The organism is Curtobacterium sp. 314Chir4.1 (assembly GCF_900215175.1).
GTDB classification, from domain to species: domain Bacteria; phylum Actinomycetota; class Actinomycetes; order Actinomycetales; family Microbacteriaceae; genus Curtobacterium; species Curtobacterium pusillum_A.
On record NZ_OCMI01000002.1, the window covers coordinates 628,676 to 684,515 of the forward strand.

Below are 55,840 nucleotides of genomic sequence, written 5' to 3' on the forward strand. Positions count from 1 at the left end.
TCGTCATCGGGCACGCCGGTTCCGACACGGACCTCCGCGAGCAGGGCTGGCAGGACGCCCTCCGCGAGCACGGCGTGCAGGACGGCCCCATCGTCCGCACCGAGTTCTCCCGCGCGGGCGGCTACACCGCCGGACTCCGCATGTTCGGCTCCGCCAACCGACCGCGAGCCGTCTTCGTCAGCTCCGACATGCAGGCCGTCGGGGTGCTCCGAGCCCTGTACGAGCTCGGGCTCTCCGCGCCGACGGACGTCGCGATCGTGTCGTTCGACGGCACCGCCGAGGCGGACTTCACGAACCCGCAGCTCACCGCGGTGCGACAGCCGATCGACGCGATGGCTGCCGGTGCGGTCGACCGGGTCCTCGGTCGCGTGGCCGGCGAGCAGTGGCACCGCGACCTCGTGCCGGCCGAGTTGGTGCTCGGCGCGAGTTGCGGGTGCGACGTGCGTCGCTGACGCACCCACCTGCCGGACTGGAGGCACGGTGCGGGCCCGACCCGCGCCTCCAGGCCGTCAACCGGTCACGTTCCGGACGTGTGTCCCTGCACCGCCTTGAGGTCGCCCAGCGGGACGCGTCGCTGCGCGACGCGCGTCACGGCTGCGGCCTCGACCGGCTCGCCGGTCTCGGCGTCGACGAACCGCAGGTCCGACGTCAGGTCGGTGCGGCGGTGCCGGTCCGCCCACCCGCCGAGCGCGAGGAGCACGAGCGAGAGGTCGCGGCCGGCATCGGTGAGGACGTACTCCTCGCGGACGCGTCCGCCCTCCGGCTTGTAGGCGGTGCGTTCGAGCACGCCACCCTCGACGAGGGAGCCGAGACGGGCAGTGAGGACCTCGCGCGGGATGCCGAGGCTCTGCTGGAACTGGCTGAAGCGGGTCGAGCCGGCGAGGGCGTCGCGCACGATCATGAGCGTCCACTTCTCGCCGAGGACGTCGAGGGAGCGCGCGATGGGGCAGCGCTCGTCGCCGCCGAGGATGCCGAGCATGTGTCCATCGTAACTGGGTTCGGAATGCAGACACAACGTGCTAGGTTCGGTTTCCGTACTCAACTCTCTCGACTGGAGCCCCCATGACCGACCTCACCGACGCGATCGTCCTCGTCACCGGAGCGAACGGCGGCCTCGGCGCCGAGTTCGTGCAGCAGGCCCTCGACCGCGGCGCCGCCAAGGTCTACGCGACCGCACGGAACCCCCGCACCTGGGACGACGATCGCATCGTCCCCCTCCCCCTCGACGTGACCAGCCAGGCGAGCGTCGACGCCGCTGCCCGCACCGCGGCGGACGCCACCATCGTCGTGAACAACGCCGGCGTCGGCGGCTCGACCCCGTTGCTCGAGACCTCCGTCGAGGACGTCGAGCGCGTGTTCGCCACCAACGTCTTCGGTGCGCTCCGGGTCGCCAAGGCCTTCGCGCCGACCCTGGCCGGCGGTGCCCTCGTCGACGTGCACTCCGTGCTGAGCTGGATCGCGCTCGGCAACGGGTACTCGGCGTCGAAGGCGGCGTTCTGGTCACTGACCAACTCGCTGCGCCTCGAACTCGCACCGCAGGGCACGCAGGTCGTCGGGGCCCACCTCGGGTACACCGACACCGGGATGACGGCGGACCTCGACGTCGAGAAGGCCGACCCCGCGGTGATCGTCGCCGCCATCTGGGACGCGGTCGAGGCCGGCGAGCACGAGGTGCTGGCGGACCAGATCAGCCGGGACGTCCGCGCCGGGCTGAGCGCACCGCTGGTCGCGCTGTACCCGGGGATCGCCGCGGCGGTCTGACCTCGGCGACCGCAACCCCCGCCGCTACCATGACCGCATGGTGACGACGGGGGCGGTCGCGGAGCGACGGACGGGGTGGACGTCAGCGGGGTGGGCGGCGCTGTACTGGGTGACGGTCGCGCTCGGAGTGGTCGGCGGCGGCGGGTCCTGGCTCTGGCTGTACCTGGCCTCCGAGGAGGCCACGCGTGGCGCGAGCCCGGACCGAACGGGCGCGAACCCGAACATCCCCATGGGGGTGACCGGGCTCGTGGTCGGCCACGTGGTGGGGTTGGTCCTGCTGCTGATCACGGCGCGGCTCGCTCGACACCGGGGTCGTTCGGTCGCGGCGTTCGCGATCGTCGGGCTCGTCATCGCGTCCGGCATCGGGTTGGCGCTGTCCCTCCAGTTGACCGACGGACGGCTGGTCGCGCCCTGGCCGCACGCGCCGTTCGTGCCCTGAGACGCTGCTGCTCGACCGGTGTCAGCCGTGGGCTCCGCGGCCGGTGATGCCGCGGGTGCTCGCGGTGATCGACGCGCGCTCGTCGTCGGTGAGCCCGGCCGCGCGGAGGATGCGGACGAGGACGTCGCTCTTCCGCTCGATGTAGTCGTCGATGTCCGCCGACACCCGGGCAGCGCTCCGCTTCACGGCGGCGTACTCCTCGCGCAGGACGCCGTCCGCGCGCAGGACGTCGCGCACGGCGAGGTGGTTCCGCAACGCGAGTGACCCCTCGGAGACGACGTACGTGTTGGTCGGCGCAAAGTGGTCCGGCGTCCGGAAGGCCTGACGCTCGGGGATGCCGAGGTCACCGCGGGGCTCGAAGCCGATCGTCGCGAGGGCGGCGACGGCCGCCGGGACGTCCGCGGAGGCAACGACGACGTCGACGTCGATCACCGGTTTCGCCGCGAGGCCGGGGACGGCGGTGCTGCCCACGTGCTCGATGCGGTGCGGGACGCCGGCAGCGCGGAGTGCGTCGTCGTACGCCCTCCGGAGCACCTCGAAGCGCCGCGGCCACTCCGCTCGGTACTCGACGACCTCGACCACACCGGCCCCCTGGATCTCCTCGCGCACGGTGCACGGTACGCGTCCCGCTGTCCCGACGGTCGGCGGCGCGTGCGAGGATCGGTCAGTGCAACTCCCTCCCCCCGTCGCGGTCGTCATCGCCGCCATGAGCGAAGAAGTGTCCGCGTTCGCGTCACTCTTCGACGGCGTCCCGATCCTCGACGGTCCCGTCGGCGGGCACGACGAGCACCACCTGCTCGACATCGACGGAGCCACCGTCGCGGTGCGTCGGAGCGGCATCGGGTTCGCGAACGCCACGGCCGCGGTCGCCCACGCGTTCCACGACTTCGGGTCGGGCGTCCCGGTGATCAGCGTCGGTACGGCCGGCGGACTGATGCACGGCGTCGAGATCGGCGAGGTCGTCGTCGGGGACCACTACGTCAACCTCAACGCGGACGCCACGGCCTTCGGCTACGCACTCGGCCAGGTCCCGGGCATGCCGACCGGGTACGAACCCGACGACCGACTCGTCGGACTCGCGCTCGCTTCGGACGCCGGGTACCGCGTCCGGGCGGCGACGATCGGCTCGAGCGAGGTGTTCGTGACCGAGGGTCGAGCGCGCACCCTCCGTGCTGCCTTCCCCGCGGTCGCGGCCGTCGACATGGAGTCCGCCGCCATCGCGCAGTTCGCGCACGTCCACGACATGCCGTTCGTCTCGGTCCGGTGCATCAGCGACCTGTGCGCGCCGGACGGCGACGAGTTCAAGGAGCACCTCGACGGAGCGGCCGCACGTGCCGCTCGCGTGGTGCACGACGTGGTGGCGGGTCTCGTCAGCTGACCGCGAGCCGCGGGTGACGAGCATCGGCGGAGGGTGTGGGATTCGAACCCACGAGACATCTCTGCCCACCTGTTTTCAAGACAGGCTCCATCGGCCGCTCGGACAACCCTCCGTGACGCGACCACGTGGCGAGACGTGACCGCGTCCCGAGAAGTCTAGCCGAGCCTCCAGGCCGTACAGCGGGACCGACGCAACGTGCGAGGTCTCGCGCAGTGTGCGAGGCAAACTCCCTCGCACGGCGCGCGGAACCTCGCACCGTACGAACCAGCACCTCGCACCGTGCGAGAGCCAGCGCGCGTCAGCGCCCGTCAGCGCGGCAACGAGTCGAGCGCGGCCGCCAGGCCGTCGTCCGTCACACCGCCGGTGAGCTCGTTGCCCGCGTCCACGACGTCCTCCGGCGCCTGGCCCATGACGACCCCGCGCCCCGAGGTCGACGCCCACCGCAGCATGTCGATGTCGTTCCGGCCGTCACCCGCGGCGAAGACCCGGGATCGCGGGATGTCGAGCCACTCGCGGACGCGTTCCATCGCGGTGGCCTTCGTCACGCCCTCCGGTGCGATGTCGAGCCACGACGTCCAGCCCACCGAGTACGAGACCTTGTGCAGCCCCATCTGCTCGACGATCTGCAGGAAGTCCTCGGTGTCGTGGCCGGGCGAGATGACGACGACGCGGGTGGCCTCGACGCCGAGCAGTCGCTCGAACGGGACGTGCTCGCCGGCGACGGTCATCGCGTCGTCCGGGAAGTTGCCGGAGAGCAGGAACTGCCCGGTTTCGTCCTCGACGCCGAACGCCGCGTTCGCGAGCGCGCCGTGCACGGTCTGCAGGACCTCGGACGGGTCGAACTTCTCGACGTGCACCCGCTCGTAGGAGCCGTCCGGCCGGCGGGCGAGGGTGAGCGCACCGTTCGCGCACACGAGGTACTTCGGCTCGATGCCGAGGGTCTCGAGCAGCGGCACGGTCATGCCCTCGCTGCGGCCGGTGGAGAGCATGACCTCGTGCCCCGCGGCCTCGACGTCACGCAGGGCGGCGATCACGGTGTCGGTGACGACGCCGTCCTCGCGCATGGTGGTGCCGTCGATGTCGAGCGCCACCAACCAGCGCTTGGTCCGGACCGATCCCCCGGCCCCGGAGCCACCGTCGACGAACCGCCCCTGCGTGCTCATCGGGGCTCGATCACCTCGACGCCACCGAGGTACGGACGGAGGACCTCCGGCACCACGACCGAGCCGTCGGCCTGCTGGTGGGTCTCGAGGATCGCGACGATCCACCGGGTGGTCGCGAGCGTGCCGTTGAGGGTGGCGACCGGGGCGGTCTTGCCGCTCTCGGTGCGGTAGCGGATGTCGAGGCGACGGGCCTGGAACGTGGTGCAGTTCGACGTCGAGGTGAGCTCGCGGAAGGTGCCCTGCGTCGGTACCCATGCCTCGATGTCGTACTTCTTCGCCGCGCTCGTGCCGAGGTCGCCCGCGGCGGTCTCGATCACGCGGTAGTGCAGTCCGAGGTCCTGCAGCATCTGCTCCTGGTACGACACGAGGCGCTCGTGCTCCGCCTCGGCTTGGTCCGGGTGCACGTACGAGAACATCTCGAGCTTGTTGAACTGGTGCACGCGGAGGATGCCACGGTTGTCCTTGCCCGCCGAGCCGGCCTCGCGTCGGTAGCAGGTCGACCAGCCGGCGTACCGGTGCCCCTCGCCAGACTCGTCGAGCGACAGGATCTCGTCCGAGTGGAACCCGGCGAGGGCGACCTCGCTGGTGCCGGTGAGGTACAGGTCGTCGGCCTCGAGCCGGTAGACCTCGGCGGCGTGCTCCCCGAGGAAGCCGGTGCCCGCCATCGTCTCGGGGCGCACGAGCGTCGGGGTGATGAGCGGTTCGAACCCGGCGGCGATCGCACGGTCGAGACCGAGCGACATGAGGGCGATCTCGAGCCGGGCGCCGAGGCCGCGCAGGAAGTAGAACCGCGAGCCGGAGACCTTCACACCGCGCGGGATGTCGATGATGCCGAGGTGCTCGCCGAGGTCCGCGTGGTCCTTCGGCTCGAAGTCGAACTCGGGCTTGGTGCCGACGGTGCGGAGCGTGACGAAGTCGTCCTCGCCACCTGCGGGCACGCCGGGCAGGACGACGTTCGGGATCGAGCGGACGACGCTGTTGAACGTGTCCTCGGCGGCGGTGACGGCGGCCTGCGCCTCCTTCACCTTGGCGGCGAGCGCCTGGGCCTGCTGCACGAGCGCGGCCTTCTCGTCCTTCGGGGCCTTCGCGACGGTCTTGCCGAAGGCGTTCTGCTCGGCGCGGAGGGACTCGAACGAGGTGATCGCGCTCCGCCGTGCCGCGTCCGCGGCGACGGCCTCGTCGACGACGGCCACGGAGGCGCGGCGCGCCTCCTGCGAGGCCTTGATGACGTCCGGGTTGTCGCGCAGCAGCTGGGGATCGATCACCGCTTCATCCTAAAGGGACGTCACTGGAGGCGCGTGGCGGCGCCGCCACGTGCCTCCAGGCCGTCACCGGGTCACGTCGGACGTCCCTTCGCAGCATCCGATCGGTACCGTTGGTGCATGTCGACCCCTTCGGAGACCGCGCCCGCGGACCAGGACGCCCTCCAGACCGAGCAGCGGACGGCCGCGGTGGTCTACAACCCCGTCAAGGTCCACCTGCCGACCCTCAAGCGCACCGTCGAGAAGCACCAGCAGGAGGCCGGCTGGGCCGAGACCCTGTGGTTCGAGACCTCAGAGGAGGACCCGGGCGGTGGCATGGCCCGCGCCGCGCTCGAGGCCGGAGCCGACGTCGTCGCCGCCGCGGGTGGGGACGGCACCGTCCGTGCCGTGGCCGAGGTGGTGCACGGCTCCGACGCCTCGCTGGCGCTGCTCCCGAGCGGGACGGGCAACCTGCTCGCGCGGAACATGAAGCTGCCGCTCGACGACCTCGGCGGCATGGCGAAGGCGATCTTCTCCGGCAACGACCGCTCGATCGACTTCGGGCTGATCGGCGTCGAGCGGCCCGACGGCTCCCGCGACAAGTTCGGCTTCCTGGTGATGGCCGGTCTCGGGCTCGACGCCCGGATGCTCGCCAACACCCGGCCCGGGCTGAAGAAGCGCGTCGGGTGGTTGGCCTACCTCGACTCGCTCTTCCGCTCCGTGCGGGACACCGACGGCTTCGAGTTCAGGTACCGGCTGGACGAGTCGGCGCGCAACGGCTCGGTCCGGGCGCACTCCGTCATCGTCGGCAACTGCGGCATGCTGCAGGCCAACGCGATGCTCCTGCCCGACGCCGAGATCGACGACGGCGTGTTCGACATCGTCGTGATGCGTCCGCGTGGGTTCTTCGGCTGGGTGCGGATCGGTGCCCGGGTGTTCTGGGAGAACGCGATCCTGCGCTGGTTCCACCGCTCGTCGCTCGGCAACACCGTCGTCGGGCGTCGGATCACCACGGCGGCGAAGCAGGAGCGGCCGCTGCGCTACATGCGTGGCGAGGAGTTCGTGCTGCGGCTGACGAAGCCGGACGAGTTCGAGATCGACGGCGACCCCGTGGGCGAGATCGTGGCGTTCCGCGCGCAGATCGACGCCGGGTCGCTGGACGTGCGGGTCCCCGTGGTCGAGCCGCACGCGGGGCGCGGTCGCAAGAAGTAGCGGCGGCGTCACCCGCGCTCGCACAACCAAAGTCGGCCCGAACCACCGAATGGTGCGGTTCCGGGTGACTTTGGTTGTGCGCGAGCGAAGCGCGCCAGCCGAACGCCGCGCAGCGCCGCGCGCGGGCGGCCGCGCAGCGCAGCGCCGCGCGCGGCCGCGCAGCGCCCGCGCGTCAGCGCGCGTCGGGCTCGCCGGAGACGATCGCGCGGAGCCAGTCCCGGGCCTCGACGAACGCCGCGTCCGAGTAGCGCGCGGGGACCTCGGGGCGGACCCCGTCGGCCCGCGGGTACGACCCGAGGAACGTCACGCGCGGGCTGAAGCGGCGCAGGCCGAGCAGGGCGTCGGCCACGCGCTCGTCCCGCACGTGCCCGTCGAGGTCGATCACGAACCGGTAGCGGCCGAGCTCGTCACCGATCGGCCGCGAGGACAGCAACCCCATGTTGATGCCCCGGGTCGCGAACTGCTCGAGCATGTCGACCAGGGCTCCGGGGTGGTCGGCGGGCAGCTCGACGATGACGCTCGTCTTGTCGGCGCCGGTCGGTTCGGGCAGCGCCAGGGTCTTCGACACGAGGACGAACCGGGTCACGGCGGAGGCGTTGTCCCCGATCGACGAGGCCAGGACGTCGAGCGCGTAGTGGTCGGTGATCCCCGGGGGCGCGACCGCGGCGTCGGCGGTGGGGTGCTCGTCCAGCAGGGCTGCGGCAGCCGCGACGTTCGAGGACGCCGGGATGTGCCCGTGGCCGCGGACGTTCGCCTCGAGCCAGTTGTGGGTCTGCGCGTACGCCACGGGGTGGGCGTTCACGGTGCGGACGTCGGCGAGCGCGGTGCCGGGGCGGGCGACGAGCACGAAGTCGACGGGGACGAGGTACTCCCCCACGATGCGGACGCCGGGGATCCGGGCGAGGGCGTCCTGCGTGGCGCTGACCCCGCCGTCGACGCTGTTCTCGATCGCGATCACCGCACCGATCGACCGGCCGCTGACGACGTCGTCGAGGGCTTCGCCGACGTTGTTGACGCTGCGCCAGGGCTTGCCGGCGGCTGCGTCGACGAGTTTGAGGGCCGCCTCGGTGAAGGTGCCGGCGGGTCCGAGGTAGGAGTACGTGTCGGACGGCGCGGCGGGCTGGCTCATGTGGCGAGCCTATTGCAGCACCGCACGACGGCCACGACCGTCAGTCGGTCGCCGTGCCGGTCAGCCGGGCCTCGCAGATCGCGGTGTCGTCGTCGTCCCGCGGGTAGGTCAGTGCCGCGAAGCGTCGCTCGGGGTCGAGCCGCGTGAGCAGGGCCGCGGCGATGCCGTCGAGCTGCCCGACCTGTTCCTCGGTGAGGGCGTCGATCACCACGCGACGGGCGGTGCGCACGTGGTCGGGCGCCGCGTCGACGATGGTGGCGTACCCGGTGTCGGTGAGCCGGACGTCGGTGGCACGCCGGTCGTCGGTGGACGGGCACCGGGAGACGAGCCCGCGCTTCTCGAGCCGGGACACGACGTGGGACAGCCGCGGCAGGGACGCGTTCGTGGCCGACGCCAGTGCCGACATCCGGAGCGTGCGGGACTCGGTCTCCGAGAGCATCGCGATGACCATGTAGTCGAAGTGCGTCAGGTCGGCGTCACGCTGGAGCTGCTGGTCGAGCGCCGCCGGCAGGAGCTCCATGACGGCGACGAGCTTCATCCACGCACGGAGCTGGTCGCGCGTGAGCCACGGGGTCTCGTCGGTCATACCGGCATCCTAGCGAATGGTTGTCGGTTCAACCAGTAGACGTCGCGGTCCGCCGACGCCGGAGCGCGACGACCAGGACGGCGACCACCACGAGCACCAGGACGCCCTCGACGACGAGCAGACGCAGGCCGTAGTCGAACGGCAGCACCGTGTCGTTCTTCGTCCCGTGCGCCTTCGCCGCGATCTCCGGCAGGACGACGAGCGCCAGGACGCTCCCGAGCACCACGACGGCCTGCACGACCACGAGCGCCCAGACCTGCAGCGTCCGCCCGGTCCGACGGAGCAACAGGCCGACGGCGACGACGAACGGCGACAGGATCGCGTCGTGCAGGATCACCGCGCCGAGCAGCCACGTCGCGAGGCCCCAGATCCGGTTCGGCCGCACGGTCGTCACCATGACGTACGCCCCGAACGCGATGACCAGGACGCCGACCACGACGAGCACGATGCGTGCGACCTTCACCGGAGCACCTCGATCTTCTCGATCCACTTCGTCTGCAGCACCCCGGGCCGACCCGGGGCGATGATGCGCGCCGGGAAACCGTGGTCCAGGTCGAGCTTCTCGCCGTTCAGTTCGAGCGCGACGAGGGTCGTCGGGTCCTCGGCGTACTCGGGACCCATGTCCATGATCCGGTAGCCGCCGTGCCGTTCGAGGCTCGTCACGCGCACGTGCGACCCCGGCGGGGCCTGGACCGCCGCGAGCAGGTCGCGCATCCGCACGCCCTTCCAGGTCGCCATCTGGCTCCAGCCCTCGACGCACGAGATCGGGAGGTCGACCCGGGTGGCCCCCAGCGCGACCAGCTCGGCACGGGCGAAGGTCCGGCTGACGTCGTGGCCGACGACCGTGAGGGTCCAGTCCGCGGCCGTCGCGGTCGCCAGGACGCCTGCGGCGCGGGCCGTGCGGTTCACCGGCAGGCCGTTCGCACCGCGGTGCCGCTGCCGCGCCCCGAAGACGTTGAACGGCTCGGCGAGCGTGCTCGACTGCCCGGCCGTCAGGGCGACGACACCGACCGTCGCCGCTGCGACACCGGCGAAGAAGCCGCGTCGGGCGACGCGCTCACGTCGACCCTGGGTCGCCTCGGGAGACTGCCGGGAGGCGCGGCTCGCCTCGGTCGCGTCGGCCTGCGTGGTCGGAGCGGGAACGCCGTCGACCCAGCGCAGGACCCTGCCGGTGAGGCCGCGGGGGTAGGAGGCGACCACGGGCGCGACCGCAGCCGGCGGGACGGAGTCGGTCCGTGCCTCCAGGCCGGGTGGGAGCAGCTCGCTGCCCACCGTCGTGTCCGCGACGAACCGACCGTGCTCGTCGTACGCGTCGCGCTTCCGCCAGTACCGCGCGATGATCCGCAGCTTCGTGCCGATGTGCAGCACGAGCGACCCGATGAGCACGAACGACAGCGCGTAGTGCACCTGGCGGAACGGGAACGGCCACGGGTACCACTGGTACGTGTTGACCAGGCCGGTGGCGACCTGCACCAGCGCGGCGGAGACGAAGACCGCGATGGACACGCGCTCCAGCAGGTGCAGCACGCCGCGCACCGGTGGGACCTGTGCGAGGGCGGGCATCACCGCGTTGAGCTTCGCGACGAGCAGCGGGATGATCGCGATCCCCGCCGTGATGTGGAGGCCCTGCGTGAACTGGTAGAGCTGGGTCGGCCGTGTCGGGAACCGCATGCCGGGCAGCGGGTCCTGCAGGAAGTGGCTGAAGAGGCCGGTACCGAAGCACACGAGGAAGGCAACCCCGAGCAGCCGCCCGAGCACGACGGCCGAGCGGGCGTTGCGGTTGGGGGACGCCATCGTCGCCCGGGCGTCCAGCAGCAGCCGCCGCACCACGGATAGCCTCAGGACACGATGAGCGAACGACTGCGCACCGGCCGACTGCTGCCGACCGTCCTGGCCGTGGTCGGGGTGCTGGCCCTCGCGGGCGTCATCGCCGTGGGTGTCACGCATCTGGGCTTCCTCCGATCCGGTCATCGTGCTCCATTCGTTGCGTGGACCCTGATCGCTTGGACCGTCTTCGCCGGGGCGGTCCTGGCGTTGCGGTTCGTCCCCGCGAAGTGGATGACGTGGCTCGTGGTCGGCGGTGGCCTGGTGGTCGGGCTCGCCGACATCGCCGGGCCGCCGAACACCAGCACCGATTCTGCCCGGTACGCCTGGGACGGCATCGTCCAGCACGCCGGGATCTCCCCGTACGCGCACACGCCGCAGTCGACCGCACTGTCCGGTCTGCGTCCCGAGTGGCTGTTCCCGGACAAGATCGACGGCACCTGCGATCCCCTGCAGCCCCGGTACCGCGGGCTCGGTGACGGCGCGCAGGGACACTGCACCGCGATCAACCGACCGGACGTGACGACGATCTACCCGCCGATGGCGCAGCTGTGGTTCGCCCTCGTCCGCGCGTTCGTCCCGGCCACGGCGCAGTACATGCCGTTCCAGGTCGCCGGGCTGGTCGTCTCGCTCGGCGTCACGCTCGGCCTGGTCGCGGTGCTCCGCCGACTCGGTCGTCCGACCTGGTGGGCGGCGCTCTGGGCGTGGTCGCCGCTCGTCGCGTCCGAGGCGGTCACCAACTCGCACGTCGACCTGCTCGGCGCCGCCCTCGCCACGGCCGGCGCAGTGCTCGTCGCCTTCGGGCGGCCGATCTGGGGCGGCATCGCCCTCGGGGCGGCCACCGCGACCAAGCTCATCCCCGCGATCGTCTACCCGCCGTTGCTCGGGCGGTGGCGGAACTGGTGGGCGATCCCGGTCGGGATCGCCGTGTTCGGCCTGCTCTACGTGCCGTACGTGCTCACCACCGGGCTCGACGTGCTCGGGTACCTGCCGGGCTACCTGTCCGAGGAGGGCTACGAGGACGGCTCCCGGTTCGCCCTCGTCTCGCTGGTCTTCAAGGGTGACGCGGCGACGATCGTCGTCGGGCTGCTCGTGCTGCTGGCGGCGTTCGTGGCGTGGCGGCTGTCCGACCCGTCGCGGCCGTGGTCCGGCGAGGTGCTGATGATCGGCGTGACCTTCCTGGCGGTGAGCCCGCGGTACCCCTGGTACGTCCTGCTGCTCATCCCGTTCGTGGTGCTCTCCGGCCGATGGGAGTGGTCGGCGATCGGCCTCGCGATCGCCCTGCGCGGCGTGTGGCCGTCGGTGGACGCGTACCGGTGGTGGCTCGCGGCGGCCGTGCTCGTGATCGTCGTCGTCACGATCGTGCGCACCCGTCGGTCGGACTGGGTGCGCTGGGGACGGCTGCTGTCGTTCCGGCGGCTCGACCACGTACGCTGACGCCCATGGCACCCGCGACCCTGCTCGGCTCGACCGGCGCGTCCGCATCCTCGGACCCGTCCGGGCTCGTCGACCGGTTCGGGCGCCGAGCCGTGGACCTGCGGGTGTCCCTGACCGAGCGCTGCAACCTCCGCTGCACGTACTGCATGCCCGCCGCCGGACTGCCCTTCGCACCCGACGACCAGCTGATGACGGCCGCCGAGATCGAGCGGCTCGTCCGGATCGGGACGGCCCGGTTCGGCGTCCGCAAGGTCCGGTTCACCGGTGGTGAGCCGATGCTCCGCCACGACCTCGTCGACGTCATCGCCCGGTGCGCCGCGCTGCCGGACGCCCCGGAGCTGTCCCTCACCACGAACGCGATCGGCCTCGCCCACCGCGCTGCCGCCCTGTACGCCGCCGGACTCCGCCGGGTGAACGTGTCGCTCGACACCGTCGACCCGACGGTGTTCGCCGAGGTCACACGCCGACCGTTCCTGGACAAGGTCATCGCCGGGCTGTCGGCCGCGCACGACGCCGGACTCGCGATCAAGGTGAACGCCGTGCTCCTGCGCGGGATCAACGACGCCCTGGCACCGGACCTCATGCGCTGGTGCCTGGAGCGCGGCTACGAACTGCGGTTCATCGAGCAGATGCCGCTCGACCCCGACCACGCGTGGGACCGCACCTCGATGGTCACCGCGGCGGAGACCCGCGCGATGCTGTCGGAGTCCTTCGGCCTCGTCCCGGACGACGCACCGCGCGACGGCGCCCCGGCCGAACGGTTCCGGGTGCTCGCCCGCACGGCCGACGGGGGCGTCGGTCCGGAACTCGGCACGATCGGGATCATCGCGAGCATCACCGAGTCCTTCTGTGCGGACTGCACCCGCACACGGCTCACCGCCGACGGGCACGTCCGGAGCTGCCTGTTCTCCGACGAGGAGACCTCCGTGCTCGGACCGATGCGCGCCGGCGCGTCCGACGACGAGGTCGCCGAGCTCTGGCGCCGGGCCATGTGGGCGAAGCCGCGCGACCACGGCGACGACACCGACGACCTCGTGCACCCGACGCGGGGCATGAGCGCGATCGGGGGCTGAGGTGACCACGATCCGGTTCTTCGCGGCTGCCCGGGCGGCGGTCGGCGCGGACGAGGTCACCGTGGCGGCGCCGGACCTCGACGCTGCGCTGCGCGGTGTGGACGCCGCCGATCCGTCGCGGTGGCAGGCACTGCAGGAGCGGTGCTCGTACCTGGTCGACGGTGTGACCACGCGCGACCGGTCGACCCCGCTCGAGGGCGTTGCGGTCGTCGACGTCATGCCGCCCTTCGCCGGGGGCTGAGCGGGGCGGTCCGGCGCCCGTTCCTTCCCACACCGCCCGCGATGCACGGCACTTCCGGGCGTACCCGGTCAGGACTTCCGTCCAGGGACGCCCGGATGCACCAGGTGCACCTCACCAGGACGTCGGTGCACCGGCCGGCGCGTAGACCGTCACCTCGGCGTCCGGCACCACGATGCGGACGGCCTCGCCCGGGGCGAGTGCGAGGGCCGCGGCGACCGACACGGTGACGTCGGCGACGAGCTCCCCGGCGCGCACGCGGACGAGCCCGTCCCGCGGCTCGAGCGTGGTCACCGGACGCTCCGGCCCGGCACCGTCCCGCGTCGGTCGAGCGGCCGTCGGGTGGTAGACCGCCAGCGCGGGCCGGCCTGGAGGCACGGTGTGCGTTCCCGACGCCAGCGCACCTCCGCCCTCCAGCGCGATCCCACCCCGCGTGGCGGTCCCGCGGACGAGCGTCAGTCCGGAGAACGACGCGGCGAACGCGCTGGTCGGGCGGCCGAGGACGTCGGCGGTGGGGCCGGCCTCGACGACGCGTCCGGCCTCGAGGACGACGATGCGGTCCGCGAGGGCGACGGCCTCGAGCGGGTCGTGCGTGACGAGGAGCGTCGGGCGGCCGGTGCGCGCGGTGCCGAGGGCGGCACGGACCTCGGCGCGCGCATCGACGTCGAGGGCCGAGGTGGGCTCGTCGAGGAGCAGCAGCGCCGGATCTGTGGCGAGGGCCCGGGCGATCGCGACACGCTGGGCCTGCCCGCCGGAGAGCGTCCCCGGTGCCCGGTCTGCCAGGCCGGCCACGCCGACGGCCGCGAGTGCCGCGGACGACCGCGCTCGCGCCTCCCGGCCGCCCGATCCGGATGCGCGCGGTCCGTACGCGACGTTGCCGGCGACCGAGCGGTGCGGGAAGAGGTCCGCGCGCTGCGCGACGAGGCCGACCCCGCGGCGGTACGGCGGCACGCGCGTGAGGTCCCGGTCGCCCAGCACCACCTCGCCCTGCCGGGTGCGCAGCAGCCCGGCCAGCGCCTCGACGACGGTGGACTTGCCGGCGCCGTTCGGTCCGACGAGCGCGACGCACTCCGCCGGGCCGATGTCCAGGCGGACGTCGACGTCTCGTTCCGGCACCACGACGTGGGCGCGCAGACCGCCCGTCACGCGACGACCGTCCGGGTGCGGAGCGCCGAGGCGCCGATCACGACGAGGGCGACCACCACGAGCACGAGCGCGAGCGCGACGGCGGTGTCCGGGTCGATCTCCCGCTGCAGGTAGATCTCGAGGGGCAGGGTGCGGGTGACCCCCTGCAGACTGCCCGCGAAGGTCAGGGTCGCCCCGAACTCGCCGAGGGCACGGGCGAAGCAGAGGACGAGCCCGGACAGGATGCCCGGCAGCACGCGCGGTGTCGTGACCGTCAGGAACGTGCGGGTCGGACCGGCACCGAGCGTCGCCGCCACGCGTTCGAACCGGTCACCACCGACGCGGAGCGCACCCTCGATGGACGACACCAGGAACGGCATCGCGACGAACGTCTGCGCGATGACGACGGCGGTCGTGGTGAACGCGATGCGGAGGCCGTGGTCGTCGAGGAACGCCCCGACGACGCCGAGGCGCCCGAAGGCCGCGAGGAGCGCCAGGCCGCCCACGACCGGTGGCAGCACCAGGGGCAGCAGGACGAGTGCCCGGGCGACGCCGACCCAGCGCGAGGTCGAGCGGGCGAAGAGGACGGCGAGCGGGTACCCCAGCACGAACGCGATGCCGGTCGCGGCCGCCGCCGTCCCCAGGCTCAGGCCGAGGGCGCTCAGCGACGCGGGCGAGGTGACGAGCGCGCCGAAGGAGCCCCAGTCGACGCGGCCGACCATGGCGAGCACGGGCACGACGACGAACAGGCCGCCGAGCACCGCCGGGACCGGGAGCCACCACGGCACCGGGGCCCGGCCACCGGTCACGGTGCCCCGAAGCCCGCGTCGGCGAGCACCTTCTGCCCGGCGTCCGACCGGACGTAGGCCGTGAACGCCGCCGCGAGTTCGGGGTTCGCCGCGTCCTTCAGCACGCCGATCGGGTAGGTGTTGACGGCCTTGCTCGACGCGTCGAACGAGACGCCGTCGACCTTGCCGCCTGCACCCTTCACGTCCGTGACGTAGACGAGCCCGGCATCGGCCTGCCCGGACTCGACCTTGCCGAGCACGTCCGTCACCGACTGCTCCTCGCTGACCGGCCGCAGGTCGATGCCGGTGGCCTGTTCCACCGTGGCGGTCGCGGCACCGCACGGCACCGGTGCGGCGCACGTCACGAGCTGCACGTCGGACGACGTCAGGTCGTCGAGGTCGGTGATCTTCTTCGGGTTGCCGGGAGCGACCGCGATCTCGAGGACGTTCGTGGCAAAGTCCTTCGACGAGCCCGGAGCGATGTCGGTCTTCACGATCTTGTCCATGTTCGCCTCGTCGGCTGAGGCGAACACGTCCGCCGGGGCGCCGTTGCGGATCTGCGTGACGAGGTCGCTCGAGCCGGCGAAGGAGAACGTGATCGAGGTGCCCGGGTGGGCGTCCTCGTACTGCTTCCCGAGGGTGGTGAAGGTCTGCTGGAGCGAGGCTGCGGCGAAGACGGTGATCTTCCCGGTGGGGCCGGTGGTGGCGCTGGCGGTGCCGGTCGTCGCGGTCGACCCCGCGGTCCCGCCCGATCCGCTCGTCGAGCAGCCAGCGAGGCCGATCGCAGCGAGTGCGGCTGCGGCGAGGAGCAGCGTGGCGTTCCGCTTGTGCGTCGTCATTCCGCGATCGTATCCGCAAGTGCGGATGTCGTGCCGCCTTCTCGCCGCCAGGCCTCGATGCCGCCGTCGAGGACCGTCGCAGGGCGGCCTGCCGCGCGGGCGGCTCGGGCCCAGGCGGTGGCGCGGACGCCGCTGGCGCAGACGACGACGACCGGTGCGTCCGCCGGCTCGTCGTCGAGGTGTTCCGGGGTGGTGCTGCCGGGGATGGCCCCCGTGGCGAGTTCGGCGGGGGTCCGGACGTCCACCAGGAGCAGACCGCCGCGAGCGTCGCGCAGACGTTCGGCGAGCGCCGCGGGGGCGATCCGCGGCGGGGCGTCGTCGACCTGAGCGGCCGGACGGCGTGACGCGGGACCCCGGCGGAGCGGACTCTCGGTCCACCGCCACCGCCGGGCATCGACCGTGAGCACCCGGCCGAGCAGCGGCTCACCGATCCCCGCGACGAGCGCGGTGACCTGCGCGGCCATCACCGAGCCGACGGCTCCGCACAGCGCGGGCAGCACGCCGTCGAGCGCGCAGGAGCCCTCGTCGGGCAGCGCGTCCGGGTGGAGGTCGTGGAAGTCGATCGGCTCCGGACCACTGTCGTGGAAGACCGAGACCTGCCCGTCGAGCCCGAGCACCGTGCCCCACACGAACGGGGTGCCGGCGCGGGAGCAGGCGTCCGAGATCGCCCGCGTGACCTCGACGCTGTCGGCGGAGTCGACCACGACGTCGTGCCCGGTGACGTGCTCCGGCCGGAAGGACTCGGCGAGCGCGACGACCTCGAGCTCCGGGTCGACGCCGCGAACCCGCTCCGCTGCGCACTCGGCCTTCGACCTGCCGACGTCCGCAGCGGCGAAGAGGGTCTGCCGTGCGAGGTTCGACGTGTCGACGACGTCGTGGTCGACGATCGTGACGCGACGCAGCCCGGCGCCCGCCAGGTACGTGAGCACCGGGGCGCCGAGCCCACCGGCACCGACCACCAGGACGCTCGCGTCGGCGAGGGCCCGCACGGCCCGCTCGCCCGCGCCCTCGAGCGCCGCGGTCCGGGAGGTCAGGCGTCGCCGCGCGTCGCTCGTCACGGTGCGGGCTCCGCGGGCACCTCGACCGAGACCATCGTCGCCTTCACCGAGGCCACCGCGACGCTGCCGACCCCGAGTCCCAGGTCGTGCACGGCTTCGGCGCTCATCAGCGACACGACCCGGTGCGGCCCGCTCTGCAGCTCCACCTGTGCCATCACGCCGTCGACCGTGAGCGCGGTGACGATGCCGACGAACCGGTTCCGGGCGGAACTGCGCGTGCCGGACGGGTCGTCGAGCTGGTCGCCGCGACCCCGGATGTGTGCGGCGAGTTCCCTGCCGTCCAGCACCGTCCGGCCTGAAGCGTCGACGCCCCTGGTGAACGTGCCGCCGTCGACCAGTCGGCGGACGGTGTCGTCGCTGACGCCGAGGTACCGCGCGGCGTCGCGGATGCGGAGCTTCGTCATGGTGTTCGCACCATACCGGTGTGTGGAACTCTCAGTGTCGGCGGGCCCCGCGCCGGGTTCCTGTCCAGACGCCCCGGCTACCGTCCAGTCCGTGAGTACTCCCCGGACCGGCACCATCAGCGTCCCCCGCTCGACGGGGCTCGCACCGGTCCGGACGCGCTCCCGGCGGCTGCTGTCGAGCATCGGGCTCGCCGTCGTCCGGACGCCCGAGCTCACGATCGGCGCACTCGGGGTGCTCGTCACCGCCGCCTTCGCCTGGGTGCCGTCGCTCTGGTACGACGAGGCCGCCACGGTCACGAGTGCGCAGCGGACGTGGGCGCAGCTCTGGGCCGAGCTCCACAGCGTCGACGCGGTGCACGGGCTCTACTACGCGCTCATGCACGTCTGGTTCTGGCTCGTCGGGTACACGCCGTTCACGCTGCGGTTCCCGAGCGCACTGGCCGTCGGGGTCGCGGCGGGGCTCCTCGTGGCGCTCGGACGACGACTCGGTGGCCGTCGGCTCGGGATCACTGCCGGGATCGTGTTCCTCGCACTCCCCCGCGTGCAGTGGGCCGGGTCCGAGGGTCGTCCGTACGCGACGATCACGACCCTCGCGGTCTGCCTCACCCTCGTCGGGATGACCGCGGTCCGGCGGACCCGCACCGGCCGCAGCCTGCACTGGTGGGCGGCGTACGGCGCGCTCGCACTCGTCGCGGTCACCTTCAACGTCTACCTGTCGCTCGCCGTCGTCGCGCACGCCGTCACCCTGCTGTGGACGATGGCCGCCCGCCGGGTGGCCGTGCACCGGGCGACGGTGTCCCGCGACGCCCGTGTCCCCGGCCCGCCGCTGGTGACGGGCGGCGCGCTGCTCCGCTCGGCGGTCGCGGCGGGCATCGCGGCCGTGGTCGTCTCGCCCGTGGTGTTCGAGATCGCGTCGCAGTCGAAGCAGGTCGCGTGGATCGCCGGGATCGGGCAGCGCACCGGCGCGCAGGTGTTCGCCACCGCGTGGTTCGGCGGGGTCGACTGGTACGCCGCCGTGGCGTGGACCCTGATGGTCCTCGGGCTCGTCGTCGGCCTGGTCGAGGCCCATCGGCGCTCCGCGACCGTCCGTTCGCTGCTCCGCGCCCAGGCCGTCCGCGTCGCGCTGCCCCTGGTGGTGCTCCCGACCGCCGCGCTCGTCCTCGCGACCGCGATGGGCAAGCACCTGTACTCCCCGAAGTACGCGACCCTGAGCCTGCCGTTCGTCGCGCTGCTCATCGCACTCGCGCTGACGATGATCCGCCCGAAGGCGCTGCTCGCCGCCGCGGTCGGGGTCGTCCTCGTCCTGTCGGTGCCGACCGCGGTCGCCGTGAAGGAGCCCCTCGCGAAGCAGGACTCCACCTGGGCCCGCGCCGCCTCGATCATCGCCGCCGAACGGAGCAGGAACCGCATCGACGCGGACGAGGGGGTGGTGTTCGGCAGCGTGTACGGCCACCCGGGCACGACGGCCGACGTCATCCGCATCTCGTACCCGGATGCGTTCTCCGGGATGACCGACCTCGGCGTCCGCAAGAACGGCGCCGAGAGCGGGGTGCTGTGGAACCAGACCGGCGACCTCGCCACGACGATCCCGAGCCGCCTCGACGACATCGACACGGTCTGGTTCGTGGGCGGCACGGTGAAGGCGCGCAACATCGAGCCGGAGACGGCGTCGGTGCTCGCCGCGCACGGGTTCACGGCCAAGGAGCACTGGAAGACCGGCACGGTCGTCATCACGGAGTACGTGCGCCGCTGACGGCCACAGGGACGCGCCGAGGGGCTGACTAGTGCACCACGCGGGCGCCGTGCACCGGCCCCGCTGCCCGGACGGCCACCATGCCCGCGGCGCTCAGCTCGACCTGCACCTCGAGCGCGGCGTCACGGTCGGCGACGAGGAACGCCACCGTCGGCCCGCTGCCGGACACCAGCCCGGCGAGCGCCCCGGCCTTCTCGCCGATCTCGAGCGTCGACGCGAGGCGCGGCTGCAGGCGCATGGCCGGTGCCTGCAGGTCGTTGTACAGGCAGTCCGCGAGCAGGTCGGGGTCGCCGGCTCGCAGTGCCTGCAGCACGTTGGCCTCGACCACGGGGGTCGTCGGCGCCGGTGCGATGTCCGCCCGGTAGCGCTCGCGGTGTTCGTCGAGCGCCCGGTACACCGCCGGGGTGGAGAGCCCGTCGTCGCTCAGCGCGAGGACCCAGTGGAACTCGCCCTTCGCCAGCGCCGGGCTGAGCTCGTCGCCCCGGCCCGTGCCGACCGCGGTCCCGCCGGCGAACGCGAAGGGCACGTCGGCGCCGAGCTGTGCGGCGAGCCGGAGCAGTTCCTCACGCCCGAGCGCCGTCCCCCAGAGCGTGTCGACGGCGAGCAGGGTCGCGGCCGCGTCGGCCGATCCCCCGCCCATGCCACCGGCCACCGGGACCTGCTTGTCGATGGTGAGCCGGACGCCGCCACGGTAGCCCGCAGCGTCCGCCACGAGCCGTGCTGCCCGGATGGCGAGGTTCGACTCGTCCACCGGGACGCCGCTCGTGTCGATCGATCCGGTGAACGTCACCGAGAAGTCGTCGGCCGGCTCTGCGGAGACGTCCTCGTACAGCGAGACCGCCTGGTACGCCGTCGCCACGTCGTGGTAGCCGTCGTCCTGCAACGCCCCGACCGACAGGTACACGTTGATCTTGCCGGGGGCGCGCGTCCGCACGCGGGTCGGAGCGGCCAGCGTGGTCATGCCCCCAACCTATCCCGACGTGGCAGCGGAGACGCCCGATGTCGCGGCCGCGAAGCCCCGAGCCAGGTCGGCGAGGATGTCGTCGACGTGCTCGAGACCGATCGACAGCCGGATCAGGCCGTCCCCGACGCCCGATGCAGCCCGCTCCGCTGACGTCATCTGCACGTGCGTGGTCGACGCCGGGTGCACCACGAGGGACCGCACGTCGCCGATGTTCGACACGTGGTCGAACAACTCGAGCGCTGCGACGAACCGGCGCCCCGCCTCGACCCCACCCTCGAGGTCGAACGCGAGCACCGCCGACGGCCCCGCGGGCACGTAGCGCTGCTGCAGGTGGTGCCACGGCGACGAGGGCAGCCCCGCGTAGTGCACGCCGAGCACCTGGTCGTGCGCGTCGAGCCACGAGGCCACCGCTGCGGCGTTCGACACGTGCCGGTCCATGCGGAGCGACAGCGTCTGGATGCCCTGCAGCACGAGGAACGCGGTGAACGGCGCGATCGCCGGGCCGAGGTCGGCGGAGAGCTTCGACCGGGTGCGCTGGATGAACGCGCGGCGGCCGAACTTCTCGGCGAAGTTCGTGTTCGCGAACCCGGACTGCTCGGTGGACGCCAACTGCGGGAAGCGCTCCGGGAAGGCCGCCCAGTCGAAGTTCCCGCTGTCCACGATCAGCCCCGCGATGGCGCTGCCGTGCCCGGCGAGGTACTTCGTCGCCGAGTGCACGACGATGTCGGCACCGTGCTCGATCGGCCGGACGAGGTACGGCGTCGCGATCGTGTTGTCGACGATGAGCGGGACGCCGGCCTCGTGCGCGACCCCGGCCACGCCCGCGAAGTCGAGGACGTCGCCGCGCGGGTTCGGGATCGACTCCCCGAAGAACGCCTTCGTCTCCGGACGGACCGCCGCCGCCCACTCGTCGAGGTCGGTGGGGTCCTGCACGAACGTGAACGCGATGCCGAGGTCCCGCAGGGTCGACGCGAACAGCGTGTAGGTCGCGCCGTACAGCGAGGCGCTCGAGACGACGTGGTCGCCGGCACGCGCGACCCCCAGCACGGCCAGGGTGGTCGCCGCCTGGCCGGAGGCGAGCGCGAGGGCACCGACGCCGCCCTCGAGGTCGGCGATGCGCCGCTCGAGTGCGGCCGCCGACGGGTTGTTCACGCGCGAGTACGTGTGCCCCGGCGCGTTGAGCATGAAGCGGTCCGCGGCGTCCTCGCCGGACGGGTACACGAACGCGGCACTCTGGGCGATCGGCGGGACGTTGGCACCCCAGCCCGGGTCGGCCTTGTACCCGGCGCGGATCTGGCGGGTCTCGAAGGCCCACTCGTCCTCGGTCGTGCCCATCAGACGGCTGCTCCGGACGGCACGGTCACGGACGGTCGCACGAGCGGGATGACCTGCTCACCGAACCGGTCCATCTCCTCGAGCTGCGGCGAGAACTGCAGCAGCAGCGTGTCCACCCCGGCGTCCTCGAACTCGCGGATCCGCGCCGCCACCTGCTCGGGTGTCCCGACGAACCCGGGTCGGAGGCCACGGTTCGACACCGAGTAGTCCTCCAACGAGGGCACGTGCTCGAGCTGCGACTTCGAGATGAAGTCCTGGTACGACTCGTACGCCTGCCCGTGCTGCACGTCGGTGATGCGCGCCAGCTCGGCCTGCGCTTCCTCCTCGGTCTCGCGGACGATGACGTACGCGGCCATGCCGAACGCCTCGAACGGTGGCAGCCCGGCGTCGACCCGGCGCTGCTTCATCTCGGCGATCTTGGTCCGGAGCTCCTCGACCGTGCCGCCGTGGGTGACGTACGCGTCGGCGTACCCCGTGATCGCCGCCTTGCCCGCCTCGCTCTCGCCGCCGGCGTAGATGCGGGGCGTCACGCGGGGCTTCGGCTCCAGGTGGGCGTTCTGGATGTCGTAGTATTCGCCCGAGAACGAGTACGGCGTCTCGCGCCACATCCCCTGCATGACCTCGACGAACTCCGCCGTGCGCTTGTACCGGTCGTCGTGCTCGGAGAAGATCCCGCCGTACTGCTTCGCCTCCTCCGCCCACCAGGCGCTCACGACGTTGAACGTGAACCGGCCGCCGGAGATGTCGTCGATCGTCGCCGCCTGCTTCGCCGTCACGGCCGGCAGGTGGTACCCGGGGCGCATCGCCGCCATGATCTCGAGCCGCTCGGTCGTCGCCGCGATGGCCGCCGCGAGCGACCAGGCCTCGAGCGACGGCGCGGCCGTGCCCTTGATGTCGTTGAGGTTGAGCTCCGGCACCAGCGTCAGGTCGAAGCCGATGCGCTCGGCGCGCTGCGCCAGGCGCTTCACGTAGTCGAAGGTGACCGGCATGTGCTCGTTCTCGACGTTGCGCAGCCAGCCGCCGAAGAGCGGGGTCCAGTATCCGAATCGCACGGGGTGAGTTCCTTGGGGAGGTGGGGAGTGCCCTGGAAGGGGCGCGGGACGGACTGGAGGCGCGGGGCGGGCCCGCCACGGGCCTCCAGTCCGGTGGTTCTTGCGTTCTCAGGCCGTGAGTTGCGCTGCGTACTGCGTCTCCAGCAGGCCACCGAGGTACCGCGCGATCGAGCGCGGGCCGGAGGCCGGCGCCGTCTCCTCGACGGCCGGGTTGTAGTTCGTGTTCGTGTTGATGTCGTAGACGACCGTGCGGCCGTCCGTGGTCTCCATGAACTCGACGCCCGCGATCGTGATGCGCTGGTCGGCCAAGAAGGTGCGGAGCTGCTCGACGAGCGGGTGCTCGGCCGTGACCTCGGTCCGGACGCTGAACGCCGGGGGTGCTCCTGCGGTCTCGGTTCCGGGCACGTCGCAGACCGCACCAGCGATGACCTGGGGCACCTCGCAGGCGTCCGCCGGGCACAGCTCGAAGCTGCCGGCGCTCGTGTCGACGCGGACGGCGTAGACGAACTCGCCACCGACGAACTCGACCCGCGTGATGAAGGGCTCGCGGGCCGTCAGGTACTCCTGCAGCAGCGTGATGCCGTCGACCGGTTCCTCGAACTCCGGGCTGTCGACGTAGGCGTCGAACTCGGCGAGCGAGTCGAAGCGGCGGACGCCGAGGCCCTTGCCGCCCTGGTTGTGCTTCGTGATGAACGGGACGTCCTGGCCGTCCGTGAAGTCGTGCGCCGCCTGCTTGAGCGTCGTCGGCCCGAAGACCGCGGTCGTGCGCGGCACGTCGAACCCGGCACCCCGCAGCAGGCCGTGCTGGGCGACCTTCGAGACCTCGAGCTCGAGGACGTGGCTGCCGCCGACGACCTGGCGGCCTGCACGCTCGAGCCAGCCGAGGACCGCGCGGGTGTACTCCTTGCTGTGCTCGTGCCCGCGCGTGTGGCTCGACGCCGACATGCGGGACCAGTACACGCCCGGTTCTGGATCGGCTGCGAGGTCGATCTGGCCCTCGGTGAGGAGGATCTCCTCGACCGGGACCCCCTCGGCCTCGAAGGCAGCGGCGAGCGGCGGGAACCACTCGGGGTTCTCGTGGATGACGTACACGCGCGGAGTGCTCACGTCGCCACCATAGGCAGGTCGTGCTGGGCGGGGCCAAGTGTGTGACGCGGGGTTTCCTGTCGCTGCGTCGGCGGTTGGCCGCAGTGTGCGAGGTTCCGCGCAGTGTGCGGGGCACGCGGGCTCGCACGCCGCGCGGATCCTCGCACGGTGCGTGCGCCACCTCGCACGGTGCGAGGGCGGGGTCAGTGTGTGAAGGTCTGCTGGCCGACGACGCCGAGGAGCTCGAGCTTCTGCGCGCCCTCGGTCCCCGCCGGTGCGGTGAAGAGCAGGAGCGCCTGGGTCTGGCTCGTCGTGTGGAGCACCTGGCAGTCCACGGTGATCCAGCCGAGTTCGCGGTGCACGAAGGTCTTGTGGTCCTCCCAGCGGCTGGCCACCTCGTGCAGGGACCAGAGCGCGCGGAACTCCTCGCTGTGCGCCTCGAGGTCGGCGATGAGTTCGGCCGCCCGTGCGTCGTTCGGGCCGGCGGCCCCCACCGCCGCACGGAGCGACGCGACCTGGGCCCGCGCCAGGCGGTCGTGCTGCTCCGGGGCGTACTTGGCCCGCTCGTACTCCGTCATGAACCACCGCCACGGCTGGTACCGCTCGTTGCCGGGCAGACCGATCGTGGTGCCGAGGAGCGCCGCGCCGAGCCGGTTCTCGACGAGCGTCTCACCGAGGTCGTTCACCACGATCGCTGGGGTGTCCTCGAGTCGGTCGAGCACCCGGAGGATCGCCGGGTCGACGTGGTCGGATCGGTGCACCCGCGCGGGGGCGTTGTGTCCCGCGAGGCGGAACAGGTGGTCACGCTCGTCGAGCGTGCACCGGAGCGCCCGGGCGATCGCCGCCACCATCTGCTCGGAGGGTTGCGGGCCGCGCTGCTGCTCGAGGCGCGTGTAGTAGTCGGCCGACATGCCCGCGAGGGCCGCGACCTCCTCGCGCCGGAGTCCCGGCGTCCGTCGACGCTGCCCGGACCCGAGCCCGACGTCCTCGGGGCGCAGCAGTTCACGGCGGCGGCGGAGGAAGTCGGCGAGCCCGGGGCGGTCCATGTCCCTCATCGTGCACCGCCGCCGACGTCCCTGCCAGGGATCGCCGGTCCCCCGATGACGGCGCTCTGGTTCGAGTACCGCGGGCGGCGGATCGTGGTCGACATGGACATCACGAACTCCACCGTCTTCATCCCCGGCGCGACCTCGGGCATCGGCCTCGGGCTCGCCCAGCGCCTGCAGGCAGCGGGCAGCACCGTCGTCATCGGCGGCCGACGCCGCGCACTGCTCGACTCCCTGCACGACGAGTACGGCTTCGGCACCGTCGAGCTCGACGTGACCGACCCCGCGTCGATCACCGCCGCGGCGGCATCCGTCATCGACGCACACCCGTCGCTCGACACCGTCATCACGATGTCGGGGATCATGCGTGCCGAGGACCTCCGTTCGTCGGAGCACCTCACGGACGCCGTCGCCACCGTCGAGACCAACCTGCTCGGCACCATCCGCCTCGTCGACGCATTCCTGCCGCACCTGCTCACCCGACCTACGTCGACGATCATCACCGTTTCGTCCGGACTCGCGTACACGCCGCTCGCCGCGACGCCGACCTACAGCGCGACGAAGGCAGCCGTGCACTCGTACACGCAGTCCCTCCGGCAGCAGCTGACCGGTTCGTCCGTGTCCGTGCTCGAGCTCGTCCCGCCGGCGGTCGCCACGGACCTGATGGGCGAAGGGGTCGACTTCGGCGGGATGCCGCTCGACGACTTCCTGACCGAGGTGGTCTCGCTGCTGCAGTCCGGTGCTGCGCCGGAGATCCTCGTGCAGAACGTCCTGCCGCTGCGCTGGTCCGAACGGGACGGGAAGCAGCAGGAGCTCATCGAGATGCTGGCGGCCCGTCGGCACTGACGGACCGCGCCCGGCTCAGTCGGCGGCGCCGTCCGGTTCGCCGCGGGCCTCGCGCCGCCGGATGACGCCGTCGAGCCACCGGTTGACGAGCCGCCAGGCGGGCCACGCGAGGGCACCCACGAGGGCGGTGTCGACGGGACGGCCGATGGCGCGGATCACCACGTACGCGCCTGTCGCGGCCATGGCAGTCGACAGGACACCTGTGACGCGGCGCCGGTCGTGGTCGTCACGGTCGTCGTCGTCGTGGTCGTGGTCGAGGTCGTCGTCGTCGGGGAGTCGGTCGAACGCGATCCCCCACGCGACGAACAACGCACCCAGAACGACGGCCACCCACGCGGCGTCGTCGAACGGATCGCGGAGCAGCGCCCGCACGGCGAACACGACGATGGCGCACCCCGCGACCACCGCCGTCAGGAGGACGACCAGCGAGGAACGGGAGCGAGGTGCAGACACCCGACGGAGCCTAGGGCCGACGGACCGGTCCGCGCGCGCCCCCGTTCACGTGGTGACGCGCCGGTCAGAGCCCGACGAGCAGGCCCTGGAGCTCCGCCTTGGCGTCCGGCATGCGCTCCGGCCCGGTGAGCCGTTCGCGCTGCACCGCGATCCGGACCGTGCCCGCGCGCGAGCCGTCCTCGGTGGTGAGGAGCACCGACTCGCGATCGGGGAACGTCCACCGTGCCGACGGACGCTTCCCGCCCCGGCGCTCCGAGGTCGGAGGGAAGCCGAACGCGTCGGTGAACACCGGCACGATCTCGTCGAGCACCGCTTCACGGTCGCCGGGCACCTGCCGGGACGCCGACACCGCGAAGGAGCCGTCGGACCGCTGCCCCGGGATCCGGAGTCCACGTGCCTGCTCGTACCCGATGGTGACGCCCTGCGCCCACCACGAGTCGACGCCCTGGTCGACGAGCCAGCTCGCGATCGCCGGGTGACCGATCGTCCGTCCGTCGGCCGCGTCGATGCGGGCGTACCAGTCCTCCGGGGTCCGCCCGGTAGCAGCGAGCACCTTGTCGGCGGCCATGCCCTGCGCGTGCGATCGCACCGTCCCGTCGGTCATGCCGTCATCGTAGGGGCGGTGCGATCGCATTGCGCTCGTGGTCCCTTCAGGAAGCCAACCAGCCGCTCGATCGGCGGACTCGGCGTGGCGTGACCGTGAACGTCGAGGCGTCGAGGATCTGCCGGACACGCTTTGCTCGCTCGTCGGCACTGCCACTCGGTCGGATCCGGCGTGCCTCGATCTCCGCCGGCGTGAGGATTCGAGGCGCGAACGCCTGCGAGTGTCGAAGGCGTTCGCGTTGACGATGGGCGCTGTCCATGGTTGCTCCTCTGGTTCGTGCTGCGACCGGAGATCGGCACGACCACAGCCTGCAAACATGTTGTATTTCATCTCCCGATCGATCATGCTCGCGCGCGGACGGCGGATCAGGAGAGGATGGGCGGTGATGAACGACCGTCTCGCCACCGTCCAGCGCATCGTCGCCGAAGCCGGCATCGACTCCACCGCCCGGGAACTGCCCGACTCGACGCACAGCGCCGCGCAGGCCGCCGCCGCGCTCGGCACCGAACCGGGCGCGATCGCGAGCAGCCTGCTGTTCCTGGCCGACGGTGAGCCCCTGCTCGCGATGACGTCCGGGCGCCACCGGGTCGACACGGATCTGCTCGCCGGCCAGCTCGGCGTCACCGAGCTCACCATGGCCACGGCGAAGCAGGTCCGCGAGGTCACCGGGCAGCCCATCGGTGGCGTCTCCCCCGTCGGGCACCCGGCACCGATCCGGACCGTGGTCGACGAGGCCCTCCGCGAGTACGACGTCGTCTGGTCGGCGGCAGGGACCGCGAACAGCGTGCTCCCCCTGACGTTCGACCAGCTCCTGACCCTGACGAACGGGACGGTCGTCCGGGTCAACGAGCACTGATGGCGACGAGGACACGGGTCGAGCTGGGGCGGCGGGAGGACCTCGGAGCCGACTGCGCGAACTGCTTCGGCCTGTGCTGCGTCGCGCTGGCGTTCGCGAAGTCGGCGGACTTCCCGTTCGACAAGGACGCCGGCGACCCGTGCACGAACCTCGACGACGCGGACGGCTGCCGCATCCACCCGCACCTGCGTGCGCGGGGGTTCTCCGGCTGCACGGTGTTCGACTGCTCCGGTGCCGGGCAGAAGGTCTCCCAGCACACCTTCGCCGGACGGTCCTGGCGGGACGACGCCGAGACGCAGCGGTCGATGTTCGCCACGTTCCCGATCGTCCGACGGCTCCACGACCTGCTGCGGTACCTCGACGAGGCGATCACCCTGGTACGACGGACGGAGGACGCGGATCGGTGGGTCGCGGCGTTCGAGCGCGTCCGATCCCTCAGCGACGGGACGCCGGAGGAGCTCGCCACCCTCGACGTCGACGCCGAGTACGACCGCGCCCGCCCACTCCTGCTCGAGGCGAGCGAGATCGCCCGAGCGCGGGGCCCGCTCGGCGCCGGTCACCGGAAGGTCGGTCCGGGGAGCGACCTGGTCGGTGCGGACCTGCACGACGCGGACCTCCGTGGGACGACGCTGCGCGGCTCCCTCGCGATCGCGGCGGACCTCCGGTCCGCTCGGCTGGATCGCTGCGACCTGCTCGGCGTGGACCTCCGCGATGCCGATCTGCGCGGCACCGACCTCCGCGGAGCGGTGTTCCTCACGCAGATGCAGGTCAACGCCGCTCGGGGCGACGCCGCCACGATCCTGCCGGAAGGGTTCCAGCGCCCGGGGCACTGGTGAGTTCAGTCCGCGGCCGCGAGCACCGTCCGGCCGAGGCGCACGAAGTCGTCGGCACTGAGCATCTCGCCCCGGGCTGTCGGGTCGACCCCACCCGCGGTGAGGAGCTCCGACGCGCGGGCGCTGCTGCCGAGGACGCCGGACAGGCTCTGCCTGAGCATCTTCCGACGCTGCTGGAAGGCACCGTCGACGAGCGCGAACACCTGCGCCCGGAGCGCTTCGTCACCGGGCGGGTCGTGCCGGTCGAACCCGACCAGGACGCTGTCGACGTTCGGGACCGGCCAGAACACCTGTCGGCTGACCTGCCCGGCGATCGACCACGAGCCGTACCAGGCCGCCTTCACGCTGGGGGCGCCGTAGACCTTGCTGCCCGGCCCCGCGGCGATGCGGTACCCGACCTCGGCCTGCACCATCACGAGTGCCCGCTCGATCGACGGGAACGTCGCGAGCAGGTGCAGCAGGACGGGAACGGAGACGTTGTAGGGCAGGTTGGCGACGACGTGGGTCGGCGCTTCCGGCAGGTCGTCCGCCACGACGGCGAGGGCGTCCTGGTGCACGACGCGGAGTCGGGCCGCGGGCTGCATCGTCGACACGGTCGTGGGGAGCTGCGCCGCCAACCGGCCGTCGATCTCCACCGCGGTGACGGACGCGCCGGTCTCGGTCAGCCCGAGGGTCAGCGAGCCCAGACCCGGGCCGATCTCCAGCACCCTCGAGTCGACGGTCACGCGGCCGGACGCCACGATGCGTCGCACGGTGTTGGCGTCGTGCACGAAGTTCTGGCCGAGCTTCTTCGTCGGGGTGACGTCGAGCTTGGCCGCGAGGTCCCGGATCTCCGCCGGGCCGAGGAGCGATGCCACGACTACCCGTCCACCGTCACGGGCTCGGCGTCCCACGCGCCGTAGACGAGCTCGGTGTTGGAGGCGATCTGCGCCGCGAGCATCGAGGCGTCCGTGGCGAGGGTCTCGGCCATCGAGCGCAGGGTGAGCGGGATGAGGTACGGCGCGTTCGGCCGCCCGCGGAACGGTGTCGGCGTGAGGTACGGTGCGTCCGTCTCGACCATGATGAGGTGCCGCGGCGCGATCTCGAGGGCCTGACGGAGGGGTGCCGCGTTCTTGAACGTCACCGTGCCCGCGAAGGACATGTACCAGCCCCGCTCGGCGCAGAGGCGGGCGAGGTCGGGACCGCCGGAGAAGCAGTGGAACACCGTCTTCTCCGGAGCGCCGACACGGTCGAGGACCTCGACCACGGCGTCGTGCGCGTCGCGGTCGTGGATCGTCAGCGCGAGGTCGTGCTCCTTCGCGATCCGGATGTGTTCCTCGAACGACCGGACCTGGGCGTCGCGGCCGTCCTCGCCGGTGCGGAAGAAGTCGAGGCCGGTCTCGCCGATCGCGCGGACGCGGGGCAGCGCCGCGAGCCGTTCGATGCCGGCGAGGTGCTCGTCGAGCAGCCCGGCCGCGTCGAGCTCGGGAGCCTCGTTCGGGTGCAACGCGACCGCGGCGAGCACGCGGGGTTCGCGCGACGCGATGGCGGCGGACCACTCCGAGGTCGCCAGGTCGGTACCGACCTGCACGACGCCCCGGACGCCGACGCTCGACGCGCGGTCGAGGTGCTCCCGGTAGTCGAGTGCGCCGTCGCCACCGTCGGCGATCTCCATGTGGGTGTGGTTGTCGTAGACCGGGACGACGAGCGCCTCGGGCAACGGCGGGTAGGTCAGGTCCCGCTTGGGACCGTCCCCGTCGCCCCGGGAGCGGAGGTGGGCGTCGGTCACGCTGCGCCCTGCTCCGCCTGTTCGATGCGCGGGAACAGTCCGGACTCGAGCGGGACGACGGTCGACGCACCCTGCCACTCCCAGGCGCGGTCCACGCGCTGCTCGGCGATCGACCCGCCGGCACCGATCGAGGCCCAGAGCTTCTCGGTCGCCTTCGGCATGACCGGGGACACCAGCACGGCGACCGTGCCCAGCCCGCGGAGGGCCGTGGCGAGGACGGTGCCGAGCCGCTCGCGCTGGGCGTCGTCCTTCGCGAGCGCCCACGGCTGCTGCTCGGTGATGTAGCCGTTCAGGGCGTCGACCAGCTCCCACACGGTCGCGATCGCGTCGTGCGGGGCGAAGGCGGCGATGGCCGCGTCCGCGCGCGTGGTGACCGACTCGGCGAGCGCGTCGATCGCCTGGTCGGACGCGGACAGCTCGCCACGCTCGGGCACGGCGCCGTCGAAGTACTTGCCGATCATCGCCAGCAGCCGGGACGCCAGGTTGCCGAAGCCGTTCGCGAGTTCGGCCTGGTAGCGGGCGGAGATGTCCTCCCAGCTGAAGTTGCCGTCCTGCCCGAAGGTGATCGCGCGGAGGAAGTAGTACCGGAACGCGTCCGAGCCGAACGTGTCGGTGATCTCGGACGGCGCGATGCCGGTGAGCTTCGACTTGGACATCTTCTCGCCGCCGACGAGGAGCCAGCCGTGACCGAAGACGCGCTTCGGGACCGGGAGCCCCGCGGCCATGAGCATCGCCGGCCAGATCACCGCGTGGAACCGGGCGATGTCCTTGCCGACGATGTGCACGCTCGGCCAGAGCCGCTGGAACGCCTCGTCGTCGTCGCTGCCGTAACCGAGCGCGGTGACGTAGTTGAGCAGGGCGTCGAACCAGACGTACAGGACGTGGTCGCTGTCCCACGGGATCGTGATGCCCCAGTCGAAGCTCGAGCGGGAGATCGACAGGTCACGCAGCCCCTGCTTCACGAACGAGATGATCTCGTTGCGGACGCTCTCGGGCTGGATGAACTGCGGGTTCGACTCGTACAGGTCGAGCAGGCGCTGCTCGAAGTCGGACATCCGGAAGAAGTAGTTGCGTTCGGAGAGGACCTCGACCGGGATCGAGTGGATCGCGCAGACCTGCTGCCCCTCGTACGCGCCGGTGCCCGGGACCAGGTCGCTCGGCTGCTTGTACTCCTCGCAGCCCACGCAGTAGAAGCCCTCGAACTCGCCCGCGTAGATGTAGCCGTCGTCGTAGAGCTTCTGGAGGAACGCCGTCACGCCCCGCTCGTGGCGTTCGTCGGTGGTGCGGATGAAGTCGTCGTTCGCCACGTCCACCGTGTCGAGGAGCGGCTTCCAGGCTTCGGTCACGAGCCGGTCCGCCCACTCCTTCGGGGTGACCTCGTTCGCGCTCGCGGTGCGCAGGATCTTCTGTCCGTGCTCGTCGGTGCCGGTCAGGAGCCAGGTGTCGTCGCCACGCTGACGGTGCCAGCGCGCCATGAAGTCCGCGGCGACCTCGGTGTAGGCGTGCCCGATGTGGGGCACGTCGTTCACGTAGAAGATCGGCGTGGTGATGCTGAACGAGGAGCCGTCGGACATGCCCACCATCCTACGGGCGGGCGGGAGACGCATGACGCGCCCCGCGCGCAACCTGTGGACAACCGGCCTGGAGGCACGTGGCGGCGCCGCCACGTGCCTCCAGGCCGCCTGTCAGCAGCGTCACCGCGCCGCCAGCGCGCCCTCGTAGAGGTCGCGTTTCGACAGTCCCGTCGCGTCCGCGACGGCCGCCGCGGCCTCCTTCATGCGGGAGCCGGCGGCGACCCGTTCCAGCACGAGCCGGACGCCGTCGTCGATGGTCGTGACGTCGAGCGCACCGGTCGAACCCTCGACGACGATGCAGATCTCCCCGCGGACGCCATCGGCCGCCCACGTCGCGAGTTCGGCGAGGGGTCCGCGACGGACCTCCTCGTGCAGCTTCGTGAGCTCGCGGCACACCACGGCACGACGGTCGTCACCGAAGCCCGCTGCCATGTCCGCCAACGTGTCCGCCAGCCGGTGCGGCGACTCGAAGAACACCATCGTGCGCTGCTCGCCGGAGAGCGACGAGAACAGCCGCCGGCGTTCCCCGCCCTTGCGGGTCGGGAAGCCCTCGAAGCTGAAGCGGTCCGTCGGCAGCCCGGAGACGGCGAGCGCCATGAGCACGGCGGACGGACCGGGCAGTGCGGTGACGGTCACGCCGGCGGCAGCGGCGGCCTCGACGAGGGGGAAGCCCGGGTCGCTGATCGCGGGCATGCCGGCGTCGGTGAGGACCACCACGTCCTCGTCCCGGGCGAGCTCCACCACCTCGGCGGCCTTGGCCCGTTCGTTGTGCTCGTGCAGGGCGATGAGCCGCGGACGGTTCTCGATCCCGAGCGCACGCATGAGGTGGATCGCGGTGCGGGTGTCCTCCGCGGCCACCACGCTCGCGTTCGAGAGCGTCTCGATCAGCCTCCGGGAGGCGTCACCGAGGTTGCCGATGGGCGTTGCTGCGAGGACGATCACCTCCCCATTGTGGTGGCAGGTGTGTCTTGGGAGCGATCCGTAGGATGCTGCCGATGACCAGCGAGCTGACCGACGACCGCACCGCCGTCCCCGACGGGCCGGTCGGCTCCCGTCTCGACGACTGGTGGGGGCGTGTCCTCTCAGTCGGGTGGCGGGTCGGCGCGTGGCGCTGGGCCGGACCGCTCGCCGTCACGCTGCTGGCCGCCGTGCTCCGTCTCGTGAACCTCGGGCACCCGCACTCGCTGGTGTTCGACGAGACCTACTACGTCAAGGACGGCTGGTCGATCGTCCACCTCGGGTACGAGGGCACGTGGCCGGGCAACCCGAACGACGACTCGCTGCCGACGACGGACCAGCGGTTCGCCGACGGTGAGACGTCGCTGTTCACGAGCGCTGCGGAGTTCATCGCGCACCCGCCGCTCGGCAAGTACCTCATCGGGTTCGGCATGCTCCTGTTCGGTGCCGACGACTCGTTCGGGTGGCGGTTCGCGGTCGCCGTGCTCGGCATCGCGACGGTGTTCCTGACCGCCGTGATCGCGCGGTCGCTCTTCCGGTCGACGCTCATCGGCACGCTCGCCGGCTTCCTGCTCGCGGTCGACGGACAGGCGATCGTGATGTCCCGCGTGAGCCTGCTCGACGGGATCCTGACGTTCTTCGTGGTGCTCGGGTTCGGCGCGCTGCTGCTCGACCGACGGTGGACGGCCAGACGAATCGACGCGTGGGTCGCCCGACGCGCGGCCGCCGGGAGGGACACGCTCTGGGGGCCGGTGCTCTGGTGGCGTCCGTGGCTGCTCGCGATGGGGCTGGCGCTCGGGCTCGCGACCGCGACGAAGTGGTCCGGGATGTACTTCCTGGCGTTCTTCGCGGTGTACTCCGTGCTGTCGGACATGGTCCTGCGTCGCCGAGCCGGCATCGAGTTCTGGTCGTCGAGCGCCCTGTTGCAGCAGGCCCCGGTGTCGTTCCTGCTCACCGTGCCGATCGCGGCGGTGACCTACCTGGCGTCGTGGACCGGCTGGTTCGTGTCGAAGGGCGGCTGGGACCGCGACTGGATCGCATCGGGTGGGCAGCGGTGGACCGGGGTCCTGTCGTGGGTGCCCGACAGCCTGCAGAACTGGTGGCACTACCAGTCGGAGATCTACGGGTTCAACATCGGCCTGCACACGCCGCACTCGTACCAGGCGAACCCGCTGCTCTGGCTCGTCATGCAGCGCCCGACGTCGATGTACTACGTCGGCACGAACGCGGGCCAGGACGGCTGCACGGCGACGCGCTGCGGCGAGGCCATCACCGGCATCGCGAACCCGTTCGTCTGGTACGCGGCGGTCATCGCGACCGTGGCACTCCTCGTGCTCTGGATCATGCGCCGGAAGTGGGAGTACGGCCTCGTCCTGATGGGTGTCGCGGCCGGGTACCTGCCGTGGCTGCTGTACGTGAACCGGACGGTGTTCCAGTTCTACACGATCGCCTTCGAGCCCTTCATGGTGATGGCGCTGGCCGCGGCGATCGGGCTCGTGCTCGGGTCACGGAGCGATCCACGCCCACGACGGACCCGGGCGGTGGTGTGGGTCGGCGTGTACCTCGGGGTCGTCGTCCTGGCGTCGGCGTACTGGTTCCCGATGTGGACCGGGCTGCAGATGCCGTGGGACTTCATCCGGTCGCACTACTGGCTGCCGAGCTGGCTCTAGGGCTCGGTTCGCTGTGTTCGTGCCCTAGCTCTGGGAGTGCAGCGCGCGTTCGATGGACTCGCGGTCGAGCGGGGTGCCGACCATCGGCGCTTCCGTGCCGCCGGGCAGGACACCCTCGATGAGGACCTCGGCGTAGCGACGCCAGGCGTTCGGGTCGTGCGCGCGGGTGGAGTCCGCCACGGCGCCGACCATCGAGGTCAGCATCGGGAGGTCGCGGTAGTCGAAGCCGACGCGGACGACCCCGGCCGTCTCGGCCCGTTCGATGATCGCGCTGACCTGGGTCTCGAGGCGATCGCGCTCCTGGACGATCGACGGTCGGGCTTTGCCGGCCCGGACGATGGCGTCGGCCAGGGCGCGGTCGCGGGCACGGAACTCGAACACGCCCATCAGGTAGACGCGGAGCGCCTCGCGCGGATCGACCTCGTCCGCCGCGCGGGCCGCGGCCTCGTTCATGGCCTCGAACTTGGTGGCGAGGAGCGCCTCGATCAGGGAGTCCTTGTCGGCGAACCGGCGGTAGACCGTCCCGACGCCGACCCCGGCCTCGTGCGCGATGTCGTTGAGCGTGACCGAGAGCCCGCGTTCGGCGAAGCACTTGCGGGCCGTCTGCAGGATCAGCTCGCGGTTGCGTGCGGCGTCCGCGCGGAGGGGACGCTCGAGGTCGGTGGTGCTCACGCTCCTGACGGTAGTTGAACTTTCTGGGAATAAGTGGATGCGGACCTTCCGTTTCGGTCTACACTGGTGACAAGCGGATGCATCGCATCCGTTTTGGTTCCTTCGTGAACAGCCCTCTCCTTGAAGTGCCCGACGGCGCGCGCTTCGCCATCCCTCCCACCTTCTCGAAGGAGGCTGCCGTGACGGCAGAACAGACCGTGCCGACCCCCACCGGGGCCGCACCCACGACTTCGGGCTCCGCGCCCGCCAAGGCCAACCACCGCTGGATCGCCCTGGCGGTCATCGCCCTCGCCCAGCTCATGGTGGTGCTCGACGCCACCATCGTGAACATCGCCCTCCCCTCGGCCCAGGCGGACCTCGGGTTCGGCACCGACCAGCGCCAGTGGATCGTCACCGCGTACTCGCTCGCGTTCGGTTCCCTCCTGCTCCTCGGCGGTCGACTCGGTGACCTCTTCGGTCGCAAGAACACCTTCATCATCGGGCTCGTCGGCTTCGCGGTCGCGTCGGTCCTCGGCGGCCTGGCGGACTCCTTCGGCCTGCTCGTCGCCGCCCGTGCGCTCCAGGGTGTGTTCGGCGCGCTGCTCGCCCCGTCCGCGCTCGGCATGCTGACCACGACGTTCCGTGACCCCAAGGAACGCGGGCGCGCGTTCGGCATCTTCGGGTCGATCGCCGGCTCCGGTGCTGCGATCGGTCTGCTCCTCGGTGGGGTCCTCACCGAGTACGCGTCGTGGCGCTGGTGCCTCTACGTCAACGTCGTCTTCGCCGTCCTCGGCGTGATCGGCGCACTCGTGTTCATGGCGAAGCCGCCGAAGGTCGAGCGTCCGCGCATCGACGTCGCCGGCGTCATCACGATCACGGCCGGTCTCGTCGGTGTCGTCTACGGCTTCTCGAACGCCGAGACCAACGGCTGGGACTCCCCGCTCACGATCGTCATGCTGGCCGCGGGCGTGGTGCTCATCGCCGCGTTCGTGTTCATCGAGACGCGCGTCGCACACCCGCTGCTGCCCCTGCGCGTCGTCCTCGACCGTGACCGCGGTGGCTCGTTCATCGCGATCGGCCTCGTCGCGATCGGCATGTTCGGCATCTTCCTGTTCCTGACCTACTACCTCGAGCAGACCCTCGGGTTCAGCTCGCTGCAGACGGGTCTCGCGTTCCTGCCGATGCCGCTGTCGATCATGATCTCGGCGACGCAGATCGGCGGTCGCCTGCTGCCCCGCGTCGGGCCGAAGGTGCTCATCTTCGCCGGTGGCCTCGTCGCCGCGATCGGTCTGCTGCTGCTCCTCCGCACGGGCCTCGACACCTCGTACGCGGGCACCGTCCTGCCGGCGCTGATCGTCATCGGCCTCGGTATGGGCACGATCTTCTCGTCGGCGATGAACACCGCGACGACCGGCGTCGCCCGGGCGGATGCCGGCGTGGCCTCGGCGACGGTCAACACCATGCAGCAGATCGGCGGCTCGATCGGCACCGCGCTCCTGTCGACGATCTTCGCGGACGTCGTGAAGAACAGCCTCACCGGGCTGTCCGCGGCGCCGACGAAGCTCCAGCAGGCGCAGGCGGTCCTCGACGGCTACCACGTGGCGTTCGGCATCTCGGCGGGCGTGCTCGTCCTGGTCGCCCTCGCCGGTGGGCTCCTCATCAACCGCCAGTCGGTGCGACTCGACAAGCTCGCACACGCCAGCGCGGCGACGACCGGGAGCATCCCGACCGCCGCGCACTGACACACCGCACGCCGAACGGCCCGCCCTGGATTCCGGGGCGGGCCGTCCTGCGTGCGCGGGCGGGAGGGTGCGGCGCGCGGGCGGGTGGCACGCGTGTTTCGACATCGCACCCGTCGATCGACTCGTGTGGTGTCGAATGTCGCGTGCGGACCCGGGGTTGCGCCGCCGCCTGCGCGCGCACGGACTCGGAACGACGACGTCGATGTCGTACGACGACGGCCTCGTCGTTCGGTGCACGCGCGGGTCGTTGCGGACGCCTGGCTGCGACAAGCCCGATGTCGTACGACGACCACGATGTCGTTCCGAGTCCGCACCCGCCGCCGCGACCGCCCCACCCGAATCTCCTTCGCCAGAACCCCTACCGGTTGCGCAGTGTGTCGGATTCCCTCGCAGACGTCAGGGGTCTCGATTACCGTGTGCGCCATGGCCCCCGTCCTGACCTCGCCGCTCGTGTCGACGCAGTGGCTCGCAGACCACCTCGGTGCTGACGAGCTCGTCGTGCTCGACGCCTCCGTGCACACGGTGGGGACCGGCCTCGCGACGATGTGGCGCACTGCGAAGGACGCCTACGAGCAGCACGGGCACGTCCCCGGAGCCCGGTACGCCGACCTGGTCGAGGCGTTCTCCACGCCCGACGCCGACGTGCCCTTCACCCGCCCCGGCGCCGAGCAGTTCGAGGCCGCAGCGCAGGAGCTCGGCGTGACGAACACGTCGACCGTGGTGGTCTACGACGACAGCGTCGGCGAGTGGTCGGCACGCCTGTGGTGGATCTTCCGGTCCTTCGGTTTCGACTCGGTGGCGGTGCTCGACGGCGGCTTCACGAAGTGGCGCGACGAGGGCCGTCCGGTCCGGGTGGGTGCACTCCGCCCCGTCCAGGCCGCTGCGCCGGACACGAGTGCAGCCTTCCGTGCGGGCGAGGAGCGTCCGCTCTGGGCCGACCACGCACGCGTCCTCCGAGCGGTCTCGGGCGAGCAACCCGCGTCCCTGGTGTTCGCAGCCCCGGAGTCGGCGCTCGGCGAGGAGCACCCGCCGATCGTCCCGGGCAGCACCCCGATCGCCGTGGACACGATCGTCGACCCGGACACCAACGCCTACCTGCGCGGACCGGCACTCGAGCGGGCGTTCGCCGAGGTGCTCGACGCCGAGGAGATCGTGACGTACTGCGGCGTGGGCAGCGCCGCCTGCGTGGACGCCCTCGCGCTGACGGTCCTGGGCCACGAGAAGGTCCGGGTCTACGACGGCTCCCTGCTGGACTGGTGGCGGCGCGAGCCGGAGGCACTCGCGTCCTGACCAACGGGCCGACGAGCGAAGCGCCACCGCGGACTACCGTTGACGCATGAGCACCAGACGCGCGGTCGTCCTCGGCGGTACCGGCGGGATCGGTTCGGCCGTCGCGCGTGATCTCCTCGACGCCTCCGGCCGCGGGGCCGACGACTGGCAGGTCGACGTCGTCGCCCGGCACGGCGGCCCCACCGCCGACGCCCTGACGGCGGCCGGCGCGACGTTCGTCCCCGGAGACCGCCGGGACACCACGGTGCTCCGCGAGCTGCTCCGCCCCGGTGCCGACCTGCTCGTGGACACCGTCGGGCTGACCCGCGACGACGCACTGCAGCTCCGGCCGTTCCTCGACGACGTCGGCTCCACCGTGTTCGTGTCCTCGAAGGCCGTGTACGTCGACGAGCAGGGGCGCCACGCGAACGCCACCGAGAAGCCCGTGTTCGGCGGCCCCGTGACCGAACTGCAGCCCACGGTGGCCGCGGCGGACGGCGACCCGACGAGCCGCGACGGCTACGGCGCCGCGAAGGTCGCGGCCGAGCAGGTGCTCCTCGACCACGGCGCCCCGGTCACGGTGCTCCGACCGTCGAAGGTGTACGGACCGGGCATCGGCCGCCCTCGCGAGTGGTTCGTGGTCCGACGCGCGCTGGACGGCCGGGAGCGCATCCTGCTCGCCGACCACGGTCGCGGCGTCGACCACACGACGGCGGCGAGCGGCATCGCCTCCCTGGTCCGGCTCGTCGCCGACGCCCCGGACCGCCGCATCCTCAACGTCGCCGACGAGACGGCGCCGAACGTGCTCGAGATCGTGCGGACGATCGCCGGGCACCTGGACCACCCGTTCGACGAGGTCCTGCTCGACGCCGACGCCCCCGCCTTCGTCGGCACCACCCCGTGGTCGTCGCCCACGCCGTTCGTCCTCGACACCACGGCCGCCCGGTCCCTCGGGTGGGAGCCGCCGGTCTTCGCGGCAGCGGTCCGGCCGGAGCTCGACTGGCTCGTCGAGACCGCGCACGCGACCCCCGCGGACGGCGACGTCCCGTGGGCAGCCGACCCGTTCTGGGACCGCCTGTTCGACTACGGCCCGGAGGACGCAGCCCTCGCACTGCTGTCCCTGGCCTGGAACTGAACCGGGCCGACGTGCTGCCGCGCTCCGAGGTCCTCTTCATCGGGGGACGGTCCGGCGTGGGGAAGTCGACCGCCGCCGAGGCCCTGCACGACCTGCTCGTCGCCGCGGACGTCCGGCACGCCGTGATCGAGGGCGACCTGCTCGACCTCGCCCATCCGGCGCCGCACGTCGAGTTCCCCGAGGCGCACCTCGCCGAGCGCAACCTCGCGGCCATGTGGTCCGCCTACCGCGAGCTCGGCCACCACCGGCTGGTCTACACGAACACGGTGTCGGTGCTCGAACAGGACGCCCTGGCCGCGGCGATGGGCGACGACCCCGTCGTGACCGCGGTCCTGCTCCGTGCCGGGGACGCGACGACGGCGGACCGCCTCCGCCGTCGGTCGGGTGGTCACCTCCCCGAGGCGCAGCTGGCCCACAGCACGCGGACGGCCGGGAGGCTCGACGCGGCTGTCCGGGACGCCGTCACCCGCGTGGACACGGACTCCCTTGCCCCGGCCGAGGTCGCCGTGCGGCTCGCGTCGCTCACGGGTTGGCTGGACGCATGACCGACAACCGCCTCGGCGCCGCCGTCAGCCCGTACCTCCGCCAGCACGCGGCGAACCCGGTGGACTGGCGCGAGTGGGGGCCGGAGGCGTTCGCGGAGGCCCGGGAGCGCGGCGTGCCCGTCATGGTCTCGGTGGGCTACGCCACGTGCCACTGGTGCCACGTCATGGCGCGCGAGAGCTTCTCCGACCCCGAGGTCGGCGCGCTGCTCCGCCAGGGCGTCGTCTCCGTGAAGGTCGACCGCGAGGAGCGCCCGGACGTGGACGCCAGCCTGATGGCCGCCGCGAGCGCCTTCACGCAGCAGCTCGGCTGGCCGCTGACGACGTTCCTCACACCGGACGGCCACGTGTTCTTCGCGGGCACGTACTTCCCGCCCACGCCGGTCGGGCAGGTGCCGTCGTTTCGGCAGATCCTCGCGGCGGTCCTCGACGCCTGGACGGAGCGGCGGCACGAGGTGGACGCGAACGCGAGTGCCATCGCGACGGCGATCCGGCAGGGGGCCGAGGCGGACGCGACCGCCCGCTCGGGTGCCGCCGGTGGCGGGGCCGAGCCGCGCCTCCCGGCAGTCGACAGCATCCGGGCCGTCACCGGCCTGCTCACGCAGGCAGAGGACACCACCTACGGGGGTTTCGGCGGCGCACCGAAGTTCCCGAGCGCACCCCTGCTCGAGTTCCTGTCCGACGCCGCCGCCGACGGCGACGACCAGGCGGGCGCCCTGCTCGACCGGTCCCTGCACGCGATCCGGAGCACCGAGCTGACCGACGTCGACGGCGGCGTCTTCCGGTACGCGACCAAGCGGGACTGGAGCGTGCCGCACTACGAGCGGATGCTCTACGACAACGCTGGCCTGCTCGCCGTCGCCGGCGTCGACCAGGCGCGGGGCATCGCGGACTTCCTGCGGGACACCCTCCGCCGGCCAGACGGCGCGTTCGTCGCCGCGCAGGACAGCGAGTCGACGATCGACGGCCAGCGCGTCGAGGGCGAGTGGTACCGACTGCCGCTCGACGAGCGCGGACGACTCGACCCGCCGCCGCTCGACGACCAGGTGCTCACGGGGTGGAACGGACTGGCGATCCGCGGGCTCGCGGTCGCGGGCGCACGGCACGCGGACGACGAGATGATCGCGCTCGCCCGCGGGGCGGCTGACGCACTGCTCGCGACCCACGTCGAGAACGGCCACGTCAGCGTCCGTTCGAGCACCCCGCGCGGTATGTCGAGCGCACCGCCGACCATCGAGGACGTCGGACTCCTCGCCGAGGGGCTGCTCGAACTCGCGCTCGTGACGGGCGAGGTGTCGTACGCCGTGACCGCGCGTGGGCTCGTCGACGACGGACTGGCCGGACGCTTCGAGGTCGACCCCGTGCTGGCGGCGGCCGGCACGGCCACGGGCGAGCAGCCGCAGACGGCGATGCGCTCGGGGACGGTGGCGCTCGCCGCTGCGTCGGCGGTCCTCGCCGCGCTCACGGGCGACGCGACGTACCGGGCGGCCGCCGCACGGCTCGTCGCCGACCGGGCGGTCACCGGCACCGAGCAACCGCTCGGGCACGCCGACGCCCTCGGTGTCGCGCTCGCGCTGCAGCGGCCGTCGCGAGAGGTCGTCGTCGTGGCGTCCGATCCCACCGACCCGCTCCGGACGACGGCGCGCGACGCTCGTCGACCGGGGACGGTGCTCGCGCTCGTGACGCCCGACCAGGCGGTGGCCTGGACGGACGCCGGGTTCGAACTGTTCGAGGGCCGGGACACCCTCGACCCCGCTGGGTACGTCTGCCACGACCGGGTGTGCGCGCTCCCCGCGCGGACCGGCGACGAACTCCGCACGCAACTGGCCTGACCGGCGCCGCCGGCCGCTGTAAGCTGGAATGCTCATGTCGACCACGCCCGTCATCACGTACCCGCCCGAACTGCCGGTGTCGCAGCGGCGGGACGACATCGCGGCCGCCATCCGGGACAACCAGGTCGTCATCGTCGCCGGCGCCACCGGGTCCGGCAAGACGACGCAGCTGCCGAAGATCTGCCTCGAACTCGGGCGCGAGCACATCGGCCACACCCAGCCCCGGCGCATCGCCGCACGGACCATCGCCGAACGCGTGTCCGAGGAACTCGGCGGCGAACTCGGCGGGCTCGTCGGCTACCAGGTGCGCTTCACCGACCGGGTGAGCTCGGACACCCGCATCAAGGTGATGACCGACGGCATCCTGCTCAACGAGATCCACTTCGACCGCGACCTGCAGCGGTACGACACGATCATCATCGACGAGGCGCACGAGCGCTCCCTGACGATCGACTTCCTGCTCGGGTACCTCAAGCGGCTGCTCGTCCGGCGCCCCGACCTCAAGCTCATCATCACGAGTGCGACGATCGACCCGGAGTCGTTCTCGAAGCACTTCGGGGACGCCCCGATCATCGAGGTCTCCGGCCGCACCTACCCGGTGGAGATCCGGTACCGGCCGCTGGTGACGGAAGCGTCCGAGAAGGACGACGAGGACGACGACGACCCGCGGACGGACGACAGCGGCGGCAACGCCGCTGACGACCGCGACACCATGCAGGGCATCACCGACGCGCTCGACGAGCTCGCGCGGGAGGACCCGGGCGACGTCCTAGTGTTCCTGTCCGGCGAGAACGAGATCCGTGACGCGCAGGACGCCATCGAGGGCAAGCGGTACCCGGGCACCGAGGTCCTCCCCCTGTACGGGCGCCTGTCCGCCGCCGACCAGCACCGCGTGTTCGAGCGCCGACACACCCCCGGCATCCGTCGCCGCGTGGTGCTCGCCACCAACGTCGCAGAGACGTCGCTGACCGTCCCCGGCATCAAGTACGTCATCGACGTCGGGACCGCCCGCATCTCCCGGTACTCGCCGCGGGCCAAGGTGCAGCGCCTGCCGATCGAAGCGGTCTCGCAGGCGTCCGCCAACCAGCGCTCCGGTCGCGCGGGCCGCACGAGTGCCGGCATCGCGATCCGGCTCTACTCCGAGGACGACTTCGACCGGCGTCCCGAGTTCACGGATCCGGAGATCCTCCGCACGAACCTCGCAGCGGTGATCCTGCAGATGATCTCGCTCGGCTTCGGCGACATCGAGGCGTTCCCGTTCCTGCAGCCGCCGGACTCCCGGGGCGTGAAGGACGGCCTCGACCTGCTCCGCGAGCTCCGCGCGGTGGACACCGACGGCCGGATCACGAAGACCGGCAAGCAGCTCACCCGGCTGCCGATCGACCCGAGGCTCGGCCGGATGGTGCTCGAGGCCGGACGGCAGGGCGTCGGTCGCGAGGTCATCGCCGTCGTCAGCGCCCTGAGCATCCAGGACCCGCGGGAGCGCCCCCTCGAGAAGCGGGCGCACGCCGATCAACTGCACGCCCGGTTCGCCGACCCCACGAGCGACTTCCTGACGCTGCTCAACCTCTGGAACCACATCGAGGACAAGCAGGACGAGCTGTCGTCGAGCGCGTTCCGCCGGCTGTGCAAGGCCGAGTTCCTCAACTACCTCCGCATCCGGGAGTGGCAGGACCTCTACCGACAGCTCTCCCGCGCCGCGAAGCAGGTCGACGTCCGGGTCGGGCAGTCCCGCTCCGACGACGGCGATGCCGTGCACCGGTCACTGCTCGCGGGACTCCTCAGCCAGATCGGCCTCCGCGACAAGGAGAAGCGCGACTACCTCGGGTCGCGGAACACCCGCTTCGTCGTCTTCCCCGGCAGTGTCCTCGCGAAGAAGCAGCCGGACGCCGTGATGGCCGCCGAGCTCGTCGAGACGAGCCGGCTGTTCGCCCGGACCGTCGGTCGGATCGACCCCGCCTGGGTCGAGCCGCTCGCCGGGGACCTCCTCAAGCGCACCCACGGCGAACCGCACTGGGAGAAGAAGCAGGGTGCGGCCGTCGCCTACGAGCGGGTCACCCTGTTCGGCGTCCCGATCGTGCAGCGCCGCCGTGTGCAGTACACGCGCATCGACCCGGAGCACTCCCGCGAGCTCTTCATCCGGCACGCCCTGGTGGAGGGCGAGTGGGACTCCCAGCAGGCCTTCGACCGGTCGAACCGGCAGCTCCGTCGCCAGCTCGAACAGCTCGAGGAGCGCACTCGTCGCCGCGACATCCTGTTCGACGACGAGCGCGTGTACGAGTTCTACGACGCCCGCATCCCCGCCGACGTCGCGACCACCCGGGACTTCGAGGGCTGGTGGCGGCAGACGCGACGCGACCAGCCGGAGCTGCTCACGATGCGGCGATCGGACCTCCTCGACGAGGACGCCGCCGAAGCGGCAGAGGACGACGCCGAGTACCCGACCCAGTGGCGGAGCGGCGACCAGCGTCTCGCCATCAAGTACCGCTTCGAGCCGGGCGCGCAGGACGACGGCGTGAGCGTGCAGGTCCCGCTCGCGCTGCTCCCCCGCATGCGCGAGGAGGGCTTCGACTGGCAGGTGCGCGGCCTCCGGAAGGAGCTCGTCACCGCACTGATCAAGTCGCTGCCGAAGCAGATCCGCAAGAACGTCGTGCCCGCGGCGGACTGGGCCGAGAAGATCGTCGCCGAGCTCCCCGACGACGCCCCGACCGAGCCCACCGAGTCGTTCCGCGCGACGCTCGCGAAGGCGATCCAGCGGATGACCTACGTGCCCGTCACCGAGTCCGACTTCGACCTCACCCGCGTCCCGTCGCACCTGCTGCCCACGTGGGCGGTCGTCGACGAACGGGGTCGCCGGGTCGAGGCCGGAAAGGACCTGTCTGCCCTGCAGACGAAGCTCAAGGACCGGACCCAGCAGAGCGTCGCCTCCGCCACGGTGCGGGCTGCAGGCCGGCCTGGAGGCGCGGCTCGCGTCGCGTCCGCCGGTGGCGGTCAGCAGGTGGAACGGTCCGGCCTGATCGCCTGGCCCGACACGGACCTGCCGGAGACGCTCGACACCAAGCAGGCAGGCGGCGTCATCCGCGCCTACCCGGCGCTCGTCGAGGAAGGAACCGGGCCGAAGGCGACCGTCGGCGTCCAGTTGCTCGCGACCCCCTCCGACCGCGCCGTCCGGATGCCCGCGGGCGTCCGTCGGCTCGTCATGCACGCCGTGCCGTCCCCCGTGTCGTACATCCAGTCGCACCTCACGGCGCAGGAGAAGCTCGCACTCGCCGCCAGCCCGTATCCGTCGACGGCGGCACTGTTCGACGACGTGCTCGCCGCGGTCGTCGACGCCGGGATCCGCCGCGCGCACCCCGACGGGCTCGTGTTCACGAAGTCGGCGTTCGAGGCCGTCCGCGACGCCGTGTCCGCGTCGGTCGTCGACACGATGTTCACGGCCGTGTCCGAGGTCGCCGCGGTCCTCGCCGCACAGCGGGCGGCGGAACGGTCCCTCAAGCAGGCGAACTCGATGTCGCTGCTGCCCGCGCTGACCGACATGCGACAGCAGATGGAACGACTGGTGTTCCCCGGGTTCGTCTCGGTGGCGGGCCTCGACCGACTCCGGCGCATCCGGGTCTACCTGCAGGGTGTGGACGCGCGCGTGCAGAAGCTCCTGCAGAACCCGGGACGCGACGCGACCTGGATGCGCGAGGTCACCGTCGCCACCGACCGGTACGTCGATGCCGGTGGGGAGTTCCCACCCGCCGTCGGCGCGCACCCGGAGCTCGTGCACGCCCGGTGGATGCTCGAGGAGTTCCGCCTCAGCCTGTTCGCGCAGGAGCTCGGGACGGCCGAGACGGTGTCGTTGCAGCGGATCACGAAGGCCCTGTCCGCCGCTCGGTGATCGGTCTACGGTGTCGTCCATGATCGGAACACTCGACGTCGTCGTCCTGGACTGCCCCGACCCGCGCGCACTCGCACGGTTCTACGTCGAACTGCTCGGCGGCGAGATCGTCGCGTTCGACGAGGACTGGGCCGAGATCGCCCTACCGTTCACGGATCTCCGGCCGATCCTCGCCTTCCAGCAGGTGGCGGAGTACCGCAAGCCCGAGTGGCCGGGGCAGGACGTCCCGCAGCAGAGCCACCTCGACGTCAAGGTCGACGACCTCGACGCCGGCGAGACCGCTGTCCTGGCGATCGGTGCGACGGCGACCGGTTCGGGGACGGACACCTTCCGGGTCTACCTCGACCCCGCCGGGCACCCGTTCTGCCTCATCCGACCGAACGACTGATTCGCCGGTGACGGTGATCCGTGCGGTCCTGTTCGACCTCGACGGCGTGATCTGCCTCCCACCAGATCGCGGCGATCGAGAGTAAGCAGGGCACGATGCTCGGTTTAATTCTGATGCCGCCCCTACTCGTCGATCGGCAGATTTTCCCAGCCCAAACCGTCGATCTGTTCTACCCACCCGTGAATGACGTCTACGCCTTCACGGAGGCGGACGAGCCCATTGCTGATTGACTGCGTTGGTTTCTTCATGTCCCGAGACAGCTTCTGCAGAGGAACGACGGATTGAAGAAGTCCCTCTGTATTGATCACGGTCACCTGGGCCTCGTCGTCCAAGTTCCGCAGACTGTCGAAGTAGAGGTCGAATGCTGCACGGGCACTGGGGTCTCCCGCGACTTCGTCTCGTGCTCCAGCGATCAAGACCTGTACGCCGCGGTCAACGGCAGCCAGCCGACTGATGAACTGCTCGCCATGAGCCTGAAGGTCGTCAGCAGGACCCTGCAGCCGCGCCGCGATCTTTCGAAGGAGCGTCAGCCTCCCAGCGAAGGACTGTGTCTGTGCGCCGCCAGCTTTGATCTCGGCCGTGCCCTCCTCTGCGACATGCCCCAGTGCTCGGATGTCCGCCGACATCGCCTCGACCGTCGTCGTCCACTCCGGCATGGCCAGTTCCATCTCGGCCAGGCGCTCCAGAACGCCTGATTCATCCTCCTCGGCGTCGGGCTCGCCGAGATTCGCAGCTTGCGTAGCCAAGTCGACCTGGTCGACGATGGCGTTTGCCTCGACGAGCTGCTTAGCTAGTTTCTCGACGGCGAGCGTGTATTCAGATGAATTACGCGCGGCGTGACGTAGCTGCGTCCAGTCCACCCACTGGATGTCTACGATCGCGTCCATCAGGTCATCGCGTTCCTTTGGCATTCGGAGAGCCGGTACGTCCACCCACAAGATGGGCATCACAAGCTGTCTCACCCCGAGAGCTGTCGCTTCGTCGGTAAATTGCGTCATCTCACGCCGACACTCAACGCTCTTGAAGAATCTAGGAGTGATCACAGGGACGAAGAACGCCACTGATGCAAGCGCCTGATTGATGACGTCTTTCCAGGCCTGACCCCAACTGAGGTCGTCACGATCCAGGAAGAGGTCGATGGCTTCTGCCGTCTGCATCTCGTACTCGGCGACGATGTCCCGTGCTAGCTGAGCGATGCGACCGTGAGACGCATCGTCGTCGGCGTGCACGTAGGACCAAAATCCGCTGGCGTTCCCACTCTGCATGAACTGAGGATAAGGCAACTCTTGAGGACGAAGCTGACGAGCTGTACCGGCGGGCTGACGCGTGCGCACGAGTCGGAACTGAGCCAGCGGACGCGGGTTTCGATCTGCGGTATAGGACATCCGGACATCAGGTAACCCGCACGCGGTGATGCCCTGCATCTACTTCGTCCCGCACCAGCCCGATGTCCGCGGGTGCCAACTTCGCTGACGGCGTCGGCGTCGGTGTCGGCGAGAGATCCGGGTACGAGTAGACGTACTCCGTCCCGCGGCTCCCGTTGCGCAGCGAGCACCGCCTGGTCTCGATGTGGTCCGTCGAGCCGTCGGCCGCGTTGCTGACCGAGGGATCGCCGCCCAGGAGTTCGACGGTGTGGTCGCCGATCTCCCGCAGGCCCGCGCGGGCGTCACCGCCGGCGAAGTGGGTCTCCGCCGCCGTCGGGGGCTGCGCCTGCTCGTACGCGGATCGAGCGGTCGACACGAGGTGCGATCCGATGAGCGTGCCGTTCGTCAGGACGGCGATCGCGAGCACCACGAGCGCGGCGATCGTCCCCACGATGGAGTAGTGCTCGTCGTAGCGACGGATGGCGAGCTGCACGATGACGGTGAGCGCGGAGACGAGGACGGGCAGGGCGGCGGCGCCGAGGTACCAGCCGAGCACCGCGCCGTCACTGAGCCGGTCGTCGCCCTGCCCGACCTCTGCGCGGATGTACACGATGAGCTGGACCAGCCAGCACACCAGCAGTGTCCCGGGGAGCAGGACCGCGATCGCGATGCCGGACCCGACACCGGTGGTGCGGTCGTACTCGCTCATGCGGCCGGGAGGGCGAGGCCCTCGACGACCTGCACGTGCGGCAGCGCGCCCAGCACCGAACCGGGCAGGAACAGCTTCGCCGCACGGCGGCCCGCGCCGATGACGGCATCGGGGGCGTCCAGCACGCGCGAGTCGACGTACACCGGCCACGCGGTCGGCAGGCCGATCGGGGTGATCCCGCCGTACTCCATGCCGGTGAGGTCCACGGCCTGGTCCATCGGCGCGAAGCTGGCCTTCCGGACGTCGAGGAGCTTCTTCACCGTGCGGTTGACGTCGAGCTTGGTGGACGCGAGCACCACGCACGCGGCGAACCGGACGTCCTCGCCGCGCTTGCCCGCGACGACGATGCAGTTCGCACCACCGTCGAGCGGGAAGCCGTAGGCCTCCGAGAACGCCGCGGTGTCGGCCAGCTCCGGGTCGATCGGTGCGGCCTCGATCCGGTCGGCCAGCTCCGTGGGCAACTCGGTCACCGCGGACGCCACGGGAGGAGCCAGCAGTTCGGGGGCGGTCAGGGCGGGAACCCGTTCGAGCGTCGGCATGCCGTCCAGCCTAGGGAGCGCGCCGCCACCATGCTGAGGACATGTCGACGTACGACGGACACCTCACCGCACTCGCGGGCGCGGCGCACCAGTTCGACGCTGTGCTCCGGACCGGGGACCGCACGGCTCCCGTGCCGTCGTGCCCGGGCTGGAGCGTCGCGGACCTCGGCGAGCACCTGACGGACGTGCACCGCTGGGCGCTCGGACAGCTGATCGGCGACGAGCCGGAACCGCATGCCGATGCCGACCTCGCGGACCGCTTCCGTGCCGGCGCCGACGAGTTGATCGGTGCACTCCGCACACGAACCGCGGAGACCGCCTGCACTGCGATCTACCCGCCCGACACGGCCGCGACCTGGGCGCGGCGGCAGGCGCACGAGACGGCGATCCACCTGTGGGACGCGCAGCAGGCGCTGGGAGGCGACCCGCGCCTCCAGGCAGAGCTGGCGACCGACGGCGGCCGAGAGGTGGTGGACGACCTGTACCCGCGACAGGTACGGCTCGGCCGCATCGAACCGCTGACGGAACCGGTCGCCTTCGCGTTCACCGACGCACCCGGCGAAGCCGTGCTCGGCGGCGGCGAGCCCGCCGTCCGCGTCACGGGGCGTGCTGCGGACGTGCTGCTCGTCCTGTGGGGACGTCGGACGATCGACACGGTCGACCTCACGGTGCACGGCGATCGCGGCGCACTCGACCGGGCGCTCGGGACGAAGCTGGTGCCATGACCGAGCTCCGACCCGTCGACCTGGACCGCTGGCCACGCCGTGAACACTTCGAGCACTACCGCGACCGGGTGCCGTGCACGTGGGAGATGACCGTCGAACTCGACGTCACCGACTTCGCCGAGGCCGTGCGCGCGACGGACCGGCGGACCTACGCGTCGCAGATCTGGGCGATCGCGTCCGTGGTGAACCGGCACACCGAGTTCCGGATGCAGCTGCTCGACGACGGGTCACCCGCGGTCTGGGACGTGGTGCACCCGATGTTCACGGTGTTCCACCCCGACACCGAGACGTTCTCCGTCCTGGTCGTCCCGTACGACGAGGACCCCGCCCGGTTCCACGCGGCCGCCGTCGCGACGATCGAGCGGTACCGGGACGACCACCGGATGTTCCCGCAGGAGGACCGCCCGAGGAACGTGTTCGACATCTCGACGCTGCCGGGGACGTCGTTCACCGGGTTCGCGTTGCACGTGCGGGACGGTTGGGACCACCTCCTGCCGATCGTCACGATCGGCAGGTACCGGTTCGTCGAGGGGCGCACGATCATGCCCCTCGTCGTGCAGGTGAACCACGCGGTCGCCGACGGGTTCCACGGGTCGCGGCTCGTCGAGGAGCTCCAGACGGTGTTCGCCGACGCGGGATGGGTCCGGGGATGAGCACGGGTCCCTCCGTCCGAACAGCCGTCCCGAGCGACGCGGCGGCGATGGCGCGGGTGCACGTCGCCTCGTGGCGGTCGACGTACCGCGGGCTGATGCCGGACGCGGTGCTGGAAGACCCGGGGTTCGTGGCCCGCCGCGAAGGGTTCTGGACGACGGCACTGACGGACGAGCGCTTCGCGACGAACCGGGTCGCGGTGGCGGAGCACGACGGCGAGGTGGTCGGGATCGCGATGTCCGGACCGGTCGCGGACGCCGACCCCGGGGTGCGACACCTGTACGTCCTGTACCTGCTCGACGGGCACCACGGTTCCGGAGCGGGCAGCGCGCTGCTCGACGCGGTGATCGAGCCGACGGAGCCCGCGGTGCTGTGGGTGGCGGACCCGAACCCGCGGGCGCAGGCGTTCTACCGGAAGCGCGGGTTCGTCGCGGACGGTGTCGAGCAGGTCGAGGACGGCGTGCGCGAGATCCGGATGGTCCGGCTGCCGGAGGGCCGCGTTCTGCACAGCGGTTGACCGTCCTGGTTCACGAGGGCCGGGTCCTGCGAACCGGGACGGTCACCGGGCGAACGGAAGGACCGGTCCCGCCGCGATCACCCCGCGACCGGCTCCAGCGAGGTCGAAGGCGAGGACGACGGCGACGCGGACGGGGTCGAGGACGTCTCCGCGCTGGGCGTCGCGGACGGCGGCGTACTCGGTGCCGGCGTCGCTGTCGCCGTCGTGCTCGGCGCCGTCGTCGCGGTCGGCGTCGGAGTCGCGGACGCCGATGGGGTCGGGGCCGGGGTCGACGGCTTCGGGGTCGGGGTCGACGGCTTCGGGGTGGGTGCCGGCGCCTTCACCGTGGTCGTCCGCCACCGCTTCGCCGCTGCGTCCCACTTGATCTGTCCCACGGTGTACTTCTTGCCGGAGTTCAGCACGACGTCGCCGTTCGACGGTGTGAGCAGCGCCGCGTCCACGGTCACGAACGGCGACACCGCGGAGACCCGCTGCGAAGCCGTCCGGGACAGCAGCGCCCCGGCGCGCTTGGTCGTGGAGTCGAGAACGACCCGCACCGGCGACGCGGCGGCGGAGTTCAGGCGGACGCCGGCCCCCGACGCGCCGGGCTGTGTCGTGTCCCGGATCGTCATCTGCGCGGGAGCGCGGAGCAGCGCGATCGCGCGGCCGCCCTGGTAGCCGGAGACGGTGATCGCCGTGCTGGTGGTGGCATCGGCGTCGGCGACCCAGAGCGAGCCCGAGGCGCGGGAGACCCGGGCGAACGACGCCTTCGCGATCCGGTACCCCTTCGCGGCTGCGTCGATCGCGAACACGTTGCCGTCGCGCGCGGCCGACGAGTCGTCACTGATCGCGAGGGTGCCGATCTTCGCGGCGGCACGCACGAGGCGCACCGAGTCGAACTTCGGGGCGAGGACGGGGCACGAGACGTTCCCGATGGACGCCGTCCCGATCGACGCGACGGCGAGGGCGACCCCGATGCCGTTCCCGGTCCGGATCGATCGGTTCGTGAGTCGACGCACCGTCACGGAGGAGGCCGAGGTCGCGGAGACACGCACGATGCCGCCCGTCGGGGCCGGGGCGCTCGCCGGCCACGTGACGTCCTGCACGACGAGGTTGCCGAGGGTCCCGACGGCGAGGTTCACCGACGGTCCCCCGTTGCCCACGGCGGTGACGTCGGAGATCGTGCCCTCGAACCAGGTCGGGCCGGCGTAGTCGACGATCTGCACCGGCGACCGGCCCGTGACGGAACCGGCGAGCCCGGAGGCCGTGAAGCGACGGATGTGCCGCTGGGCCCCTGCGGCTCCGGTGCCGGAGGTCACCTTGAGCAGGCAGAGGCACGACTGTCCGTAGACGTCCTCGACGGTGACGTCGGTGATGTCCCCTTCGCAGTCGCCCAGCCGGGAACCGTCGTGCGACTGTCCGTCGACCGTCGTGAACGCGACGAGGTCGTCACCCGTCCGCACCCCGGTGATCCGACGCACCGCGATCGACGATGACGGCCCCTGGAAGTGCACACCGTCCGACGCGGTGTCGACGAAGGCGATGTCCTCGACCGTGACGTTGCGGACGTCGCCGAAGGACACGGCGTACTGACCACCCGTCTGCGCGCTCCCCGTCGAGTGCACGGTGAGGTCGGACAGGGTCACCCCGGAGGCCCGGCGGAGGAGCAGGCCGTGCGACTGAGTCGTCTGGGACAGCCCGTTCGCGTTCCGGTTCGTCCACGTGCCGCCGGTGATCGTGATGTCGGAGTCGTCCGGCGGGAAGAGGTAGGCCGTCGCGGCCGTCGCCGACGAGGTCGCCGGCACGTTCAGCGTGGCCCTGGTCGGCGACTGCACGGACACGATCCGTCCGTACATCGAGCCGGGGGCGCCGGCACGGGCAGCCCGTGGTCCGACGCCGAGGACCTGGACCGCTCGGCCGACCGACGCCGCGCTGAAGACCGCTGCCTTCGTGACGACCACCGCGGACCCCGCCTTCACGGCGGCGGTCGTCGTCGCCGTCGGCACGGCTGCCTGGTTCCGCAGGACGTTGTCCGAGGCGGGGCCGGTGACGCTCGCGGAGGTGGCGTCGAGGTGGGTGCCCGCCGGGATGACGAGCGGTGCCGTCAGGACGATGGTGCCGCGGAGCACCCGGACGCCGCCTGCCGCCAACCACGCGTTGACCGCCGCCGTGCTGCTCCTCGGGGTCACCGACATCGTGGTCGTGTCGGCAGCCGAGGCGGATCGTGCGCTCGTGACGGCGGTGGCGACGGCGGTGAAGGCGCCGACGGCGGCGAGCCCGAGCGCGCGGCGGCGCGAGGGCAAGGTGGAGGGGAGGCTCGGGAGGCCTGACATGCGGGTCGTTCCGTCCGTCGCCGCTACGGGCGCTCCGGGCCGTGCGAGGACGGCGGACTGATGGGTACTCATGTCACCGTAACGGGCTCGTTGCAGCGCTCCGAGCCCACGTTCGGGGGCATCGTCGGGCAGCCGCCCCGCACGTCGACAGGACCGCACGGAGTACAACGGCCGCATGGTCAACGCCGTCGTGCACGTCGAGCTCATCGGCCCGGAGCCGGAGCGCCTCCGCGTCTTCTACGCCGCACTGTTCGGGTGGGACGCCCCGGCCGGTGCTCCCGTCGCCGACGCGATCTCGGTGCCGACCGCGTACTCGTTCATCGACCCGGTCCCCGACGCCGGCCCGGTCGCCGGTGGGATCGGCGGCGGCCCCGGCTTCGCGGCGCACGCCGTGTTCTACATCGGCGTCGACGACGTCGCGGCTGCCCTGCAGCAGGTCGAGGAGCTCGGCGGCAGCGTCGTCCTCCCGCCGCAGCGGAACGAGGGCGGTGGCGTGGTCGTCGGCCACTTCCGTGATCCCGCCGGGAACCTCGTGGGGGTGGCCGGTCCCGTCTGACGGACTGGAGGCGCGGGGCGGGCCCGCACCGTGCCTCCAGTCCGATGGGCGTCGCGTCCGGTGAGACGCCGTGTCGGACACGAGACACGGCGACGGCGTCGAGACGCCGCCGGATCCGGCGGCGTCTCGCGGGGCGGGCGGCGTCTCGCGCGCGGGACGGCGCGCGCACCTCGCGGTCAGGAGGCGCGCGCCTCCAGCGCCTGCTCGTACTCGTGCCGGACGGCGTCGCCGCCCCGGCGGCGCCAGTCGCGCACCGTCGCCCTCCAGGACGACACCTTCGCCCGCCCGAGCAGCACGTCGTTGATCGCGTTCGTCGCGAACGTGCCGATCGCCGGTCCCTTCGTCGAGTTCGTCGGCGAGTACAGGCCGTAGACGGGGTTCGGCAGACCGCTGTCGAGCCACGAGGCGAGCGACTCGTACACGGTGTCCGTCATCGTCGGGTTGCCGGCGTAGTACAGCGGGAGCGGGCACTCCGTGAAGTACTGCAGCGGGAACTCCCCCAGCCCCGTCTCGCTGTTGCCGGTCTTCGTGAGCACCGGGGCTCCGTCGCTGTACTCGAAGTCGCGGCCCTCGATGCCGAACTTGCGGTAGGTCCAGGCCTCGGTGCCGAAGGGCGACGCGCACCAGTTGAGGACCTCGAGGAGCATCCGCACGCGGGACTCCGAGCCCGCGGCGACCGATGCGATCGTGTTGTTCGGGTCGCCCAGCCAGGGCTTCGCGGTCGCCCCCGACGGGCCGACGAACGGGGCGATCGTCAGCTCGAAACCGGAGCCGGGCGTCGCCTGCTGCAGGAGCCCCGGGATCGCGCTGTACGTGTCGGACAGCATGAGCGCGGAACCCTGCACGAACCAGACCTTGCCGTTGTAGGCGGTGATGCTGTCCGGGTGGACGAGGTCCTCGGCGATGAGCCGGCGCGAGACGTCGAGGAGCTCCTGGTACTCCTCGAGCTCGTACATGTGGGTGAGGCGACCGCCCTGCTGCTGCCACTGGTTCGGCAGGCCGAGCATCGGCGCGATGACGTTCGTCGGCACCGAGGCGAGGGCCCAGCGGTTCGCGTGCGGGTCGGAGACCTGCTTGCAGAGGCGGACGAACTCGTCGACGCTCGAGAACGACGGGTCGACGCCGAGCCGTTCGAAGCGGTCCTGGCGACGGTGCAACGCCTGCGAGGTCAGCGGTCCCCGGGGCACCGGGACGCCGTAGATGCCGCCCGAGAACACCGTCCCGCGCCACGACGCCGTCGGGAGGTTCGCCAGGTACGGGTAGTCGCGGACGCCGCTGCCGGACAGGTACGGGCTGAGGTCGGCGGCCTTCGCCTCGAGGAACTGCGGTAGGTACGAGAACGCCTGGTTGATGGTGAAGACGTCGCCGAGGGTGTCGCCGGCGACCTGGGTGGCGAACTTGTTCCCGAAGTCCGCGTTCGGGGTGATCGTCAGGTCGAGGTCGATCCCCATCCGCTCGTCGAGTCCCTGCCAGTACGGGTTGCTGCCCTTCGACGGCGGGACGGGCGAGTTCGTGGGGACGCTGCCGTGCACCGTCGACCCGTCGCCGGGCTTGCCCTTCGTCGGCACGAGGGTCGCCGGGATCGTCCGGAAGGCGCTGGGCATGAGCGGACTGGTCTTCGGCAGCACCGGTTCCGGTCCGCCGGTCCAGGGCACGTAGTCCGGCAGCTGCACGGACTTGTTGATCGCCTTGACGTCGGTCGAGCGGGTCACGGTGGAGCAGCTGGCCAACAGACCGGTGGCCGCGATGCCGATCCCGCCCGCGATGAGCGTGCGGCGACTGAACGAGGAGGTCATGGTCAGCCCTTCACCGCGCCGGTCAGGACACCCTTGGCGAAGTGCCGCTGCAGGAACGGGTAGACGATGAGGATCGGCACGATCGAGACGACGAGGATCGCCATCTGGATCGACGCCTGCGGGGGCAGCGCGTCGGAGGACGTGCCGAGGTCGGCGCCGCCGAGCTGCGCGTTGTTGATGACGTAGGTCCGGAGCACGAGCTGCAGGGGCCACTTCGCGGTGTCGTTGATGTAGAGCAGGGCGTTGAAGAACGCGTTCCAGTAGCCGACGGCGTAGAACAGGCCGATGACGGCGAGCACGGCCTTCGACAGCGGGAGCACGATGCGCCAGAACACGGCGAAGTCACCGGCACCGTCGATGCGCGCCGACTCGAGGAGCTCCTTCGGGATCGCCATGAAGAACGACCGCATGACGATGACGTTGAACGCGCTGAGCGCCGTCGGCAGGATCAGCGCCCAGTACGAGTCGAGCAGACCGAACTGCTTGACGACGAGGTAGTTCGGGATGAGTCCCGGCGCGAACAGCAGGCTGACGAGCACCAGGCTCAGCACGAACCCGGAACCGTAGGACCCCGGTCGGCTCAGGGCGTAGGCGAGCATGGCGCTCACGAACAGGCTGATGAGCGTCCCGACGACGGTGATGCCGATGCTGACGAGCATGGCGCGGGTGACGACACCGCCGGCGAAGATGCTCTCGTACGCGCCGAGGTCGACCCCCTTCGGCCACATCACGAACCC

55 protein-coding genes and 1 tRNA gene (2 of these 56 cut by a window edge) are annotated in these 55,840 nt (G+C 71.5%); 24 read left to right on the forward strand and 32 right to left on the reverse strand.

Annotated elements, in window-relative coordinates; genetic code table 11:
• On the forward strand, positions 1-452 hold the 3' portion of the coding sequence (locus CRP27_RS07915) for a LacI family DNA-binding transcriptional regulator (protein ID WP_255257479.1). 565 nt of this gene lie to the left of the window's left edge; 452 of the gene's 1,017 nt are visible here — the last part of the coding sequence; the start codon falls outside the window, past its left edge; its stop codon occupies positions 450-452.
• Positions 453-517: 65 nt separating this feature from the next.
• Here CRP27_RS07915 and CRP27_RS07920 read toward each other — a convergent pair whose 3' ends face one another.
• A complete protein-coding gene (locus CRP27_RS07920; RefSeq protein ID WP_097180125.1) occupies positions 518-979 on the reverse strand; it encodes a helix-turn-helix domain-containing protein in 462 nt (153 codons plus the stop codon).
• Positions 980-1,062: 83 nt separating this feature from the next.
• Here CRP27_RS07920 and CRP27_RS07925 point away from each other — a divergent pair, with 83 nt between their 5' ends.
• Together CRP27_RS07925 and CRP27_RS07930 are read left to right on the forward strand one after the other, a co-directional pair.
• Positions 1,063-1,761: an SDR family oxidoreductase gene (locus CRP27_RS07925; protein ID WP_097180126.1), complete on the forward strand. Its 699-nt coding sequence runs from the start codon at positions 1,063-1,065 to the stop codon at positions 1,759-1,761.
• Between the two features lie 37 nt (positions 1,762-1,798).
• Positions 1,799-2,200, forward strand: a complete 402-nt coding sequence (locus CRP27_RS07930) for a hypothetical protein (protein ID WP_097180127.1) — start codon at positions 1,799-1,801, stop codon at positions 2,198-2,200.
• A gap of 21 nt (positions 2,201-2,221) precedes the next feature.
• Here CRP27_RS07930 and CRP27_RS07935 read toward each other — a convergent pair whose 3' ends face one another.
• Positions 2,222-2,809: a GrpB family protein gene (locus CRP27_RS07935; protein WP_255257480.1), complete on the reverse strand. Its 588-nt coding sequence runs from the start codon at positions 2,807-2,809 to the stop codon at positions 2,222-2,224.
• Positions 2,810-2,867: 58 nt separating this feature from the next.
• On the opposite strand from CRP27_RS07935, the gene mtnN reads away from it, so the two are divergent.
• Positions 2,868-3,578 (forward strand): 5'-methylthioadenosine/S-adenosylhomocysteine nucleosidase, encoded by a 711-nt coding sequence (gene mtnN / locus CRP27_RS07940; protein WP_176505505.1) that lies wholly within the window; start codon positions 2,868-2,870, stop codon positions 3,576-3,578.
• 27 nt (positions 3,579-3,605) lie between these two features.
• On the opposite strand, the gene CRP27_RS07945 is transcribed toward mtnN, so the two are convergent.
• From CRP27_RS07945 to serS, 3 genes are all read right to left on the reverse strand, one after another.
• Positions 3,606-3,690, reverse strand: a tRNA-Ser gene (locus CRP27_RS07945).
• 196 nt (positions 3,691-3,886) lie between these two features.
• Positions 3,887-4,741 (reverse strand): HAD family hydrolase, encoded by an 855-nt coding sequence (locus CRP27_RS07950; protein WP_097180129.1) that lies wholly within the window; start codon positions 4,739-4,741, stop codon positions 3,887-3,889.
• Entirely contained in the window at positions 4,738-6,006 is a 1,269-nt protein-coding gene (gene serS, locus CRP27_RS07955; RefSeq protein ID WP_097180130.1) for a serine--tRNA ligase, read from the reverse strand. The genes CRP27_RS07950 and serS overlap by 4 nt, the downstream gene beginning before the upstream one ends.
• Positions 6,007-6,123: 117 nt before the next feature.
• Between serS and CRP27_RS07960 the strand changes: the two genes are divergently transcribed.
• The gene (locus tag CRP27_RS07960; protein ID WP_097180131.1) at positions 6,124-7,194 is read left to right on the forward strand and encodes a diacylglycerol kinase family protein; all 1,071 of its coding nucleotides are present in this window, start codon (positions 6,124-6,126) and stop codon (positions 7,192-7,194) included.
• 172 nt (positions 7,195-7,366) lie between these two features.
• Here the strand turns inward: CRP27_RS07960 and pheA are convergent, their stop codons facing one another.
• The 4 genes from pheA to CRP27_RS07980 are packed head-to-tail and all read right to left on the reverse strand — an operon-like array spanning position 7,367 to position 10,736.
• A complete protein-coding gene (gene pheA, locus CRP27_RS07965; protein ID WP_097180132.1) occupies positions 7,367-8,323 on the reverse strand; it encodes a prephenate dehydratase in 957 nt (318 codons plus the stop codon).
• A gap of 40 nt (positions 8,324-8,363) precedes the next feature.
• The gene (locus tag CRP27_RS07970) at positions 8,364-8,909 is read right to left on the reverse strand and encodes a MarR family winged helix-turn-helix transcriptional regulator (RefSeq protein WP_097180133.1); all 546 of its coding nucleotides are present in this window, start codon (positions 8,907-8,909) and stop codon (positions 8,364-8,366) included.
• A gap of 28 nt (positions 8,910-8,937) precedes the next feature.
• On the reverse strand, positions 8,938-9,372 hold the full coding sequence (locus CRP27_RS07975) for a hypothetical protein (RefSeq protein ID WP_097180134.1): 435 nt from the start codon (positions 9,370-9,372) through the stop codon (positions 8,938-8,940).
• A complete protein-coding gene (locus CRP27_RS07980) occupies positions 9,369-10,736 on the reverse strand; it encodes a molybdopterin-dependent oxidoreductase (protein ID WP_176505506.1) in 1,368 nt (455 codons plus the stop codon). The genes CRP27_RS07975 and CRP27_RS07980 overlap by 4 nt, the downstream gene beginning before the upstream one ends.
• 21 nt (positions 10,737-10,757) lie before the next feature.
• On the opposite strand from CRP27_RS07980, the gene CRP27_RS07985 reads away from it, so the two are divergent.
• The 3 genes from CRP27_RS07985 to CRP27_RS07995 are packed head-to-tail and all read left to right on the forward strand — an operon-like array spanning position 10,758 to position 13,484.
• Positions 10,758-12,170, forward strand: a complete 1,413-nt coding sequence (locus CRP27_RS07985; RefSeq protein ID WP_097180135.1) for a glycosyltransferase family 87 protein — start codon at positions 10,758-10,760, stop codon at positions 12,168-12,170.
• A gap of 5 nt (positions 12,171-12,175) precedes the next feature.
• Positions 12,176-13,243 (forward strand): GTP 3',8-cyclase MoaA, encoded by a 1,068-nt coding sequence (moaA, locus tag CRP27_RS07990; RefSeq protein WP_097180136.1) that lies wholly within the window; start codon positions 12,176-12,178, stop codon positions 13,241-13,243.
• A gap of 1 nt (position 13,244) precedes the next feature.
• The gene (locus tag CRP27_RS07995) at positions 13,245-13,484 is read left to right on the forward strand and encodes a MoaD/ThiS family protein (protein WP_097180137.1); all 240 of its coding nucleotides are present in this window, start codon (positions 13,245-13,247) and stop codon (positions 13,482-13,484) included.
• Positions 13,485-13,595: 111 nt separating this feature from the next.
• On the opposite strand, the gene CRP27_RS08000 is transcribed toward CRP27_RS07995, so the two are convergent.
• From CRP27_RS08000 to CRP27_RS08020, 5 genes are read right to left on the reverse strand one after another with little or no spacing between them, the layout of a single operon-like run.
• Complete coding sequence (locus CRP27_RS08000; RefSeq protein ID WP_217990706.1) at positions 13,596-14,627, reverse strand: ABC transporter ATP-binding protein; 1,032 nt, start codon at positions 14,625-14,627, stop codon at positions 13,596-13,598.
• Entirely contained in the window at positions 14,624-15,415 is a 792-nt protein-coding gene (locus CRP27_RS08005; protein WP_176505507.1) for an ABC transporter permease, read from the reverse strand. The genes CRP27_RS08000 and CRP27_RS08005 overlap by 4 nt, the downstream gene beginning before the upstream one ends.
• Positions 15,412-16,233: a molybdate ABC transporter substrate-binding protein gene (gene modA, locus CRP27_RS08010; protein ID WP_097180138.1), complete on the reverse strand. Its 822-nt coding sequence runs from the start codon at positions 16,231-16,233 to the stop codon at positions 15,412-15,414. The genes CRP27_RS08005 and modA overlap by 4 nt, the downstream gene beginning before the upstream one ends.
• Positions 16,230-17,291, reverse strand: a complete 1,062-nt coding sequence (locus CRP27_RS08015; protein WP_097180139.1) for a ThiF family adenylyltransferase — start codon at positions 17,289-17,291, stop codon at positions 16,230-16,232. The genes modA and CRP27_RS08015 overlap by 4 nt, the downstream gene beginning before the upstream one ends.
• Positions 17,288-17,695 (reverse strand): molybdopterin-binding protein, encoded by a 408-nt coding sequence (locus CRP27_RS08020; protein WP_097180140.1) that lies wholly within the window; start codon positions 17,693-17,695, stop codon positions 17,288-17,290. The genes CRP27_RS08015 and CRP27_RS08020 overlap by 4 nt, the downstream gene beginning before the upstream one ends.
• Positions 17,696-17,786: 91 nt before the next feature.
• Here CRP27_RS08020 and CRP27_RS08025 point away from each other — a divergent pair, with 91 nt between their 5' ends.
• Positions 17,787-19,448, forward strand: coding sequence for a glycosyltransferase family 39 protein (locus CRP27_RS08025; protein WP_097180141.1), 1,662 nt, complete (start codon positions 17,787-17,789; stop codon positions 19,446-19,448).
• Between the two features lie 28 nt (positions 19,449-19,476).
• Here CRP27_RS08025 and CRP27_RS08030 read toward each other — a convergent pair whose 3' ends face one another.
• The 5 genes from CRP27_RS08030 to CRP27_RS08050 form a co-directional block, all read right to left on the reverse strand.
• On the reverse strand, positions 19,477-20,409 hold the full coding sequence (locus CRP27_RS08030) for a 4-(cytidine 5'-diphospho)-2-C-methyl-D-erythritol kinase (RefSeq protein ID WP_079236901.1): 933 nt from the start codon (positions 20,407-20,409) through the stop codon (positions 19,477-19,479).
• A 9-nt stretch (positions 20,410-20,418) separates the two neighbouring features.
• Positions 20,419-21,747, reverse strand: a complete 1,329-nt coding sequence (locus CRP27_RS08035; RefSeq protein ID WP_097180142.1) for an O-acetylhomoserine aminocarboxypropyltransferase/cysteine synthase family protein — start codon at positions 21,745-21,747, stop codon at positions 20,419-20,421.
• Positions 21,747-22,799 carry an LLM class flavin-dependent oxidoreductase gene (locus tag CRP27_RS08040; RefSeq protein ID WP_097180143.1) on the reverse strand — a complete coding sequence of 351 codons (1,053 nt, stop codon included), beginning with the start codon at positions 22,797-22,799 and terminating at the stop codon, positions 21,747-21,749. Before CRP27_RS08040 ends, CRP27_RS08035 begins: the two co-directional genes overlap by 1 nt.
• Before the next feature lie 108 nt (positions 22,800-22,907).
• Positions 22,908-23,906, reverse strand: a complete 999-nt coding sequence (locus tag CRP27_RS08045) for a RimK family alpha-L-glutamate ligase (RefSeq protein WP_097180144.1) — start codon at positions 23,904-23,906, stop codon at positions 22,908-22,910.
• 182 nt (positions 23,907-24,088) lie between these two features.
• Positions 24,089-24,931: a helix-turn-helix transcriptional regulator gene (locus tag CRP27_RS08050; protein ID WP_097180145.1), complete on the reverse strand. Its 843-nt coding sequence runs from the start codon at positions 24,929-24,931 to the stop codon at positions 24,089-24,091.
• 54 nt (positions 24,932-24,985) lie between these two features.
• Between CRP27_RS08050 and CRP27_RS08055 the strand changes: the two genes are divergently transcribed.
• Entirely contained in the window at positions 24,986-25,777 is a 792-nt protein-coding gene (locus tag CRP27_RS08055) for an SDR family oxidoreductase (RefSeq protein WP_255257481.1), read from the forward strand.
• Positions 25,778-25,792: 15 nt separating this feature from the next.
• Here CRP27_RS08055 and CRP27_RS18190 read toward each other — a convergent pair whose 3' ends face one another.
• Positions 25,793-26,230, reverse strand: coding sequence for a hypothetical protein (locus CRP27_RS18190; protein WP_176505508.1), 438 nt, complete (start codon positions 26,228-26,230; stop codon positions 25,793-25,795).
• A 64-nt stretch (positions 26,231-26,294) separates the two neighbouring features.
• Entirely contained in the window at positions 26,295-26,834 is a 540-nt protein-coding gene (locus CRP27_RS08065; RefSeq protein ID WP_097180147.1) for a hypothetical protein, read from the reverse strand.
• A 385-nt stretch (positions 26,835-27,219) separates the two neighbouring features.
• Here CRP27_RS08065 and CRP27_RS08070 point away from each other — a divergent pair, with 385 nt between their 5' ends.
• Both CRP27_RS08070 and CRP27_RS08075 read left to right on the forward strand, forming a co-directional pair.
• Complete coding sequence (locus tag CRP27_RS08070; protein WP_097180148.1) at positions 27,220-27,690, forward strand: YbaK/EbsC family protein; 471 nt, start codon at positions 27,220-27,222, stop codon at positions 27,688-27,690.
• Entirely contained in the window at positions 27,690-28,526 is an 837-nt protein-coding gene (locus CRP27_RS08075) for a pentapeptide repeat-containing protein (RefSeq protein WP_097180149.1), read from the forward strand. The genes CRP27_RS08070 and CRP27_RS08075 overlap by 1 nt, the downstream gene beginning before the upstream one ends.
• Positions 28,527-28,528: 2 nt before the next feature.
• Here CRP27_RS08075 and rsmA read toward each other — a convergent pair whose 3' ends face one another.
• The 4 genes from rsmA to rsmI all read right to left on the reverse strand — a co-directional run bounded on the left by rsmA (position 28,529) and on the right by rsmI (position 32,807).
• Positions 28,529-29,380: a 16S rRNA (adenine(1518)-N(6)/adenine(1519)-N(6))-dimethyltransferase RsmA gene (gene rsmA, locus CRP27_RS08080; RefSeq protein WP_097180150.1), complete on the reverse strand. Its 852-nt coding sequence runs from the start codon at positions 29,378-29,380 to the stop codon at positions 28,529-28,531.
• Positions 29,381-29,382: 2 nt separating this feature from the next.
• A complete protein-coding gene (locus tag CRP27_RS08085; protein ID WP_097180151.1) occupies positions 29,383-30,291 on the reverse strand; it encodes a TatD family hydrolase in 909 nt (302 codons plus the stop codon).
• Positions 30,288-31,865, reverse strand: coding sequence for a methionine--tRNA ligase (gene metG, locus CRP27_RS08090; RefSeq protein ID WP_097180152.1), 1,578 nt, complete (start codon positions 31,863-31,865; stop codon positions 30,288-30,290). The genes CRP27_RS08085 and metG overlap by 4 nt, the downstream gene beginning before the upstream one ends.
• Positions 31,866-31,985: 120 nt before the next feature.
• Positions 31,986-32,807 carry a 16S rRNA (cytidine(1402)-2'-O)-methyltransferase gene (gene rsmI / locus CRP27_RS08095; protein WP_097180153.1) on the reverse strand — a complete coding sequence of 274 codons (822 nt, stop codon included), beginning with the start codon at positions 32,805-32,807 and terminating at the stop codon, positions 31,986-31,988.
• 53 nt (positions 32,808-32,860) lie between these two features.
• On the opposite strand from rsmI, the gene CRP27_RS08100 reads away from it, so the two are divergent.
• Positions 32,861-34,492 (forward strand): dolichyl-phosphate-mannose--protein mannosyltransferase, encoded by a 1,632-nt coding sequence (locus CRP27_RS08100; RefSeq protein ID WP_097180365.1) that lies wholly within the window; start codon positions 32,861-32,863, stop codon positions 34,490-34,492.
• A 24-nt stretch (positions 34,493-34,516) separates the two neighbouring features.
• Here the strand turns inward: CRP27_RS08100 and CRP27_RS08105 are convergent, their stop codons facing one another.
• The gene (locus CRP27_RS08105; RefSeq protein ID WP_176505509.1) at positions 34,517-35,164 is read right to left on the reverse strand and encodes a TetR/AcrR family transcriptional regulator; all 648 of its coding nucleotides are present in this window, start codon (positions 35,162-35,164) and stop codon (positions 34,517-34,519) included.
• A 179-nt stretch (positions 35,165-35,343) separates the two neighbouring features.
• Here CRP27_RS08105 and CRP27_RS08110 point away from each other — a divergent pair, with 179 nt between their 5' ends.
• From CRP27_RS08110 to CRP27_RS08140, 7 genes are all read left to right on the forward strand, one after another.
• Positions 35,344-36,885 (forward strand): MFS transporter, encoded by a 1,542-nt coding sequence (locus tag CRP27_RS08110; protein WP_097180367.1) that lies wholly within the window; start codon positions 35,344-35,346, stop codon positions 36,883-36,885.
• 423 nt (positions 36,886-37,308) lie between these two features.
• A complete protein-coding gene (locus CRP27_RS08115) occupies positions 37,309-38,175 on the forward strand; it encodes a sulfurtransferase (RefSeq protein ID WP_176505510.1) in 867 nt (288 codons plus the stop codon).
• Positions 38,176-38,221: 46 nt separating this feature from the next.
• Entirely contained in the window at positions 38,222-39,289 is a 1,068-nt protein-coding gene (locus CRP27_RS08120) for an NAD(P)-dependent oxidoreductase (protein ID WP_097180155.1), read from the forward strand.
• A 56-nt stretch (positions 39,290-39,345) separates the two neighbouring features.
• Entirely contained in the window at positions 39,346-39,834 is a 489-nt protein-coding gene (locus CRP27_RS08125; RefSeq protein ID WP_255257482.1) for an ATPase, read from the forward strand.
• Positions 39,831-41,663 (forward strand): thioredoxin domain-containing protein, encoded by a 1,833-nt coding sequence (locus CRP27_RS08130; protein ID WP_097180156.1) that lies wholly within the window; start codon positions 39,831-39,833, stop codon positions 41,661-41,663. The genes CRP27_RS08125 and CRP27_RS08130 overlap by 4 nt, the downstream gene beginning before the upstream one ends.
• Positions 41,664-41,697: 34 nt before the next feature.
• Positions 41,698-45,546 (forward strand): ATP-dependent RNA helicase HrpA, encoded by a 3,849-nt coding sequence (gene hrpA / locus CRP27_RS08135; RefSeq protein ID WP_097180157.1) that lies wholly within the window; start codon positions 41,698-41,700, stop codon positions 45,544-45,546.
• A 19-nt stretch (positions 45,547-45,565) separates the two neighbouring features.
• Positions 45,566-45,934 (forward strand): VOC family protein, encoded by a 369-nt coding sequence (locus tag CRP27_RS08140; protein ID WP_176505511.1) that lies wholly within the window; start codon positions 45,566-45,568, stop codon positions 45,932-45,934.
• 122 nt (positions 45,935-46,056) lie between these two features.
• Here CRP27_RS08140 and CRP27_RS08145 read toward each other — a convergent pair whose 3' ends face one another.
• From CRP27_RS08145 to CRP27_RS08155, 3 genes are all read right to left on the reverse strand, one after another.
• Positions 46,057-47,199 (reverse strand): toll/interleukin-1 receptor domain-containing protein, encoded by a 1,143-nt coding sequence (locus CRP27_RS08145; RefSeq protein ID WP_176505512.1) that lies wholly within the window; start codon positions 47,197-47,199, stop codon positions 46,057-46,059.
• A gap of 127 nt (positions 47,200-47,326) precedes the next feature.
• Positions 47,327-48,007, reverse strand: coding sequence for a hypothetical protein (locus CRP27_RS08150; RefSeq protein WP_097180160.1), 681 nt, complete (start codon positions 48,005-48,007; stop codon positions 47,327-47,329).
• The gene (locus CRP27_RS08155; RefSeq protein WP_097180161.1) at positions 48,004-48,546 is read right to left on the reverse strand and encodes a YbaK/EbsC family protein; all 543 of its coding nucleotides are present in this window, start codon (positions 48,544-48,546) and stop codon (positions 48,004-48,006) included. Before CRP27_RS08155 ends, CRP27_RS08150 begins: the two co-directional genes overlap by 4 nt.
• Before the next feature lie 41 nt (positions 48,547-48,587).
• Between CRP27_RS08155 and CRP27_RS08160 the strand changes: the two genes are divergently transcribed.
• The 3 genes from CRP27_RS08160 to CRP27_RS08170 are packed head-to-tail and all read left to right on the forward strand — an operon-like array spanning position 48,588 to position 50,439.
• On the forward strand, positions 48,588-49,271 hold the full coding sequence (locus CRP27_RS08160) for a maleylpyruvate isomerase family mycothiol-dependent enzyme (RefSeq protein ID WP_097180162.1): 684 nt from the start codon (positions 48,588-48,590) through the stop codon (positions 49,269-49,271).
• Entirely contained in the window at positions 49,268-49,924 is a 657-nt protein-coding gene (locus tag CRP27_RS08165; protein WP_097180163.1) for a CatA-like O-acetyltransferase, read from the forward strand. The genes CRP27_RS08160 and CRP27_RS08165 overlap by 4 nt, the downstream gene beginning before the upstream one ends.
• Positions 49,921-50,439, forward strand: coding sequence for a GNAT family N-acetyltransferase (locus CRP27_RS08170; protein WP_217990707.1), 519 nt, complete (start codon positions 49,921-49,923; stop codon positions 50,437-50,439). The genes CRP27_RS08165 and CRP27_RS08170 overlap by 4 nt, the downstream gene beginning before the upstream one ends.
• Before the next feature lie 77 nt (positions 50,440-50,516).
• Here the strand turns inward: CRP27_RS08170 and CRP27_RS08175 are convergent, their stop codons facing one another.
• The gene (locus CRP27_RS08175) at positions 50,517-52,751 is read right to left on the reverse strand and encodes a hypothetical protein (protein WP_097180164.1); all 2,235 of its coding nucleotides are present in this window, start codon (positions 52,749-52,751) and stop codon (positions 50,517-50,519) included.
• 175 nt (positions 52,752-52,926) lie between these two features.
• On the opposite strand from CRP27_RS08175, the gene CRP27_RS08180 reads away from it, so the two are divergent.
• Positions 52,927-53,307, forward strand: coding sequence for a VOC family protein (locus CRP27_RS08180; RefSeq protein WP_097180165.1), 381 nt, complete (start codon positions 52,927-52,929; stop codon positions 53,305-53,307).
• Positions 53,308-53,483: 176 nt separating this feature from the next.
• Here the strand turns inward: CRP27_RS08180 and CRP27_RS08185 are convergent, their stop codons facing one another.
• A complete protein-coding gene (locus tag CRP27_RS08185) occupies positions 53,484-55,103 on the reverse strand; it encodes a hypothetical protein (protein ID WP_097180166.1) in 1,620 nt (539 codons plus the stop codon).
• Between the two features lie 2 nt (positions 55,104-55,105).
• A protein-coding gene (locus tag CRP27_RS08190; protein ID WP_097180167.1) for a carbohydrate ABC transporter permease crosses the window boundary here: on the reverse strand, positions 55,106-55,840 show its 3' portion. The gene runs 192 nt beyond the window's last position; 735 of the gene's 927 nt are visible here — the last part of the coding sequence; its start codon lies off the right edge, out of view; the stop codon is at positions 55,106-55,108.

Coding starts and splice junctions, on each gene's coding strand:
- CRP27_RS08070 (WP_097180148.1), top strand. CDS start 27,220: ATGAACGACCGTCTCGCCACCGTCCAGCGCATCGTCGCCGAAGCCGGC.
- CRP27_RS08165 (WP_097180163.1), top strand. CDS start 49,268: ATGACCGAGCTCCGACCCGTCGACCTGGACCGCTGGCCACGCCGTGAA.
- hrpA (WP_097180157.1), top strand. CDS start 41,698: ATGTCGACCACGCCCGTCATCACGTACCCGCCCGAACTGCCGGTGTCG.
- CRP27_RS08155 (WP_097180161.1), bottom strand. CDS start 48,546: ATGCCGACGCTCGAACGGGTTCCCGCCCTGACCGCCCCCGAACTGCTG.
- CRP27_RS08020 (WP_097180140.1), bottom strand. CDS start 17,695: ATGACGAAGCTCCGCATCCGCGACGCCGCGCGGTACCTCGGCGTCAGC.
- CRP27_RS07985 (WP_097180135.1), top strand. CDS start 10,758: ATGAGCGAACGACTGCGCACCGGCCGACTGCTGCCGACCGTCCTGGCC.
- CRP27_RS08115 (WP_176505510.1), top strand. CDS start 37,309: ATGGCCCCCGTCCTGACCTCGCCGCTCGTGTCGACGCAGTGGCTCGCA.
- CRP27_RS08150 (WP_097180160.1), bottom strand. CDS start 48,007: ATGAGCGAGTACGACCGCACCACCGGTGTCGGGTCCGGCATCGCGATC.
- CRP27_RS08170 (WP_217990707.1), top strand. CDS start 49,921: ATGAGCACGGGTCCCTCCGTCCGAACAGCCGTCCCGAGCGACGCGGCG.
- modA (WP_097180138.1), bottom strand. CDS start 16,233: ATGACGACGCACAAGCGGAACGCCACGCTGCTCCTCGCCGCAGCCGCA.
- CRP27_RS08140 (WP_176505511.1), top strand. CDS start 45,566: ATGATCGGAACACTCGACGTCGTCGTCCTGGACTGCCCCGACCCGCGC.
- CRP27_RS08035 (WP_097180142.1), bottom strand. CDS start 21,747: ATGGGCACGACCGAGGACGAGTGGGCCTTCGAGACCCGCCAGATCCGC.
- pheA (WP_097180132.1), bottom strand. CDS start 8,323: ATGAGCCAGCCCGCCGCGCCGTCCGACACGTACTCCTACCTCGGACCC.
- CRP27_RS07930 (WP_097180127.1), top strand. CDS start 1,799: ATGGTGACGACGGGGGCGGTCGCGGAGCGACGGACGGGGTGGACGTCA.
- CRP27_RS08075 (WP_097180149.1), top strand. CDS start 27,690: ATGGCGACGAGGACACGGGTCGAGCTGGGGCGGCGGGAGGACCTCGGA.
- CRP27_RS08100 (WP_097180365.1), top strand. CDS start 32,861: ATGACCAGCGAGCTGACCGACGACCGCACCGCCGTCCCCGACGGGCCG.
- metG (WP_097180152.1), bottom strand. CDS start 31,865: ATGTCCGACGGCTCCTCGTTCAGCATCACCACGCCGATCTTCTACGTG.
- CRP27_RS08055 (WP_255257481.1), top strand. CDS start 24,986: ATGACGGCGCTCTGGTTCGAGTACCGCGGGCGGCGGATCGTGGTCGAC.
- CRP27_RS08130 (WP_097180156.1), top strand. CDS start 39,831: ATGACCGACAACCGCCTCGGCGCCGCCGTCAGCCCGTACCTCCGCCAG.
- CRP27_RS08050 (WP_097180145.1), bottom strand. CDS start 24,931: ATGGACCGCCCCGGGCTCGCCGACTTCCTCCGCCGCCGCCGTGAACTG.
- CRP27_RS07950 (WP_097180129.1), bottom strand. CDS start 4,741: ATGAGCACGCAGGGGCGGTTCGTCGACGGTGGCTCCGGGGCCGGGGGA.
- CRP27_RS08175 (WP_097180164.1), bottom strand. CDS start 52,751: ATGTCAGGCCTCCCGAGCCTCCCCTCCACCTTGCCCTCGCGCCGCCGC.
- CRP27_RS07960 (WP_097180131.1), top strand. CDS start 6,124: ATGTCGACCCCTTCGGAGACCGCGCCCGCGGACCAGGACGCCCTCCAG.
- CRP27_RS08180 (WP_097180165.1), top strand. CDS start 52,927: ATGGTCAACGCCGTCGTGCACGTCGAGCTCATCGGCCCGGAGCCGGAG.
- CRP27_RS08160 (WP_097180162.1), top strand. CDS start 48,588: ATGTCGACGTACGACGGACACCTCACCGCACTCGCGGGCGCGGCGCAC.
- CRP27_RS07920 (WP_097180125.1), bottom strand. CDS start 979: ATGCTCGGCATCCTCGGCGGCGACGAGCGCTGCCCCATCGCGCGCTCC.
- CRP27_RS08145 (WP_176505512.1), bottom strand. CDS start 47,199: ATGCAGAGTGGGAACGCCAGCGGATTTTGGTCCTACGTGCACGCCGAC.
- moaA (WP_097180136.1), top strand. CDS start 12,176: ATGGCACCCGCGACCCTGCTCGGCTCGACCGGCGCGTCCGCATCCTCG.
- CRP27_RS07970 (WP_097180133.1), bottom strand. CDS start 8,909: ATGACCGACGAGACCCCGTGGCTCACGCGCGACCAGCTCCGTGCGTGG.
- CRP27_RS08120 (WP_097180155.1), top strand. CDS start 38,222: ATGAGCACCAGACGCGCGGTCGTCCTCGGCGGTACCGGCGGGATCGGT.
- CRP27_RS08185 (WP_097180166.1), bottom strand. CDS start 55,103: ATGACCTCCTCGTTCAGTCGCCGCACGCTCATCGCGGGCGGGATCGGC.
- CRP27_RS08030 (WP_079236901.1), bottom strand. CDS start 20,409: ATGACCACGCTGGCCGCTCCGACCCGCGTGCGGACGCGCGCCCCCGGC.
- CRP27_RS07925 (WP_097180126.1), top strand. CDS start 1,063: ATGACCGACCTCACCGACGCGATCGTCCTCGTCACCGGAGCGAACGGC.
- CRP27_RS08065 (WP_097180147.1), bottom strand. CDS start 26,834: ATGACCGACGGGACGGTGCGATCGCACGCGCAGGGCATGGCCGCCGAC.